Source organism: Dickeya fangzhongdai (genome assembly GCF_002812485.1).
Taxonomy (GTDB): domain Bacteria; phylum Pseudomonadota; class Gammaproteobacteria; order Enterobacterales; family Enterobacteriaceae; genus Dickeya; species Dickeya fangzhongdai.
The window spans coordinates 3,456,975-3,514,645 of record NZ_CP025003.1 but is presented as its reverse complement, the minus strand read 5'-3'; the positions used below and the strand labels follow the sequence as shown (position 1 = coordinate 3,514,645).

The following is a 57,671-nucleotide window of genomic DNA, read 5'->3' as shown; positions in this document are numbered from 1 at the left end:
CGCGCCGTTGCGTATTCGTAAGAAAAACGCCGATGTCGCCGCGCCTGTGGCTGCACCGGAGTCGATGCCCAAACCGGTCGCCAGCGCGCTTGACTGGTATGTTTCCGCCGCCGAAAACAACCTGATCTGGTCCTGGCCGGATAGCGAGAAAAAACCTTCCTGAAAAAACGCCGGGCATTAACCCGGCGTGTGATTCTGTTTTAACTGCCTGTGATGAACGCTTACTCGCACTGCACCACTTTGATCGCCAGACCGCCGCGGGAGGTTTCGCGGTATTTGGCGTTCATGTCTTTACCGGTTTCGTACATGGTTTCAATCACTTTATCCAGCGAGACGCGGGGTTCGCTGGCGCGGCGGATCGCCATGCGCGCGGCGTTGATGGCTTTGACGGAGGCGATGGCGTTGCGTTCGATGCACGGCACCTGAACCTGACCGGCTACCGGGTCGCAGGTCAGCCCCAGATTGTGTTCCATACCGATCTCCGCGGCGATGCATACCTGTTCCGGGTTGGCGCCCAGCAGTTCCGCCAGACCGGCCGCCGCCATTGAGCAGGCTACGCCCACTTCGCCCTGACAACCCACTTCCGCTCCGGAAATAGACGCGTTCATCTTGAACAGAATGCCGATGGCGCCGGCCGCCAGAAAATAGCGCAGACAGGTGTCCGGCGTTACCGGCTGGATGAAACGGTCATAATACGCCAGTACCGCCGGAATGATGCCGCACGCGCCGTTGGTCGGCGCCGTCACCACCCGGCCGCCGGCGGCATTTTCTTCCGACACCGCCATGGCGAACATGTTTACCCAATCCATCGCGTCCATCGGGTCGTTGGAGAAACGGCCGTTGGTGAACAGCAGGCGGTGCAACGCCGAAGCGCGACGCGGCACCCGCAGCGGGCCGGGCAGGACGCCTTCGGTGTTCATGCCGCGATGAATGGCATTCTGCATGGTTTGCCAGACGCTGGCGAAATAGGCTTCCAGCGCGTCGCGGCCGTGCATGGCGATTTCGTTTTTCATCACCACCGCCGACAGCGACAGGCAGTTGTCGTGGCAGTGCTGTAACAATTGCCGGGCGGAATAGAACGGCCAGGGTGCGCGTTCTTCCTGCGCCATCGGCTGGCCGAAGTGCTCCTGATCGACCACGAAACCGCCGCCGATGGAGTAGTAGGTTTTGCTGTACAGCACCTTCTGGCTGGCGTCGAGCGCGCGGATCGTCATGCCGTTTTCATGCAGCGGCAGGTTCTCCGGCTGAAAGCGCAGCGCGCTGTCCAGCGGGAAGCTGACGTCATACCGCCCGTTGAGCAGCGACAGACGGCGGGTATGCTGCACCTGTTGAATAAACGCCGGGATGGCGTCGATATCCACGCTGTCCGGCAGGTTGCCCGCCAGTCCCATAATGATGGCGATGTCGGTATGGTGGCCCTTGCCGGTCAGGGCCAGCGAGCCGTAAACATCAACGATAATGGCGTCAACCGATGAAATCAGAGACAGGCTGACCAGATCGTCCGTGAACATGTTGCCAGCTTTCATCGGGCCAACGGTATGCGAACTGGAAGGGCCGATACCAATTTTGAAAATATCAAATACGCTGACCATAGGGGGTTCCTTTCAGCTGACGCAGGCAGCCGGGCCGCCTGCGTCGGGAGGGTACGGAGGTATTACTCGAACAGGGTGTAGACGATAGCGGTGATGGCGATCAGACCCAGCAGGGTGACGAACACATTGCTCAGCGTGCCGCTGTACTGGCGCATGGCCGGCACTTTACGGATGGCGTACATCGGCATCAGGAACAGCAGACAGGCGATAACCGGGCCGCCCATCGTTTCAATCATACCCAGAATGCTTGGGTTAAGGGTGGCGACCAGCCAGGTGGTGACCAGCATGAACAATGCGGTGATGCGGTTCAGTTTGGTGGTCGAGACGGTCTTGCCGCGGCTGCGCAGCATTTTCACCATCATGCCGTTAAGGCCTTCGCCGGCGCCCAGATAGTGGCCGAGGAATGACTTGGAGATAGCGATGGTGGCGATGACCGGCGCCATATACCCCATGACCGGGTTGTTAAAATGGTTAGCCAGGTAGGACAGAATCGAAATGTTCTGCGTCTTGGCTTCCATCAGCTCCGCCGGAGAGAGCGCCAGTACGCAGCTGAACACGAAGAACATCACGGTCAGCACCATCATGGTGTGGCTGCAGGCCAGAATGCGGGAGCATTTTCTCTCGGCGTTGTCGCCATACTCGCGGCGTTTGGCGACCGCGAAAGATGAAATGATCGGCGAATGGTTGAAGGAGAACACCATTACCGGAATTGCCAGCCACAGCGTCGCCAACATGCCGTTGCCGGTGGTGCTGTTGGTCAGGGAAATATTGTGGAAGACCGTGGTATTCCAGTGAGGAATTAAATACAGCGCCAGCATCATTAATACCGCCACGAACGGATAAACCAGCACGCTCATGGCTTTTACAATCATGGCTTCGCCGAAACGGACAATAAACATCAGCCCCAGAATCAATATCAGCGACAGAATCGCCCGCGGCGGCGACGGTAAATGCAGCTGGTGAGTAATAAAGCTGTCAACGGTATTGGTAATGGCTACGCTGTAAACCAGAAGAATCGGATAAATGGCGAAAAAATAGAGCAGGGTGATTAATTTTCCCGCACCGGTGCCGAAATGTTCTTCTACCACTTCGGTAATATCTTCACCGCTTTTTTTGCCGGATAAGACAAAACGGCATAATGCGCGATGAGAATAATAGGTCATTGGAAAAGCAATAATTGCCATGATAATCAACGGAATCAGACCGCCAATACCGGCATTGATGGGCAAAAACAGCACGCCCGCCCCAATTGCCGTGCCGTACAGGCCCAGCATCCAGACGGTATCGCTTTTACGCCAGCCTGAAGCTTGCTCCAGTACCTGACTGCTGTCTTGAATTGTGCTCATGCGTGTTTCTCCTTGGTGAACACAGAGTATAAAAAATACCGTACCGGCGGCAGGCCAATACAGAGATAATTCGCAGGTGTCACACGAGACATCATGTGAATCGGGGTAATCTTTTTTGTGGCTGCATTCTATATCCTGACCGTTGAGGAATAATAGTGAGGCGATCACACAAATGAATTAAGGTCAATTATTTTAACCCCAATTAATTAAAAATAAAATATCAGGATTGATGCGTTAAATTTTTTATTTTCGACGGTATCTTTTTTGATGCGTTAATGCGGTTAATTGAGGGGGTAATAAAGCGTAAATATATTTCATGAGAAATAGCGACAGGTGAAATAAATAACCAATGAAACATATTTAATTTGGAGACGGTGAAAATAATAAACCCAATCATCATAATGTCACGTAAAAATCTTGCTTCAGGTACCGGCGAGCCGACGCCGGCCCGCCAGTATCATTAAATGACTCAGCAGCTCAGTTGCTGCTGGGCCCATACCAGCCCGGACTGATAGGCGTCCGGCAACAACGGCGCCAGTGCGCGCAGCGTCTGATTCAGCAGCGCGGCATCCGGGTGATTGAGGTTCAGGTGACCCACCTTGCGGCCTGGACGTACCTCTTTCTCATACCAGTGCAGGTGCACCAACGGCAGCGCCAGCCAATCGATATTCACGTCGGTGCCGATCAGGTTGACCATCACCGACGGGCTGGCGACGACCGGGGCCGGTAACGGCAGGTCGAGAATCGCGCGCAGGTGCAGTTCGAACTGACTGATGGAGGCACCGTTTTGCGTCCAGTGGCCGCTATTGTGCACGCGCGGCGCCAGCTCGTTGATCAGCAGGCGATCGCCCACCACGAAGCATTCCATCGCCATCACGCCCACGTAGCCGAGACGATGCATAATGGCCGACAGCATCTGTTCCGCCTGCTGTTGCAGGTGCGGCTGCGGTTGCGGCAATGCCACGCTGGCGCGCAGGATGCCGTCTTCATGCAGGTTGCGGGTCAGCGGGTAGAATACGCAGTCGCCTTTTGCGTTGCGCGCGCCGACCAGCGATACCTCGCCGGAAAACGCGATGCCCTGTTCAACGATGCACTCGCCGTAGCAGTCGGCAGGCAGGCTATGCTCTTCGCCCGGACGAATACGCCACTGACCGCGGCCGTCATAACCGCCGACGCGGCGTTTAACGATCGCCAGTTCGCCCAGCGCAGCGAATACCGCCGGCCACTCCTGCGCCGAGGCCAGCAACTGCCAGGGGGCGGTGGCCAGATTCAGTTCGTCCAGCAGTTGTTTTTGGGTGTAGCGATCGGCCAGACGCGGAAAAATATCACGGTTGACGAACGCCGGGTGCTGCGCCAACTGGCGGGTCAGCGCCGTTTCCGGCCAGCGTTCGATTTCAGCGGTGATGACGCTGTGTTGCACCGGCACCGATTCCGGCTCCGCATCCAGCCCGACCGGATAAACGGCGATGCCCAGCGGCTCGCCGGCCTGGCGCAACATACGGCCCAGTTGGCCGTTACCCAGTACGCAAACCGGTTTCATGCATCCTCCCGCGGATCCGGGTGGTTCAGCACCTCGTCGGTCTGCGCCTGACGCCAGGCGGCCAGACGAGAAGCCAGCTCGCGGTCGTGACGCGCCAGAATCTGCGCGGCCAGCAGGGCGGCGTTAGCGGCGCCGGCTTTGCCGATGGCCAGGGTGCCGACCGGAATGCCGCGCGGCATCTGCACAATCGAATAGAGGCTGTCGACACCGCTTAACGCGGCGCTCTGCACCGGCACGCCCAGCACCGGCACCAGGGTTTTAGCCGCCAGCATACCCGGCAGGTGAGCGGCGCCGCCCGCGCCGGCGATAATAACGTCAAAGCCATTCTGGTCCGCCTGTTCGGCGAAGCTGAACAGTTTATCCGGCGTGCGGTGCGCGGAGACGACTTCAACGTGATAGGGCAGATTCAGCGTGGTGAGGATCTCTGCAGCAAACTGCATGGTGGCCCAGTCACTCTTTGAACCCATGACAATAGCGATTTTCGCCGGGGCAGCGTTGGATGACATGCCTGTAATGCTCCTGTGGTTTGCATGACGGTGGTGATTCATGTCGATGATCGTGCATGACAGTAGATGATCGTGCATGACAGTAATCGTGCATGATGCGGTCATTGCGCGGTGCAACGGCGACCTGAAACCGGAGCCGCAGGTCGCGAGGGCGTAGAGCATACCATGAGCCAGAGGGGAGGAAAACGGTTGCGTGGCGATGAAATGGGCCGTTAAGGGGGGGAATCAGTGTAAACGTCGCGTTACAACGGAAATGAAATCAGACGGACGTCGTCCGCGGTCACCCGCAGCAGAGAACCTTCCTGATGCCAGGCGCCCAACACGGCGCGCTCGGCGCACACGCCGGCCTGATCGATCGGATGAATCGCCGGGCGGTGGGTATGACCGTGGATCATCAGCGTGGCCTGATGGTGTCGCAGGCGGGCCATCACTTCATCGGCGTTGACGTCCATAATGGTCATGGATTTGTGCTGGTTGGCCTGCTGGCTGGCAGCACGCATACGGGCGGCGATGCGCAGACGAAGGGACAACGGCAGCCACAGGAAAAGCAGCTGGATAAGCGGGTTATGCACCTTGCGGCGGAAGTTCTGGTAGGCGTGATCGTCGGTGCACAGGGTATCGCCGTGCAACAGCAACGTGCGACGGCCATAGAGGTCAAGCACCGTTTCCGTGGCGAGCAACTGCAGGCCGCTCTGGCGGGCGAAGCGCGCGCCGAGCAGAAAGTCGCGGTTGCCGTGGGCGAAATAGCAGGGTACGCCGGTGTCGGCCAGCGTCTTTAACGCCTGCGCCACCGTGGCGTGCAGCGGGGCCGGGTCGTCGTCGCCAATCCAGGCGTCGAACAGATCGCCGAGGATGTAGAGCGCGTCGGCGCCGGGCGCGTCTTCACGCAGAAAACGCAGAAAACCGGCGGTGATCGCCGGTTCCTGTTCGCTCAGATGCAGATCGCTAATAAACAGCGTGGTCATGCAGCCGGCGTTACTCGCTGACGGTTACGCTGGTAACGACTACGTCTTCTTTCGGTACATCCTGATGCATACCGCTGCGGCCGGTGGACACAGCCTTGATCTTGTCGACCACGTCCATGCCTTCCGCCACTTCGGCGAACACGCAGTAACCCCAGCCGTTTACGCTTTCAGATTTGAAATTCAGGAAGTCGTTGTCCACCACGTTGATGAAGAACTGGGCGGTCGCTGAATGCGGATCATTGGTGCGGGCCATAGCCAGCGTGCCACGGTTGTTGCCCAGACCGTTGTTGGCTTCGTTCTTGATCGGCGCGTTGGTGTCTTTCTGGTTCATGCCGGGTTCGAAGCCGCCGCCCTGGATCATGAAGCCGTTGATCACACGGTGAAAGATGGTGTTATCGTAAAAACCGCTGCGGCAGTAGTTCAGGAAGTTTTCCACGGTAACCGGTGCTTTTTCCGGGAAGGTATTGATGACGATGTCGCCGTGGTTGGTATGAAACGTAATCATAGATGAACCTTACTTAGCCATAGTACACAGAATGATGAGAGATATTCACCGAGGCGCCAAGTCGCCAAGAGCGCTCTTATAACATAAGTGAATGGCTGAGTCAGCACAGGGGAGAAGCCGGCGGAGAAATGTGGAGACAGGCATGGAAAATCTTTCAAATAAACTCATTGATTCTCGGTATTTAGTTGAGTTTATTTGAAATATATTTTTGTTGCGCTAAATCAATAACTGGTTTCATTTTGATATGTTTTTTTACTTTCTAAACTTATCCTTGTTGTAGTTGATAGTCACTCTCGTTAACACGTTGCTCACTCAATAATCATACAGGTAGGTAAATTATGTTGGACCGGATTAATCAGCTGTTAGACAAACCGGATTGCGGCAAGCTGGTTTTGCGACTGTCATTCAGTATTTTGATGCTGTTCCACGGTGTTCATAAGCTAATCGCCGGCGTCGGTGGTATTCAGGGGATGCTGGCGGCTCACGGCCTGCCTGGGTTTATCGCCTATGGCGTGTTCATGGGGGAAGTGTTGATGCCGGTACTGATGATTCTCGGCATCCTGACCCGTCCGGCCGCGCTGATCTTCTCGTCCACCATGGTGGTGGCGCTGCTGCTGGCTGAGCCGCAGGCGTTGTTCATGCTGGAAAAAACCGGCGCATGGGGCGCGGAAGGCGTTGCGGTCTATTTCTTTGCCGGTATCGTGATTGCGTTGCTGGGCAGCGGCAAATATTCCGTAATGAGTGACCCGCGCTGGCGCTAAGCTGGATATACGGTAACGGATTTATCCGGCTGCGACTGGCAGCCAAGCAAACCCGGCGATATCGCCGGGTTTGTGCGTTTAGGGGCCGCTCAGGACGCGAAACCGCAGGGGATGCCTAATATTAGGCTCACCCGCTTGCAATAGGGCAGGGTTCAGGTTTCAATACGCAGCTAAAAGCCTATCCCAATTAGGCTATTTTACTTGCCATTTTGGCCCTGGGCAGTGCTCGAAATCCTCACGTACTACGTGTACGCTCCGGTTTCTCCGCGCTGTCCGAGTCCAAACTGGCTGCGCCAATGACGCCTATTGAGATAGGCTCTACGTCCGAAAACCGGATAAAAACCGACTTTATTACGCGTACCGCAGACAACGATGCACATCTCCTGCGAACACCATGGAATGCCCTGATGCTAAAGATCTTTAATACCCTGAGTCGTCAAAAAGAGGAATTCAAACCCATCCACGCTGGCAAGGTTGGCATGTATGTGTGCGGGATAACCGTTTACGACCTGTGTCATATCGGTCATGGGCGGACGTTTGTGGCATTTGACGTGGTGGCGCGCTACCTGCGCTATCTGGGTTACGACGTAAAATATGTGCGCAATATCACCGATATTGACGACAAGATCATCAAACGTGCGACGGAAAACGGCGAAACCATCACGCAACTGACCGATCGCATGATCGGTGAAATGCATACCGACTTCGATGCGCTGAATATCCAGCGCCCGGATGAAGAGCCCCGCGCGACGCATTACATGGCGGAAATCATTGAGCTGGTGGAAAAATTGATCGCCCGTCGTCACGCTTACGTGGCGGATAACGGCGACGTGATGTTTTCGGTGGATACCGCGCCGGGTTACGGCGCGCTGTCTCGCCAGGACCTGGAGCAACTGAAAGCCGGGGCGCGGGTGGAAATCACCGAGGTGAAACGCAACCCGATGGACTTCGTGCTGTGGAAAATGTCCAAAGCGGGCGAACCGAGCTGGCCGTCGCCGTGGGGTAATGGCCGTCCGGGCTGGCACATTGAGTGCTCGGCGATGAACTGCAAGCAGTTGGGTGAGCATTTCGACATTCATGGCGGCGGGTCCGACCTGATGTTTCCGCACCACGAAAACGAAATTGCCCAGTCTACCTGCGCGCACGGCGGCGATTATGTGAATTACTGGATGCATACCGGCATGGTGATGGTCGATCGGGAGAAGATGTCCAAGTCGCTGAACAACTTCTTCACCATGCGCGATGTGCTGACGCACTACGATGCCGAAACCATCCGCTATTTCCTGATTTCCGGCCACTATCGTAGCCAACTGAATTACACGGAAGAAAACCTCAAACAGGCGCGCGCCTCGCTGGAACGCCTGTACACCGCGCTGCGCGGCACCGATGCCGCCGCACCGGCGGCGGGGGGCGATGACTTCGAAAGCCGTTTCCGCGACGCGATGAGCGATGACTTTAATACGCCGGAAGCCTACTCGGTGCTGTTCGACATGGCCCGCGAGGTTAACCGCCTGAAAGCGGAAGATGCGGCGGCGGCCAACGGTCTGGCGGCAGCGTTGCGTAAGCTGGCTGGCGTACTGGGGCTGCTGGAGCGGGATCCGGAGCTGTTTTTGCAAAGCGGCGCGCAGGCCGATGACGGCGAAGTGCAGGAAATCGAAGCCCTGATCAAACAGCGCAACGATGCCCGTCAGTCCAAAGACTGGGCGCTGGCCGATGCGGCGCGCAACCGGCTGACGGAAATGGGCATCGTGCTGGAAGACGGCCCGCAGGGCACTATTTGGCGTCGCAAATAATCCTGGCGTCGCAAATAATCCTGGCGTCGTAAATAATCACGGTTCGCCAGACGGCGTTCCTCCAATAGAAAAGGCCCGGTTTTTCCGGGCCTTGTTTCATCGTTGGACTGCTACGACATTGGGTTGCGACGATATGAAGTCGTTACGAAAACCGGCGCGTCACGCCTGAACGGTAACGGACTCTCCGTTAAAACTCACAACCTGACCCGCGACGATCTTGCAGCGCTTGCGGGTTTCGGTCTGGCCGTCGACGGTCACTTCACCGGCGGCAATCGCCTGCTTGGCGGCGGCGCCGCTTTCGCTCCAGCCTTGCAGTTTCAGCAGGTCGCACAGTTCCACGTGCGGGTGTTTGTCCAGATGGAATACGTTCATGGGGGATTACGCCTGTGCCGTTGTGTCGTGGTATTCCTCGCAGGCCTGCAAGGTGTTTTGAATTAGCGTCGCGACCGTCATCGGCCCTACGCCGCCCGGCACCGGCGTGATGTACGCGGCGCGCTCTGCGGCTTCGTCAAACTTCACATCGCCTACCACTTTGCCGTTTTCCAGCCGGTTGATGCCGACGTCAATCACGATGGCGCCTGGTTTGATCCACTCGCCCGGAATGAACCCTGGCTTGCCGACGGCCACGACCAGCAGGTCGGCGTGTTCGACGTGATGACGCAGGTCTTTGGTGAAGCGATGGGTGACGGTAGTGGTGCAGCCCGCCAGCAGCAGTTCCATGCTCATCGGGCGGCCGACGATGTTGGATGCGCCTACCACCACGGCGTTGAGGCCGAACATGTTGACGTCATAGCGCTCCAGCAGCGTGACGATGCCGCGCGGGGTGCAGGGGCGCAGCAGCGGCGCGCGCTGGCACAGTCGGCCGACGTTATACGGATGGAAACCGTCCACATCTTTGTCCGGCGCGATACGCTCGATGACCTTGGTATTATCGATTCCCGCCGGCAACGGCAACTGAACCAGAATACCGTCGATGGCGGCATCGGCGTTCAGTTCGTCGATCAGCGCCAGCAGTTCCGGCTCGGTGGTGGTGGCCGGCAGGTCGTAGGAGCGGGAAACGAAACCGACTTCCTCACAGACTTTGCGTTTGCTGGCGACATAAATCTGCGAGGCGGGGTTGTCGCCCACCAGCACGACCGCCAGCCCCGGCGCGCGTTTACCTTCGGCCAGTCGTTGTTTTACGCGCACGGCCACTTCGTCTTTTACCTGCTGCGCAATCGTTTTACCATCAATAATTTTTGCAACCATGTACAGAAAATCCATCATTTTCAATGCGGGGGGAATGCGCCTATTTTGGCAGAAGCGGCGCGGGCTGTCAGGCGTTGTATGGTGATTAATTGTGATGTCTGGCTTGTCAATGACGTAGCGCTTCAGGAATGGGCGCGGTTTAACGGTTTTCTGGCGTAAATCGGGGGTATATCAATCTATAAGAACAAATTATTGCGGTGTATTTCTCCCAGGCCGATGTACCACTTTAGGAGGAGTAAAGTTTCAGTGTCGAAGGACGATGAAAATTGAATTATTAATTTTCGTGTTGACTATTTCTGGCGTGATGACATCAACGCATATCTGGGATCAAACTACTACCCGGGATAAAGCGATCACCCGGGATCAAACAAGGGGCGGTACATGCTTCGATTATCCTCTCTTTCTATTCGTTACAAGTTTGCTCTGGCGTTAATGCCGCTACTGGTCGCTCTGCTGTGGTTCTCCGCCAGCGGCGTGCTGGAGCGCCGTCAGACGGAGCAGGACATGGCGCAGTTTTCCCAGTTGCTGTCACTGGCGCAGCGGGCCGGTAATGCCGCCCACGCCCTGCAACGCGAACGCGGCATGAGTTCCGGCTTCATCGGCAGCAAGGGGCAGAAATTCGCCGATCCGCTGCGAACCCAGCGTGTTGAAACCGATAAAGCATTAGCCGCGTTGTGGGAAAGTCAGTCCGCGCTGGCCTTATCCAGCTCCGCTGGGGGTATCGCGCAGCGTCTGAACCGTTTGCAGGAGCGCCTGCAAACACTCTCCTCGCTGCGCGCTCAGGTAGACGGTTTCTCGCTGCCCACGTCGCAAGTGGTGGGGTGGTACACCGCCAACGTCAGCGACCTTATCGCACTGGTGGGCGATATGAGTCACCTGGTAACGAATGGCGGGCTGGTAACCCGCGTGGCGGCCTATTACAACGTGCTGAATATCAAGGAACAGGCGGGCATCATGCGCGCATTGTTGTCCGAAGTGTTCGCCGTGGATCGTTTTGCGCCGGGTCAGTACGAGCGTTTCAGCCAACTGGTCGGCATGGAAAGCGCGTACACCAATGCTTTCAATCAGTTCGCCCAACCGGCGCTCAGTCAGCGTATGCAGGACTCACTGAGCAGTGCGACGGCGCAACCGGCGCTGAAAATGCGCGATACCGCGTTTGCCAAAGCCGCGACCGGAGGATTTGGGGTTGACGCCAACGAATGGTTCACACAGCAGACACAGCGCATCGACCAGTTGAAAGCCATTGAGGATGCGGCATCGACGGATTTGCTGAGCTGGGCGGACACGCTGGAAAAACAGGCCCGGCTGAGCGGGTACGGTTATCTGGGCGGCGCGGTGGCGGCGTTGTTGCTGGCGCTGCTGCTGGCGGTGCTGGTGGCGCGCAATGTCTATCAGCAATTGACCTCGACGCTGAAAACCATTGATGAAATGGGCAATGACCTGACGTGTCGGCTGGATGTTCAGGGTAAAGATGAACTGTCGCAGTTGAATCGGGCCTATAACCGGTCGCTGGAAAATATCGAACATGTGGTGTGTACCATTAAGCAGAGCGCCGGGTTGGTGGAGCGCGCCAGCAATGAAATCGCACAGGGTAATCAGGATCTGGCGCAGCGGACCGACGAACAGGCGGCGTCGCTGGTGGAAACCGCCAGCAGCATGGAACAGATTACCGTGGCGGTGAAACAGACTGCCGATTACGCCGCTCAGGCGTCGGAACTGATGAAAATCATGGAAGAGCAGATTGGCGTGGCCGATCAGGTCACATTGCAGGCCAGTGAAACGATGGCGCTGATTCGCCAGTCCAGCGAGCAGATGTCGCAAATCACCGCGGCGATTGACGCCATCGCGTTTCAGACCAACCTGCTGGCGCTCAATGCGTCGGTGGAAGCGGCCCGGGCAGGCGAGCAAGGGCGTGGGTTTGCCGTGGTGGCGACAGAGGTGCGCAATCTCGCCCAGCGCAGCGCCGGCGAGTCGCAGCGTATCAGGGAGCTGATTTCCGGCAGTATCGACCAGGTGCATGCAGGCGTGACGCTGGTTACGCGCAGCAGCGAAACCATGAAGCAGATCATGACCAGTACGTCGCAGGTGCGGGATTTTGTCAGCGATATCGCCACCGCGGCGCGGGAGCAGTCGCTTGGCGTGGATCAGGTGCATCTGGCGCTGAATCAACTGGAACAGGTGACGCAGCAGAATGCGGCGCTGGTGTCGCAGGCGGCCAGCGCCAGCCAATTGCTCGACAGGCAGGCCGGCGACATGAAAGAAACCGTCGATCGCTTTGTGGTGGCCGATAGCGGTAATGCCCGGGTGGGCCTGCCTCTGTGATAAACCGGCGGTCAGCCGTGATGCAGCCTGGCCGCCGTGTCCATAAAGGTACGCACGATGCGTTCCAGCATCGGTTGCAGTTCCCGCGCTTTGGCCGGTTGCCAGGCGAACGGCGCCTGTTCGCTCATATAGTTGCACTGCGCCAGTTCCAACTGCAGCGCATACTGATGCTGCTCCGGCTGGCCGTAGGCTCGGGTGATATAGCCGCCGCGGAATCGGCCGTTCAGTACCCAGCTCCAGTGGTACTGTGACTGACACGCCTCCAGCAGCGCGGCTTCGATTTCGGGCGCGCTGCTGAGACCGCCATTGGTGCCGAGGTTCAAATCCGGCAGTTGGCCGTCAAACAAACGTGGAATACGTGAAGCGATGGAGTGGGCGTCGAACAGCAGCGCATAGCCGTGGCGCTGCTTGATACGCGCCAGTTGCTGCTGGATTTGCTGATGATAAGGCTGCCAGATATCGCGCAGATAACCGGCACGCACTGTTTCCGACGGCGCGCGGTCGGCCAGGAATGCCGGGGTGCCGTCGAACAGTACGTCCGGAAACAGGCCGGTGGTGGCGGTGGTATACAGCGGCTGATCGTCGGCCGGACGGTTCAGGTCGATGACAAAACGCGAATAGTTGGCCGCCAGCACGCTGGCACCCAGCCCGCGGGCGAAATCGTACAGTTGCGGGATATGCCAGTCGGTATCCGACAGCGGCCGCGCGGCCGGGCTGAGCCCGTCGGCCACCTCCGGCGTCAGGTCGGTGCCGGCGTGGGGAATGCTGAGCAGCAGCGGGCTGTCGCCCTCGATAAAGGTAAACGGGGTCATGGGCGTTGTTCTCCGCGAAAAATCGTAGTGCAGGGCAGTTGACCGCCCAGCCAGTAAACCAGTTCCGCCGGGCGCGCCAGCGGCCAGTGTACGAAATCCGCCACCTTGCCGGTTTCCAGCGAGCCGTGGCTCTGCTCCAGCCCCAGCGCGCGGGCGGCGTGCAACGTTACTCCGGCCAGCGCTTCTTCCGGCGTCAGTCGAAACAGGGTGCAGGCCATGTTCAGCATCAGCCGCAGCGACAGCGCGGGCGAGGTGCCGGGGTTGCAGTCGCTGGCGATCGCCATCGGCACGCCGTAGCGGCGAAATTGCTCGACCGGCGGGCATTGCGTTTCCCGCAGCAGATAATAGGCGCCGGGCAACAGCACCGCGACGGTACCTGCCGCCGCCATTGCCGCCACATCCTGCTCGGTGGCGTATTCCAGATGGTCGGCGGACAACGCCTGAAAGCGTGCGGCAAGCGCGCTGCCATGCAACGACGATAACTGCTCGGCATGCAGTTTGACCGGCAGTTTATGCGTTTGCGCCGCCTGAAACAGCCGCTCTACCTGCGCCGGGCTGAACGCCAGATGCTCGCAGAAGGCATCGACGGCGTCGGCCAGCCCTTCGCTGACCACCGCCGGCAGCAGTTCGCGGCAGACGAGATCGATCCACGCCTCCGGTTGCTGCCGGAACTCCGGCGGGATGGCGTGGGCGGCCAGACAGGTCGAGACGATCTGCACCGGTTGTTGCCTGCCCAGCGCGCGGATCACCCGCAGCATTTTCAGTTCGCTGTTCACATCCAGCCCGTAGCCGGATTTGATCTCCAGCGTGGTGACGCCTTCGGCCAGTAACGGCCGCAAGCGTGCGAGCGCCGAGGCGAACAGGCTGTCGTGGTCCGCCTGCCGGGTAGCGTTGACGGTGGCGAGAATGCCGCCGCCCGCCGCGGCGATATCGGCATAGCTGACGCCGTTGAGGCGCTGCTCGAATTCACCGCTGCGATCGCCGCCAAACACCAGATGGGTATGGCAGTCGATAAAACCGGGCGTAATGATGCCGCCGCCAAAATCGGTGACGCGCGACGGCGCGATAGCAGGCAAGGCTTGCCGCGCACCCAGCCAGACGATGCGGCCGTCGGTAACGGCCAGCGCGCCATCCTCAATCACCTGATAGCGGCCGCCGCGCAAGGTAACCAGATCGGCGCCCAGCCACAGACTGTCACAGACTATCGTCATCCTGTTCCCTCTTGCTGTTATAGTCTTGTATAGACAAGTTATACGCCCCACCGCAGGATTTCAGCAAGCTGTGACGGAATAGGAATTTCTTATTCACTTTCTCCGTCACAGTATCGGCTGTTAACCGGTTTCTGCGGCGAAATAAAAAAGCCTTATGTCATGTGCTGCCGACTTTGGTGTATAGATATGTCTATACATTCGTTATCAATGAACAATGTTATCAACGATAATCACCGACAGGATTTCGCTATGTCCGTTTATTTTGCCGCGCGCGCGTTGCTGCCGCAGGGAATGGCGCGCAATGTGCGTCTGGAAGTGGATGAACTGGGTTGCCTGCAGTCCGTGACGCCGGATGCGACGCCGGAAGGCGCACAACGTCTGCCGGGCATTGTGTTGCCGACGATGGTTAACCTGCATTCGCACGCTTTCCAGCGCGCGATGGCCGGGCTGGCGGAGGTCGCGGGCAACGCGCAGGACAGCTTCTGGACCTGGCGCGACCTGATGTACCGCATGGTCGCGAACCTGACGCCGGAGCAGGTGGGGGTGATCGCCACCCGGTTGTATATCGATATGCTCAAGGGCGGTTACAGTCAGGTGGCTGAATTTCACTACCTGCACCATGACCCGCACGGCAAGCCGTACCGCCAGCACGACATGCTGCGTCATCTGCTGGCGGCGGCGCAGCGGGTCGGCATCGGCCAGACTCTGCTGCCGGTGCTTTACAGCTACAGCGGATTCGGCGCGCAGCCGCCGCATCCGGGGCAAGCGCGTTTTATTCAGGATGTGGATCACTACCTGAGTCAGCAGGAAACGCTGGCGGCGCTGATTCAGCCTTATCCGCTGCTCAATCACGGGCTGTGTTTCCATTCGCTGCGCGCGGTCAGCCACAACCAGATGGAGGATGTGCTGGAAGCCAGCGACAGCAGCCTGCCGGTGCATATCCATATCGCCGAACAGCAAAAAGAGGTGGACGATTGCCTGGGCTGGAGCGGCGAACGCCCGGTGCAGTGGCTGTTCAACCGCTTCGCGGTGGATGCCCGCTGGTGTCTGGTGCACGCCACCCATCTGGATGAGCAGGAACTAAGCCGGTTGGCCGGCAGCCTGGCGGTGGCGGGATTGTGCCCGACCACCGAAGCCAATCTCGGCGACGGTATTTTCCCGCTCGACCGTTACGTGGCGCAGGGCGGGCGCTGGGGCATCGGCTCCGACAGCCATGTGTCGCTGAATGTGCTGGAGGAGCTGCGCTGGCTGGAATACGGTCAGCGCCTACGCGATCGCCGTCGCAACCGGGTGGTGACGCCGCAGCAACCGGCGGTGGGCAGCCTGTTGTACGCGCAGGCGTTGCAGGGCGGCGCCCAGGCCTGCCGGGTGCCGGTCGGTGAACTGAGCGTCGGCTGGCGCGCCGACTGGCTGGTGCTGCGCGAAGACGCTCTGTTAAGCGCCGTCGCTGACGACAGCCTGCTCAACCGCTGGCTATTTGCCGGCGATCGCCAGCAGATCCGTGATGTGTGGGTGGCGGGTAAACCGGTGATTGAAGACGGACGGCACGCGCTGGACGAGGAGGTTGACGCCCGGTTTGTCGAGGTGATGCAGTCGTTGCAGGCGGTGCTGTGATGCAAACGTTCAGTCTTAATACCCTGCCGGTCAGCCGCTGGAAAAACGGCGGCGGCGAAACCCGGGAAATCTGCCGGATACCGTCGGACGAACCCGGCGACGATTTTGCCTGGCGCGCCAGTATCGCCACCATCGAGCGCGACGGCGATTTTTCCAGTTTTCCCGGCGTAGACCGGGTGATTACCCTGTTGTCCGGCGACGGCGTGGAGCTGTGCGGTGAAGACTGGCGACACCGGCTGACGCTGCATCAGCCGTTCGCCTTCGCCGGCGAGCAGGCGATCACGGCGCGGCTGTGCGGCGGCGTCAGTCTGGACTTCAATATCATGGTCGATCGCCGTCGCTACCGGGCGGAGATCGCGGTCGTCAACGGTACGGCGGCGCAAACGCCGGCGGCGGACGGTGTGGCGTACGTACTGGCGGGGCACTGGCGATCCGGCGCACATCGGCTGGCTGCCGGAGACGGCGTCTGGTGGCGGTCTTCAGGCGTGGACTGGACGCCGGATGACGACAACGCCGTTTTGCTCCTGACCACGATCCACGCACGATAATCTGCTCTGTGCATCACCCTGATGCACAACAATTGGGCACCGCCGTTGTGCGGTGCCGCCCCGAATCGGTCTTCCCACTGTCGAATGTGTTTTCCCCATGCGCCGTTATTCCCTGACGGCCGCTGCCGGGCGGGATTGGCCGGACTTACCGGCTGAGATTGGCCTGCTAATCGCAATCATGGCCCGAATCTTGCTGCTTAATTGATGTTGTATATACATGTAATTACTTTGACGGTTAAACACCAGGGGGAAGACATGAAAAAGAGCGGATTGGTTCTACCTGTGATTGCCTTATGTGTAGTGAGCGCGTCGGCCGCCTTCAGCGCGGGCGTGCAGGCCAAAGAGTGGAAGTCGGTGACTATCGCGACGGAAGGCAGTTACGAACCCTGGAACCTGACCTTGCCGGGCGGCAAGCTGGGCGGGTTTGAGCCGGAACTGATGACGATCCTGTGCCAGCGGATGAACCTCCAGTGCAAGCTGGTGGTGCAAAACTGGGACGGCATGATCGCCGGTCTGCAGGCCGGCAAGTTCGATGTGATGATGGACGCCATCGTGATTACCCCGGAGCGCAAACAGGTGGTGGATTTCTCCCTGCCGTATGCGTCCACGCCGGCCAGCTTTATTACCGTCAAAGGCAAGCTGGCGCTGCCTGTCGAGGCGGATAAAGCGATGATTAAACTGGCGAATGATCCTGACCAGATTAAGCCGGCGGTCGCCGGCCTGCGCGGCGCGTTGCAGGGCAAAACCATCGGTATCGCCTCCGGCACCGTCTACACGCCGTTCATCGACGCCTACTTCCGGGACGTCGCCACCGTGCGCGAATACACCGCATCCGCCGACGCCATTCTCGATTTGCAGGCCGGGCGCATCGACGCGGTGTTTGACGATGTTACCTTCGCCAACTCCATCCTCAGCAAGCCGGAAAACAGCAACCTGACGCTGGGCGGTCCGCAACTGACCGGGCCTATCTGGGGAGAAGGGGAAGCACTGGGCTTTCGTAAAAGCGATCCGGAACTGAAGGCCAAATTCGATGCGGCCATCAAGACCGCGCTGGCGGACGGAACGGTGAAAACGCTCAGCGAGAAGTGGTTCAAAACGGACGTCACCCCCTGAGACTGAGGAAACGCTATGCTGGCCCTGTTAGATTTCAGCGATCAGGGGTGGGGCGGCCTGTTGGCGATGGCCGCGCTGACCACCTTGTGCCTGACGATGGAGGCGTTGCTGATCGGCGCCTTGGTCGGCGCCGCGGTCGCCGCGGCCAAACTGTCCACGCGCCGACTCTGGCGCGTGGCAGGGGAAACTTATTCCATTGTGTTTCGCGGCATTCCGGAACTGCTGATCATCTATCTGTTCTATTTTGGCGGTTCCGGCGTGCTGACGCAGGTTGGGCGCTGGTTCGGGGCCGAGGGATTTATCGAACTGCCGCCTTTCCTGATCGGCGCGCTGGCGATCGGCCTGATTTCCGCGTCGTATCAGGGCGAGGTGTACCGCGCGGCGCGTCTGGCCGTGAATAGCGGCGAACTTGAGGCCGCCAGCGCGATGGGTATGCCGCGCTGGCGCATCGGGTGGCGGATTCTGCTGCCGCAGGTGATCCGCTTTGCCCTGCCGGGGTTGTCCAATGTCTGGCAGATGAGCCTGAAGGATTCGGCGCTGGTTTCGGTAACCGGCATTGTCGAACTGATGCGCGCCAGCCAGATGGCGGCCGGCTCGACCCGCGACTATTTTCTGTTCTACCTCACCGGGGCGGCGATCTATCTGATCCTGACGGTGTTCTCCAATACCGCGTTTGCCCGTCTGGAGCGGATCTTGTCCCAGCCTTATCGCCGTAAGGCGATTCAGGAGCAGTCATGATCGATATTGCCTTTCTGACGCAGACGTTCCTGCGATTACTGTCGGCGCTGCCGGTGACGCTGGGGCTGTTTTTTTCCTCGTTCGCGGTCGGGGCGGTGCTCTCGGTGCTGCTGGTGGCGATGCGGGTTAGCGCGGTCTGGCCGCTGAGCGGGTTTGCCCGTTTGTATATGCTGATCTTTCGCGGTACGCCGTTGCTGATTCAGCTGTTTCTGGTCTATTACGGGCTGGGGCAGTTCAGCGCGGTGCGCGACAGCCTGTTCTGGCCGGTGCTGCGCGACCCTTTCAGCTGCGCCGTGCTGGCGCTGGCGCTGTGCACCGCCGGTTATACCGCGGAAATTCTGCGCGGCGCGCTGCTGTCCATTCCCGCCGGGCAGATTGAAGCCGGTCAGGCGTGCGGTATGTCGCGCTGGCTGCTGCTGCGCCGCATCATCGCGCCGGTCGCGTTGCGTCACGCGCTGCCCGCCTGGTCGACCGAGGCGATTTTGCTGATCAAATCCACCGCGCTGGCCAGTCTGGTCACGGTGTGGGATGTCACCGGCGTGGCGCAACAGATTATCCAGCGCACCTACCGCACGCTGGAGGTGTTTGTCTGCGCCGCGCTGATTTACCTGTTGCTGAACTTCATTATTGTCAGGGTGTTTGCCTGGCTGGAACGCGCCTTGTCGCCGAATCTGGCCGCCGTGCCGACGTCTCCCGGGAGAGAGCATGAATAAAACCGCCCCCATAACCTTATCGATGATCGATATCCGCAAATCATTCGGCGCGCTTGAGGTGCTCAAGGGCATCTCGCTGGATGCGCGCAAAGGCGAGGTGATTTCGCTGCTGGGCGCCAGCGGGTCGGGCAAGAGCACCTTTTTGCGTTGCATCAACCTGCTGGAAACGCCGGACGACGGCACGGTCGCCGTCAGCGGCGAAATGATCCTGATGAAGCGCCATAAACTCGGCCATCAGGTCGCGGCCGACCGGCGTCAGGTGGAACGGCTGCGCACCCGGCTGGGGATGGTGTTCCAGAATTTCAATCTGTGGAGCCACATGACGGTGCTGCAAAACGTCATCGAAGGACCGTTGCATATCCTCAGACGTTCGCGCGCCGAGTGCGTCGGGCAGGCCGAGGCGCTGCTGGCGAAAGTCGGGTTGTATGAACGGCGGCATTTTTATCCGACGCAGCTGTCCGGCGGTCAACAGCAGCGGGTGGCGATTGCCCGCGCGCTGTCGATGGAGCCGGACGTCATGCTGTTCGATGAGCCGACCTCGGCGCTGGACCCGGAACTGGTCGGCGACGTGCTGAAAGTGATGCGCGGGCTGGCCGAAGAGGGGCGCACGATGCTGGTGGTCACCCATGAAATGGGATTCGCCCGCCACGTGTCCAGCCGGGTGGTGTTCATGCATCAGGGGCGGATTGACTGCGAGGGCGCGCCCGATGCCATGTTCGGCGGCGACAGCTCGCCGCGTTTTCAGCAATTTATCGCCAGTCACCAGACCGTGTAGGAGGACAACATGCACACTGAAGTTTGCTGGGGCGACGCCCCGCTGGTCTGGCATGAACTGGTGCAGGTGGCGCGCCACGGCGCGCGTCTGAGCCTGAGCGATGCGGCCTGGCGGCGTATGCGTCAGTCGCGGCGTATCGTCGAACAGATTGTGGACAGCGACACGCTGGCCTATGGCGTGAATACCGGGCTGGGCGCGTTATGCAATGTGACCTTGCCGACGGCGGATCTGGCGCGGCTGTCGCGTAATACCTTGCTGAGCCACGCCTGCGGCGTGGGGCCGCGGCTGTCCGTCGAACAGACCCGCGCCATCATGTGCGCGGCGATCGCTAATTACAGCCACGGCAAGTCGGGGATTCAACCGGATATCGTGCAGGCGCTGCTGACGCTGCTGAATCAGGGCGCCACGCCGTGCGTGCCGTCGCAGGGCTCGGTCGGCTATCTCACCCATATGGCGCACATCGGGCTGGCGCTGATCGGCGTCGGCGAGGTGGAACTACAAGGGCAGGTGCTGCCTGCGCCGGAAGCGTTGCAGCGCATTGGCGTCACGCCGGTGACGCTGGGGGCGAAAGACGGGCTGTCGCTGGTCAACGGCACGCCGTGCATGACCGGGCTCGCCTGTCTGGCGCTGGATGACGCCGCGCGGCAACTGGACTGGGCCGATGTGACCGGCGCGATGAGCTTTGAGGCGCTGCGCGGGCAGATCGTGGCGTTTGATCCTGAAGTACTGGCGTTAAAACCGAGCGCAGGCATTCAGCAGGTCGGGCAGCGCGTGCGCGCCCTGCTGGCCGGGAGCCGGATCATCGCCGAGAGCGAAGGCATTCGCACGCAGGATGCGCTGAGTTTACGCTCCATCCCCCAAATTCACGGCGCCTGCCGCGATCAATTTGCGTCGGCGGCGCAGCGCATCGAGATGGAGCTGAATGCCGCCACCGATAACCCGCTGGTGCTGGGCACGCCGGAACAATGGCGGGTGGTGTCGCAGGCGAACCCGCATGGCGAAGCGGTGGCGCTGGCGGCGGACAGCCTGGCGCTGGCGTTATGCGAGCTGGCGGGCGTGGCGGAGCGCCGGTTGGACCGGCTGATCAATCCGCTGGTGAGCGGGCTGCCGCCGTTTCTGGTCGCCCAGCCGGGGGTGAATTCCGGCATGATGATCGCCCAGTATGTGGCTGCCTCGCTTTGCGGCGAGAACCGTCTGTTGGCGCAGCCCGCGGTGGTGGATAACTTTGTCACCTCCGGCCTGCAGGAAGATCACCTCAGCATGGGCACCCCGGCGGTGCTCAAGTTATTGAAGCTGGCGGAAAACGTCTGGCACGTGCTGGCGATCGAGTATCTGCTGGCGGCGCAGGCGCTGGATTTTCTCGGCCCGGATAATGCCGGCGTCGGCACCCGCCGGGCGTGGCGGTTGTTGCGTCAGCAGGTTGCCGTCTGGCAGGAAGATCGCTGGCTGGCGCCGGATATCGCCAGCGCGGTGCAGGTGCTGCGGCAGCAGGATCTCTGTTGGGACGACTAGCCCTGCCGAATGGGCAAGCAGAGCGATACAGACATGCCCGCATAACCGATAGCGGGACCGGGGGAGGGCAGGTAACCGGCGCGTTGCCGGTTAATTGAATGTCAGACGGTAAAAGCGCTGGGGGCGCCCGACGGTGCCGTGCTGAATGTGCGCTTCCAGCAGTTTGATGTTTTTGCAGTATTCAAGGTAGCGTCGGGCGGTGGATTTGCTGATGCCGATCGTGTCGCTCAGGCTGTCGGCGGTGTGCTGCACGTTTTCGCCGGAAAATGCCGCTCGCACCTGATTGAGCGTCAGTTCATCAATGCCTTTCGGGTAGATGAATCCCGCCGGCGCGCTATAGGGGATTGACTGACGTATCACGCGGTCGATCTCTTCCTGCGGCAGATGCGATTTCTGGCGTACCTTTCTGTTGAACATCAGATAGTTTTTTAACGCTTCTTCCAGCCTTTCCAGCATGAACGGTTTGACCAGATAGTCACAGGCGCCGTGGCGTATCGCCGTTTTAATCGTGTCGATGTCGTTGGCGGCGGTGATAAAAATGACGTCGATATCCGGCTGCGTGGTTCGCAGATGTTTCATGATGTCGATCCCCGTGCCATCGGGCAGATAGTTATCCAGCATCACGAGATCGGGTTTTTGGGCGGCGATGGCTATCCGGGCATCGGCAAGGGTATCGGCGCTTCCTAACAGCAGAAATTCTGGGTGTTTTTTGATGAAGCTGGCAATGAAGAAAGCCATGTCGTGATTATCTTCAACCAAAAATACGCTGATCTTGTTTTCCATAGCGTCAATCTTCTAACTCTTTGTTAAATCTTGGGGATGTAAACTGAAAAAACCGCACCGCCGTTATCGTCGGCCGCATCGACCAGACACTCGCCCCGTGCTTTCTGCACCAGTGACTGCACCAGATACAACCCTACGCCGTGATGACGGCCCGGTTTGCTGGTCGCGCCCTTCACAAACAGCGTTTCCGCCGCTATCTGGCTGAGGCCTGGGCCATTATCCTGCACCGATAGCACGATTTCATCGCTGCTGTCATTGAGATACAGCTCGATCGACTGGGGATGGGCGGGCGTTTTCACCGTCGCTTCCAGCGCGTTGTCCAGCAGATTACCGATGATGCAGGCCATCTCCTCGGCGCTCAGCGGCGCGTCCGCTCCGGTGTAATAGGATAGCGGGTCAATACGCAGATCGATGCCCAGTTCGCCCGCGCGCCCCACTTTGCCGAGGATCAACCCGGCAACGCACGGGCAGTGAAAGGATTTGATAATCGCATCATAAAACTGCTGCAGCTGGGCATTCTCCTGCGCGACGTACTGGCTGACCCGCTCATATTCTCCCAACTGGATCAGACCGTAGATAACGGCCAGCCGGTTTTTGAATTCGTGACTGATCACCCGCAGTTCTTCGCTTTCATGTTTAATGTGGTTGACCTGCTGGGTCATCAGGGTTTCGTTGGTCTTTTCCCTTAGACTGATCACAAAACCGGCAAACTCATCCTGCTGATTGAGGATGATGGTCCGGTTGGCGATAAACGTCGAACCGTTAAAGGCGACGTCCACATCGTGGCACTCCTGACGCTCGGCGGATAAGAAGAAATCGGCCGGTACCACATAATCAGTAATCTTGTGTCCGGTCAGCGGGCCGTGGGGATGGTCGATGGAGAGCATCTTTTTGGCGGCGTTGTTGATGGCGATGATGCGCCCTTCCGGGCTGACGGCGATCACGCCGTCGTAAATGGCGTGCAGAATAGCCCTGCGCACCTGATATTTATAGTTGATCATTTCCGGCGTCAGGCCGGACATCTGTTTTTTCAGCAGGCGGTAGGAAAACACGCCGCCCAGCAGGATCAGGATAAATACGGAAATCAGCAGGCCGAAGAATGGGGAGAAATAGTCCGCCAGTAGACCCCGGCGGTGCGCTTCCGTATACCCGACCGACACGTAGCCGATATATTTTCCATCCAGAATAAACGGCGCGCGCGTTTTTACCGAGGCGCCGGAATAGCCGGTATTGTTGACGGTATAGCTTTTCCCATCGCGCAGCAGGGTGATGTTGCCGATATCCTTGATGGCCAGGTTCACCTGAGCGGGGTCGGGATGGTAGAGGCGGATGTTATCCGTGTCGCTGATGACAATAAAATCCGCATCGCTGCGGGCGTAGCGCTGATCGATCAGGCTACGCAGCGCCGCCTGATCCCGGTTGTTGACCGCCTGTTTAAGCGCGGAATCCTGCGAGAGGATCAGCGCCAGATTTTTGGATTTATCCGCCACGTCGTTATAGAGCAGGTTGCTGATAACGAGAAAGACAGCGCAGCCGGTCACCACCACCACGGCCAGCGAGGTGATGAAATAGTAAAGTATTATCTGATATTTATAAGAACTGCTCGGCTCGCTGCCGGCGGTTATGGCCTCGGACATGGTGGGTTCCGTCAGTCATGGTTGCACAGGATAAATACCGCATCACCCTGTGGGGGGCTGTCGGGGGCAAAGATACCATCGCCAGATGGAAAGGTTGCCGATTGCTCGCGAGCCGCAGGAAAACGGTGTTACGCGCTGCGGGTGCTGCGCGATGCTATTGAAACAGATAGGTGGCCTGATTGCGCCAGGCCACGTCAATGTTTTTAGTGATTCAACAACGATAACGCGCTGTGCAGCGAAAGACCCAGCAACGTAAAATCGGTCGTCGAGTAGGTGGTCGGGGCATCGACGCCGGCGTCGTGGATCGGCTGGAAAATGAATGCGGAGCCGGCAATGGAGATGATGCCGCAGGCCACGGCGCCGATTATCGCGCCGCGGATACCGCCGGTGGCGTTACCGATGATGCCCGCGCCGCCGCCGCTGGCAAACGTGAACAGCAGGCTGGGAACCATCGCCGGATAACCAAATACCGGCAACAGAATCATGGTCAGGAAGCCGCTGACGGTACAACAGATAAAACCGATGAAAACGGCGTTGTTGGAATAAGGAAACAGCGAATAGATTTCAATCGCCGGAATCGATTTCTTGATGACTTTATCGCTGATGCCTTTAAACGCCGGAATCAGCTCTTCAATAAACATATGTACGCCGCGGGTCAGCATGTAGACACCCGCTGCAAACAGCCCGGCTTGTTTCAGCAGGAACAGAAATATATTGGTATGGCTGTGATCTTTATTGCCTGCGTCCGCGATCGCCTGCACATGATCGGCGCCGGCGACCAGCGCGGAGACAACAAAGAACAACAGCATCACAAAGAAAGTCGAAACCTGTTTGTCTTTTAAAAAACCAATGCTGGTCGGAATGGCCAGTTTTTCCGCATCATTTTCTTTATTACCCAGTTTTTCCCCTAACCAGCCGGCCAGCATATAGCTGGTGGAACCGAACTGGCCGATAGAGAAATCGCCGGATTGTCTCAATGCGTCGCAGTTGTCAATTTGTCGGCAATAGCGCACCAGCAGCGCCGGAGAAATAACACACCATACTCCGGTAATCAGTGTCGCCAGGATAGCGGAATTAGAAACGGAGATGCCGTGCAGCATGGCAATGATCGTCAGGCAGCTCACCATGAAGAAAACATGATGCCCGGACAGGACGATATATTTCAGCGGAGTGATTTTAGCCAGCACAATATTGAAAAACATGGCGCCGATAAGGCCGGCGGCGATGGCCGAAGAATAGAGCTGGCCCAGTTTTTCCATGGCGACAACGATAACGACTTCGTTGTTAGGCACAATGCCCTGAACGTGAAAGGCGGTGAGGAATATTTTTGAGAAATTATTCAGTGCCGGAGAAATAAGCAAGTTTGCACTGGCAAAAAGAATGACAAAGCCCAGATAGGTTTTGATTGTAGAAGTAATAATATCGTTAATATTCTTCTTTTGAATGATATTTCCCAGCATGGTAAAAAGACTCACCAATATGGCGGCGTCTTTTAGTAGCTCGATAAGAAATTGAAACACAGGATTCCCCTTTATTCATAATCTTTTGACCGGGGTAAAGTAACTGCGATCCTGTCAGTGAAAGTTGATCGGCGATCACATTGATGGATAAATAAAAAGAATTAAATGAATTTTATGCTTTTAATTATTATTCCATTGATTTGTTATTTTTCTTTATTTACCGTCATTCGGCATTCGAATTTAGCGGCTTTTATCTATTTCATGTTAAATGACATAATTGAAAATGTTAAGTGAAATGATTATTTAATTTATTTCAGCAATGCTGAATCGCCAGTCAATGCAATTCTTTGATTTATTGTGAACGGCCTGAGTATTTTCTATTTTAAAAACGTGAGTAACCGCCAGCAGGAATAGTGCTGATTAACTCGATTACGAATGAATTATCTGAGCTTATGAGGAACGTGCTGTGTTGAAAGAATATCGTGAGCATGTCGCCGAACGTACCCGGCAGGGTACCGTACCCAAACCGCTAGAGGCTTCGCAAATGGCGGCACTGGTGGAATTGTTGAAAACTCCCCCCGCCGGAGAAGAAGAGTTTTTAGTCGATCTGTTAGTCAATCGTGTGCCGCCGGGTGTTGATGAAGCGGCCTACGTCAAAGCCGGTTTCCTGGCTGCCATCACCAAAGGCGAGACCGTTTCTCCGCTCATTACCCCGGAAAAAGCCACCGAGCTGCTGGGCACCATGCAAGGCGGCTACAACATTCAGCCGCTGATTGAAGCGCTGGATAATCCCGCCCTGGCCCCGGTCGCCGCCAACGCGCTATCTCACACCCTGCTGATGTTCGACAATTTCTACGATGTGGAAGAAAAAGCCAAAGCCGGCAATACCCACGCGCAGCAGGTGGTCACATCCTGGGCCGACGCCGAGTGGTTCCTGTCCCGCCCGAAACTGGCGGACAAGATTACCGTCACCGTGTTCAAGGTGACCGGCGAAACCAACACCGATGACCTGTCCCCGGCGCAGGACGCCTGGTCGCGTCCGGACATTCCGCTGCACGCGCTGGCGATGCTGAAAAACGCCCGTGAAGGCATCGAGCCGGATCAGCCCGGCGTGGTCGGTCCGATCAAACAAATCGAGGCGCTGAACCAGAAAGGGTTCCCGCTGGCCTACGTCGGCGACGTGGTCGGCACCGGCTCGTCCCGTAAATCCGCCACCAACTCGGTGCTGTGGTTCATGGGCGACGATATCCCGAACGTGCCGAACAAACGCGGCGGCGGCGTGGTGCTGGGCGGCAAGATCGCGCCGATTTTCTTCAACACCATGGAAGACGCCGGCGCGCTGCCGATCGAGGTGGATGTCGCCGGACTGAACATGGGCGACGTGATTGATATCTACCCGTACCAGGGTGAAGTGCGTCACCACGACAGCAACGCATTGCTGGCCAGCTTCGAACTGAAAACCGACGTGCTGCTGGATGAAGTGCGCGCGGGCGGCCGTATTCCGCTGATTATCGGCCGCGGCCTGACGTCCAAAGCGCGCGAGTCGCTGGGCCTGCCGCACAGCGACGTGTTCCGTCACGCCAAAGACGTGGCGCCGAGCAGCCGCGGCTTCTCGCTGGCGCAGAAGATGGTCGGCCGCGCCTGCGGCGTCGCCGGCATTCGCCCCGGCGCTTATTGCGAACCGCGGATGACCTCGGTCGGCTCGCAGGACACCACCGGCCCGATGACCCGCGACGAGCTGAAAGACCTGGCCTGTCTGGGCTTCTCCGCCGATCTGGTGATGCAGTCCTTCTGCCATACCGCCGCCTATCCGAAGCCGGTGGACGTCAACACCCACCACACCCTGCCGGATTTCATCATGAACCGCGGCGGCGTGTCGCTGCGTCCGGGCGACGGCGTGATCCACTCCTGGCTGAACCGCATGCTGCTGCCGGATACGGTGGGCACCGGCGGCGACTCCCACACCCGTTTCCCGATCGGGATTTCCTTCCCGGCCGGCTCCGGTCTGGTGGCGTTTGCCGCCGCCACCGGCGTGATGCCGCTGGACATGCCGGAATCGGTGCTGGTGCGTTTCAAAGGCCAGATGCAGCCGGGCATCACGCTGCGCGATCTGGTGCACGCGATCCCGTACTACGCGATCAAGCAGGGCCTGCTGACCGTGGAGAAGAAGGGCAAGAAAAACATCTTCTCCGGCCGCATTCTGGAAATCGAAGGCTTGCCGGACCTGAAGGTGGAGCAGGCGTTCGAACTGACCGACGCCTCGGCGGAGCGCTCGGCGGCGGGCTGTACCATCAAGCTCAACCAGGCGCCGATCGTCGAGTACCTGAACTCCAACATCATTCTGCTCAAGTGGATGATTGCCGAAGGCTACGGCGATCGCCGTACGCTGGAGCGTCGGGTGCAGGGCATGGAAAAATGGCTGGCGGACCCGCAGCTGCTGGAAGCCGACGCCGATGCGGAATATGCCGCGGTGATCGACATCGATCTGGCGGATATCAAAGAGCCGATCCTGTGCGCGCCGAACGATCCGGACGACGCGCGCCTGCTGTCCGATGTGCAGGGCGACAAGATTGATGAAGTGTTCATCGGCTCGTGCATGACCAACATCGGTCACTTCCGTGCCGCCGGCAAACTGCTGGATCAGCACAAAGGGCAGCTGCCGACGCGGCTGTGGGTGGCGCCGCCGACCCGCATGGACGCGGCGCAACTGACCGAAGAAGGCTACTACAGCGTATTCGGCAAGAGCGGCGCGCGGGTCGAAATCCCCGGCTGTTCGCTGTGCATGGGCAACCAGGCGCGGGTGGCGGATGGCGCGACGGTGGTGTCGACGTCGACCCGTAACTTCCCGAACCGTCTGGGAGCGGGCGCCAATGTGTATCTGGCGTCAGCCGAACTGGCGGCGGTGGCGTCGCTGCTGGGACGTCTGCCGACGCCGGACGAATACCAGCAGTATATGGTGCAGGTGGACAAGACCGCGGACGACACTTACCGCTATCTGAACTTCAATTTGATTGACCGCTATATTCGTTAACGGCGTTGTCATGGCATTGCATTTCGGCGGTGTAAAATAGTTAACGATAACCAATAGCTACTGAATAAAAGCGGGTGGTTTTGGCACTGATGTGGAACTTGTCTCCCCTTGTGATGCAACATTGCCGATTCCGCCCGCTTTCCTGGCTATTGATCATGCTATTTGCCGATCATGCCATTTATCGATCATGCCATTTGCTGCTCATAATATTTATCGCTCGTGGTATTGCTTGCAGAACCTGATTTTTACCATGCTGGTAACGGCATGGTAAAAATCAGGTTTTTGTTTTTTTAACCGGCGGGTTGCAGCGGTCAGAATTATCAGGGAGTAGCGACTAGCCGCCAAAACGGCCGAATAGCTGATAGCGGGAACCGGGATAAAACAGACGCGCGGCGGTGACGACCCGCGAGCCGTGCCAGGTGCGGCGGCGGATCAGTAGACAGGGCTCCTGCTCGCCCAGCGCCAGCAGGTCGCGCTGATGCGGTTCGGCGGCGACCGCTTCCACCCGGTGCTCGCCGGCGGTCAATGGCGCAACGCGGCTCAGGTAGCTGTGCGGCGTATCGCGGGTGAAATCCTGCTGTAGATAGTCCGGCGCTACCTGCGGGTTGACGTAACGGATTTCCAGCTGTACCGGTACGTCGTTTTCGTAATGCACGATTTGCGAGTAAAACAGCGGCTGGCCGGGGGCGATATCCAGTTGCGCGGCCTGATCGCCATCGGCGTTAAGGGTTTCCAGCACCAGCACCCGGCTGCTGTGACGATGACCGCGGGCGGCGATTTCATCGGCGATGTTATGCACTTCCAGCATCGCGGTGTGCGCCTTCTGTTCCGCCACAAACGTGCCCACGCCCTGCATCCGCACCAGAAATCCTTCGCTGGTCAGTTCCCGCAACGCCCGGTTGATGGTCATACGGCTGACGCCCAGTTCATTTACCAGCTCGCTTTCCGACGGCACCCGCTGATGCGACTGCCAGACGCCGCTGCGAATCTGGCTGATAATCGCCTGTTTTACCCGCTGGTAGATCGGCGCGGGGGTATCACTCATGGCGGCGGCAAGTTGGGAAGCGGTTTGCAGGTCGGTCAAGGCGTCATCCTCAAAGGCAACAGATGATCGCAGTGTAGCGAACAACGACCAATCCTGTATAGACAACCTGTTCTCTTCGGCAACAAAACCGCTGACGGAAAATGTCATCACATCCGGTTACGTTTTGGCGTTTCCACGGAAAGACGGCCTGTAACACAGTAAGTTACATGCTGTCTGGCACGGTATTGCGTGCGATAACCTGGATAACCACCGAGGAAGAAGATCATGAATAAACGCCTCTGCCTGCTGCTGGCTGTGTTACCTGCGACCGCGATGGCAAATCTGAAAACGGTAACCACGCCGGGCGTCGCGCCGGATGCCGTCACCGCGGTAAAAATGCATTTCAACGGAAATATCAATCAAGAAAAGATTAACGAGCTGACGATGGCGCTGGACGAAGCCAATATGCGCTTCAAAAACGCTCATGATCTCTATTGATATATCAACAGCGCGGGCGGCGATCTGGATAGCGGGCACGCCGCCTATCTGGCGATCAAAAGCTCGCGTATTATTACGTCGACATGCTGAAAAATGTTTACCGCCAGTGTAGGACCCTGAGCGATGAGGCGATGAACAAGGCGTTATACAGCGAAGACGCCCATCTTTTTCTGAACAATCAGGCAGCGGAGAAGACAGGAATTGCGACCGCGACCGAAGATCGGATTCACGCCGCCGAGTTTGCCTATTTTATCAGTGATGGGCAGGACAGAAATAAAGGGTAATTGCATGCTTGCGCGCGGTGTTTTTCATCTTCGCTTAGGGTAGGCGCGGCTTTACCCATCCTTTCATTTTACAGGCAGTCGATCATTCGATTGCCTGATCCTCTCACGAGCCAGCGAATACGGCTCAGGCCAGTAATGACCTGGGCTGCGCGGTATCTCCCCACATTTTGTAAATTTATCAAAATATCGATCCTTAACGTTATATTGACGTTATCTTTACGAAATTCTGAGTCTGAATAGTGGCTTCAGTCGCCATCAGAAGAGGACGTTTTCATCGGTTTCAATCGCTCACTGAAACGGCCTCCGTCAGCTCTTTTCCTGTTCTGTGCGCATAGGTTTTAAATAAGGGTCAATCATCAATGGATACATCGTTTTCCTGTGTAGGATGCGGCAAATGCTGCATGGGGCATCATGTACCCCTGACACTGGCTGAAGCCCGTGAATGGGCGTTGGACGGTGGGCAAGTCATTATTCTTGCCGAAGGGTTTCTGCAAAATGGCATCGGTATCCTGCCGGAACAGCGCCAGCATGCCCAGTCGCGCTCCTGTGACGTGATCAGCGGCGAAACCCGGGCGTTTATCGCGATCACGTTTGCGGCCTACAACCCTGATTCCTGCCGGCATCTGGATGAAGATCTGCGCTGCCGGATTTATGATCGGCGCCCGCTGGTGTGCCGTATTTACCCGATGGAGATCAACCCGCATATTCCGTTGCGGCAGGCCAGTAAAGACTGCCCGCCGGAAGCCTGGTTGCAGGGAGAAGCGCTGATTGTCTCGGACCGGTTGGTGGACAGCGAAACGCAGGCGCTGATCGAACGCTCCCGTCAGGCGGATCGCGAAGATGTTCATATTAAGGCGTCGATTTGCAACTGGCTGGGGATCGCCACCAGCGCGCTGAAAGGCGATGGCTTTACGGCTTACCTGCCGGATATGAGCGCCTTTACATCGGCGCTGGAGCTGGCCGGGCAATTCACCGCCGAAGAGCATGCCGAAGCGGCGGTCAGCCGGGCATGGCAGTTCCATGTTTCCGACGAAGATGTGCTGGCGTCGTTACAGCAGGCCGGCGCCCAGGCCATCACGGGGCCGTCGCAGTATTATGGTTTTATCGGCTTGCGCGCCGCCTGATGGCGTCATGCCGTTTACAGCTGTTGACAAACAGCCGGGGTGTTTTGTGAATGATGATGCCTGTTTGACCAGTGAATGGTTTCGTGCGGGATAAGCCACATTGTTTCTCTGTTATTTCATCACTCGCACGACAAGGAGAGGCTCAGCGCCGCCTCTCCTTGACCTCTGGCTGGTGGCTAAACTGTGCCGCTGCGCGGTTCCTTCGGCGTTCGCCTTCGCTGTCCGGAGCGGCACGGGCTTTCGCCGCGTCCATGCGGCTCACCCGGCGAAGTCGTCCGCCTCAGCACAGTTTTAACGCCGGAAAACCCATTCGCCTGATACTTAAATTGGTTTGTCAACAGCCTCAAACAGCGCAATGCCATTTGCATGACTGAAAACAGGGCAGGGCGCACCGTTATAGGGCATTCTGCTGTGCTTCCTCCGGGGTTGATGCCCATTCCTGACGCATGCTTCCGCTGTTTTTCCCGTCCGTTCGCCAGTTTCGCTGTGCTGGCATGACCCTTGCTTGTATAGACAAGACTATAACACTTGCGGTCCATCGCTTTTTCTTTTCCTGACAGGAGCAGAAACATGAGTACAGCATCAGGTCGTACCGGTTGGAAAATCTCGTTGATGGCAGTTTGTCTGGTCGCCGCCGTTTCCGCGCAGGCAGAGGAAACGCCGGTGGCTATCGGCATTTCCGGCTGGACCGGCTTCGCGCCGCTGACGCTGGCGGACAAGGCCGGCATTTTCCAAAAGCATGGACTGAAAGTCGATCTGAAAATGATCCCGCAGAAGGACCGCCATCTGGCGGTGGCGTCCGGTGCGATTCAGTGCGCCGCCACCACGGTAGAAACCTACGTTTCCTGGGCGGCCAGCGGCGTGATGCTCAAACAGATCGTCCAGCTCGACAAATCGTATGGCGCTGACGGGCTGGCGGTGCGTAACGGCATCGCCAGCGTGCGCGACCTGAAGGGCAAAACCATCGGCGTGGATGCGCCCGGCACTTCGCCGTATTTCGCGCTGGCGTGGATTCTGGATAAAAACGGCATGAGCCTGAAAGACGTAAAAGTGGCGACGTTGTCGCCGCAGGCCGCGGCGCAGGCGTTCGTCGCCGGGCAGAATGACGCCGCCATGAGTTACGAGCCTTATCTGTCCTCCGTGCGCCAGCAGCCGGACAAAGGGAAAATTCTGGTTACCACCCTCGATTACCCGATGGTGATGGACACCCTCGGCTGCACGCCCGCATTCCTGAAACAGCACCCGCAGGTAGGGAAAGCGCTGGTGGAGAGCTATTTTGACGCGCTGGAGATGATCAAAACCCAGCCGGACAACGCCTACGACATCATGGGCGCGGCGGTGAAATCCAGTGGTAAGGAGTTCGCTCAGTCGGCTCAGTACCTGCGTTGGCAGGACCGTGAACAAAACCGCGCCTTCTTCAGCGGCGAGATCGCCACCTTCAGCCAGGAGGCGGCCAAATTGCTGCTGGAGGCCAAAGTTATCCGCCAGAAGCCGGATATTTCCGCGCTGTATGACGCCAGCTACGTGAAATAACCGATGAAGGAGGCGGACATGAGCAGTCTCACCCGAGCGGCGAAGTTAGCCCCGGCGGCGCTGCCGGAGGCGCCGACACGCGTGCACAACCCACTGATGGTGCCGCTGCGCCCGGTATCGACGCGCCTGCGCTGGACGCTCGGCATCGGTTTCTTCGTGCTGTTTATCGGTCTGTGGTCGCTGGTGACGTTCAGCGGCGCGGTGTCCGTCACTTTTCTGGCTGACCCGCTGACCATGTTGCATGAAGGTGTGCTGCTGTTTACCGATTACGGCTTTCAGCAGGACATCGGCATGACGGTGATGCGCGTGGTGGCCGGTTTTCTGCTGGCGGCGCTGATTGGGGTGCCGCTCGGCATCCTGATGGGGGCGTACAAACTGGTGGAAGCGTTCTTCGAACCTTTTGTGTCGTTCTGCCGCTATCTGCCCGCGTCGGCGTTCGTGCCGCTGTTGATCTTGTGGGCCGGCATTGGCGAGATGCAGAAGATCCTGGTGATTTTTATCGGTTCTTTCTTCCAGATTGTACTGATGGTGGCGGTCAGCGTCGGCAGCGCCCGCCGCGATCTGGTCGAAGCCGCCTATACGCTCGGCTGTTCCAGCCGCAGCGTGGTCACCCGGGTGCTGATCCCCGGCGCCGCGCCGGATATCGCCGAACTGTTGCGGCTGGTGCTGGGTTGGGCCTGGACCTACGTGATCGTCGCCGAGCTGATCGGCGCGTCGAGCGGCATCGGCCACATGATTGTCGACAGTCAGGCGCTGCTCAACACCGGGCAAATCATCTTCGGCATTATCGTCATCGGGGTGATTGGGCTGCTGTCCGACTTCCTGTTCAAGGCCGCCAACCGCCGTTTATTCGCCTGGAGCATACGATGAAATACAGCAAACTGACCATTCGTCAGGTGGAGCGGGTGTTCACCGGTCCGCACGGGGAGGCGATCCCAGCGTTGCAGCCCATCGACTATCAGGTGCATGAAAACGACTTCGTCACCATTTTGGGGCCGTCCGGCTGCGGCAAGTCGACCTTGCTGCGCATCATCGCCGGGCTGGACGCGCCGACCCGCGGCGAGGTGTGGCTGGACGGCGCGCTGGTGGACGGCCCCGGCGCCGATCGCGGCATGGTGTTCCAGAGCTACACCCTGTTTCCGTGGCTGACGGTACGCGAGAACATCTGTTTCGGTTTGCAGGAGCGCGGCATCAGCAAGGCGCAGCAGCGTGAACGCAGCGATTATTACCTGCATCAGGTGGGGCTGCACGGATTCGAACACCACTATCCGCGCCAGCTTTCCGGCGGTATGCAGCAGCGCACCGCCATTGCCCGTGCGCTGGCTAACGACCCGAAAGTGCTGCTGATGGATGAGCCGTTCGGCGCGCTGGATAACCAGACCCGCGTCATGATGCAGGAACTGCTGTTGTCGGTGTGGGAGTCGTCGCGCAAGACGGTGTTATTTGTCACCCACGACATCGATGAGGCGATTTTTATGGCTAACAAGGTGGCGATTTTCAGCGCCCGGCCGGGGCGTATTAAAACCGAAGTGGCGGTGGATTTTCCCTGGCCGAGAGACTATACCCTTAAAACCTCGCCGGAATTTATGGCGCTGAAAGCGCGGGTGACGGAAGAGATTCGCAGTGAAACCCTGCAGGCGCTTGCGCATTGAGCGGCCCGTCTGCCGGGGAATGCAGGATGAGACATGCGTACCGGCTGGATAATGGAAAATACGTCAGCCGGATTTTTTTAGTTCTACTTGTCTATACAGGATTAGATATATGTCACAAACCCGAAGCTATTGCCTGACGCCCGGCGCGGTGGACCTCGCCACGCTGCGCGCCATTTATCAGGGAGAGGTTACCCTGACGCTGGAAGCGCAGGCGCGCGCGGCGGTCGCGGCGGCGCAGGAAACGGTGCAGGGCATTATCCGTCAGGACCGGGTGGTCTATGGCATCAACACCGGTTTTGGCAAGCTGGCCCAGACCCGCATTCCGGCGGACCGGCTGGCGGAGCTGCAACGCAATCTGGTGCTGTCGCACAGCGTGGGCATCGGCGACCTGCTGCCGGATGACGTGCTGCGTCTGGTGATGGCGACTAAAGTCGTCAGCCTGGCGCGCGGGCATTCCGGGGTACGGTTGCAGGTGATCGATACCTTGCTGGCGCTGTTCAACGCCGGGGTGATGCCCTGCATTCCGGAGAAAGGCTCGGTAGGCGCCAGCGGCGATCTGGCGCCGCTGGCGCATCTGTCGCTGCTGCTGCTGGGAGAAGGGCAGGCGCGGGTCGACGGCGTGCTGATCCCGGCGGCCGACGGGCTGGCGCGGGCCGGCGTCGAACCGCTGGTGCTGGGGCCGAAAGAGGGGCTGGCGCTGCTCAACGGCACCCAGGTATCCACCGCGCTGGCGCTGCGCGGGCTGTTCGAGGCCGAGAAAGTGTTTGCCGCCGGGCTGGTGGCCGGCGCGTTGTCGCTGGAGGCGATCAAAGGCTCGGTGAAGCCGTTTGACGCCCGCATCCATCAGGCGCGCGGCCAGCAGGGACAGATTGCGGTAGCGGCGGCGGTCAGCGCCTTGCTGACGGACAGCGAAATTTTGCAGTCGCACGTCAACTGCGGCCGGGTACAGGACCCGTACTCCATTCGCTGCGTGCCGCAGGTAATGGGCGCGTGTCTGGACAATCTACAGCACGCCGCCCGCGTGTTGCGCATCGAAGCCAACGCCGCGTCGGATAATCCGCTGGTGTTTCCGGAAACCGACGAGGTGATCTCCGGCGGTAATTTCCACGCCGAACCGGTGGCGTTCGCCGCCGACATCATCGCGCTGGCGGTGGCGGAGATCGGCGCGATTTCCGAACGGCGTATGGCGCTGCTGCTCGACAGCACGCTGTCCGGGCTGCCGCCGTTTCTGGTTAACGACGGCGGCGTCAACTCCGGCTTCATGATCGCCCAGGTAACCGCCGCCGCGCTGGCGTCGGAGAACAAGTCGCTGGCCCATCCCGGCAGCGTGGACAGCCTGCCCACCTCCGCCAATCAGGAAGACCATGTATCGATGGCGACCTACGCCGCCCGCCGTCTCGGCAGCATGTGCTTTAACACCGCCACCGTGGTGGGAATTGAAGCGATGGCCGCCGCGCAGGGCATCGATTTCCATCGTCCGCTGAAAAGCTCGCCGTTGCTGGAGCGCGAACTGACGCAGGTGCGTGAACAGGTCGCTTTTCTGGACCGCGACCGCCTGATGGCGACCGATATTGACCTGATGCGCCAGTGGGCCAGCCGTGAGCGCTGGCCGTCCGTCATCACCGCATTATTGCCCAGTTATGCCGCCGAACCGGCGCTCGTTTGATAAGGAATCCGCCATGACCACCTCTTCTTCGACTACGTCTTCTGTTGCCCGTGTCGTGCGTGCGCCGCACGGAACTGAACTGCACTGTGAAAACTGGCTGATCGAAGCCGCCTACCGCATGATCCAGAACAACCTCGACCCGGATGTGGCCGAGCGCCCGGAGGATCTGGTGGTGTACGGCGGCATCGGCAAGGCGGCGCGCAACTGGGCCTGCTTTGACGCCATTCTGACTAGCCTGCGCCAGCTGAAAGCGGATGAAACCCTGCTGGTACAGTCCGGCAAGCCGGTCGGGGTGTTTCGCACCCACGCCGACGCCCCCCGGGTACTGATCGCCAACTCGAATCTGGTGCCGCACTGGGCCACCTGGGAATACTTCCATGAACTGGATAAGGCCGGGCTGATGATGTACGGCCAGATGACCGCCGGATCGTGGATTTACATCGGCGCGCAGGGCATCGTGCAGGGTACCTATGAAACCTTCGCCGAAGCCGGCCGCCAGCATTATCACGGCGACCTGAGCGGCAAATGGATCCTCACCGCCGGTCTCGGCGGCATGGGCGGCGCCCAGCCGCTGGCCGGCGTGCTGGCCGGAGCATCGGTGCTGGCGGTGGAGTGTCAGGAATCCCGCATCGATTTTCGGCTGCGCACCCGCTATCTGGATTACAAGACCGACAGCATCGACGACGCGCTGGCGATGCTCGCCGATGCCTGTGCACAGAAAAAAGCCATCTCCGTCGGCCTGCTGGGTAACGCCGCCGAGGTGTTGCCGGAGCTGGTGAAACGCGCCAAAGCCGGCGGCATGAAACCGGATATCGTTACCGATCAGACTTCCGCCCACGATCCGCTCAACGGTTATCTGCCGGTGGGCTGGAGCGTGGCACGCTGGCAACAGGAACGCATCAGCGACCCGGAGGGGGTGATGAAAGCCGCCTGCGCCTCGATGGCGGTGCATGTGCAGGCGATGCTGGATTTTTGCCACATGGGCGTGCCCACCGTAGATTACGGCAACAATATCCGCCAGCGCGCGTTTGATGAAGGCGTGCGCGACGCCTTTGATTTCCCCGGTTTCGTCCCGGCCTATATCCGCCCGCTGTTTTGCGAAGGCAAGGGGCCGTTCCGCTGGGTGGCGCTGTCCGGCGATCCAGAGGACATCTACAAGACCGACGCGAAGTTGAAGGCGCTGTTTCCGGATAATCACCATCTGCACCGCTGGCTGGACATGGCGCGCGAGCGTATCGCTTTTCAGGGACTGCCGTCGCGCATCTGCTGGCTGGGGCTGGGGGAACGGCATCTGGCCGGGCTGGCGTTCAACGAGATGGTGCGCAACGGTGAGCTGAAAGCGCCGATCGTTATCGGCCGCGACCACCTGGACTGCGGCTCGGTGGCCTCGCCCAACCGGGAAACGGAAGCGATGCAGGACGGTTCGGACGCGGTGTCCGACTGGCCGCTGCTCAACGCGCTGCTGAATACGGCGGGCGGCGCCACCTGGGTCAGCCTGCATCACGGCGGCGGCGTCGGCATGGGCTTCTCCCAGCACGCCGGGATGGTGATCGTCTGCGACGGCAGCGAACAGGCCGATGCCCGGCTGGCGCGGGTGCTGTGGAACGACCCTGCTACCGGGGTGATGCGCCATGCCGATGCGGGTTACGACGTTGCTAAAGCCTGTTCGGCGGCGCATCAGTTGAATTTGCCGATGGTGAAGTCGCACGAGTGAAGTAAAAATCAGGCGCTAAAAAAGGGCGGTCGGCAGACCGTCCTTCTATGACCGACTACGGACGTGCCGCGCTACCGCAGGGTTTTTTTATAGATCAGGCTCGCTATCCCACCGATATCTTTGCGGGAATCCAGAACGAAACCGTTTTTTTCATAAAGACGCTGGGCGGCGGTCTGCGCTTCGGCGGTGTCCAGAATCATTGATCGGACGCCGTCGATGCTCTGCGCAAACGCGAATAGCTGATCCAAAATCGCCTGAGCGATGCCGCCCTGTCTAAATCCGGCGGCCACCCGCATTCGTTTAATCTCGCAAACCGAGTCGGACAGCAGGCGGATCGCCCCCATGCCAATCACATATTCCGGTTCTGCTTCCGTCGTGACGGCGACAAGAAAACGGGCGCGGTGTTGAGGGTAGTGCTCGGCAATGGCGTACAAATCGGCGTCCAGCGACGTATCAGGAGACAGCGAGCCGCTTTCCCGCAAGCCGGCGAAATGCAAGGCGATAACCTGTTCGCTATCCGCAGGCTGTATTTCTCTGATCGAAAACATGGTCTTTCTCCCGGTCAATGGGCAGTAGCCGTCATCGGGCGCGATGGCGCTGAACCCGGCGGTGCCAGTGCTGATGCGCTTGGGTATAAGCCGACAAGGGGGCAGCCTGTGCGTTCATGGCGGACTGCGCCTGCCGGCCCGAGGCAAAAGTGGATAAGACAATGATATGGTGCCCGGTGTGTGGTTTTGTAGTGTAGTAATGATTTGTTATTCATAACACTTTTTATAACCACAGCAGGCAGGAATTATCATAATGCAGCAGGTTTTCTTTCCGGCCACGGTGTTGCGTGGCGCCGGAGTCAGTCAACAGTTGGGCGGGATTTGCGCCCGTCTCGGTAGTCGGGTGTTGGTCGCGGGAGGGCATCAGGCGCTGGCGGCGGCGCAGACTCTGATTATCGAACAACTGCGGCAGTCTGGGGTGACGCTGACCGCGGTGGAGTGGTCTGGCGAGCAGTGCAGCGTCAGTCAGATTGAGCGGCTGTGCGCGCGGGTGCGCGAAACCGACAGCGATGTGTTGCTGGCGGTAGGCGGCGGCAAGGCGCTGGACACCGGTAAAGCGGTGGCGTTCCAGTGCGGCATTCCGGTGGTGACGTTGCCGACGATTGCCGCGACCTGCGCCGCCGTGACGCCGCTGTCGGTTCGTTATCACGACGACGGTCATTTCCACGATTTGCACCACCTGCCGGTAGCGCCGGCGGCGGTAGTGATCGACAGTGCGCTGCTGGCGCGGGCGCCGCTGCGCTGGCTGGCCGCCGGGCTGGGGGATACGCTGGCGAAGTGGTATGAGTTTCGTGCTATCGATAACGGCGGCAACGACAGCGGTTTTGCCGCGTCGTCGCGCGCCAACAGTGAAATCTGCTTTCGGTTGATCGAACAGTACGGCGAGGAAGCCTGCCGCGCCGTGACGGCCGGGCAGCACAACGACGCGCTCGATCAGGTGCTGGACGCTATCTTCCTGTTCGCCGGGCTGACCTCGCTGATGGCCAGCGGCGCGCACGCGGCGGCGGCCCATGCGTTGTACGAAGGGTTTACCGTCTGCGACAAGACCCGCGAATTCGGCCACGGCCTGCTGGTCGGCTTCGGCAATCTGTGCCTGCTGGCGCTGGAGCAGCGCAGCGATGAAGAATTGCTGGCGGCGATTCGGCTGGCTCAGGCCTGTGCGGTGCCGTTGACGCTGGCGGCGATCTGCCCGGATTTGTCGGAGGAGGAACTGACGGCGATCGTTCGCGCATCGGTTGATGCGCCGGATATGGCAACGATGCCGTTTACTGTGACGGAGCAGCAGGTGCGTCAGGCGATACGCCGGGTAGAGGCGCAGGCGGCCCGTGTAGCGGAGTGACCTCGGTCACTGACAATAAAAAAGACCGGGCGGGTAGCCCGGTCTTGTCTGGTTGATACGCCAGGAAGCCCGTGTTGTGTTTCAACCGGTCAGACGACCCTGTCAGAGTTTGCTGACGCCTGAACGGCTAACCTTACAGTTGGCGGTGTCCCATTTTTCACCGTACTTCTCTGATGTTCCCTGGCCTTTCACCACGCCTTTGAACTCTTCGCAGACTGGCGGTTTGCCTTCTTTGTAGTCTTTGATTTTCAGACCACTGATGGTTGCCACGTCACCGTAGTTGCGGTTAACGCCGGCGATGCTGTCAATGGTGCCGTTAACGGTAGCGCTGGTAACGGTCAGGAAACGCGGGCCGCCGTTGTTGGAGCAGTCGCCGCAGGAGCGCCACAATTTCCCGTGTTCACCGGTCAGGGTGAAGTTGCCTTTCACCACCGTGGTGCTGTTTTTGGAATTGTGCTGCAGCACTTTGTCCGGCTTGCCGCCGTAACCATTTTTGGCGTTATGCGCGATCCCGCCGACGATGGTCATGGTTTTGCCGTTATTGGTTGCGGCATCTTCGCAGATGTCTTCCCAGATCACGTTTTCAATGGTGCAGTTGCCGCTGTCGCAGTGAATGCCGTCCGCGCCGCCGGAGGCGGAAATACGCAGGTTTTTCACCGTGGCGTTTTTCAGAATGATCAGCGGTTTTTGTTTATCGCTGTCATTCGGGCAGGAGGTGCCGATGGTCACGCCGCCGCAGTCCACCGTGCGGTTTTCGAATGTGGCGCCCGGCTTACACTCGGAACTGGCTTTCGCTGCGCGCAGCGGGCCGGTGTTCGGCGCGGTGGTGACGGCATTTGATTCGATCTGAGCCTGGTCTTCGCTTACTACGTCCACCCAGTACCAGTAGTTGAGGCCGCTATTGGTGTCGGCATCTTTAAAGGTACGGGTTTCCGCGTCCAGTACGGCGATACGTTCACGCAGGTCAGGATTGCTGGTGGTGCCGCGATAAACTTCCTGACGCGCCACTTTACTTTCGTCGGTAGACCAGCCCAGATAATTAACATCGCTTTTCTGGGACAGCATCAGTGTGGTTTGGGCGGCGAATGACGGTGCCGCCAGAGTGAGTGCACACAGAGGTATTACATACTTAAACATACAATCTCCTTGTAAATCCCACAGGTATTGACTCTCATTCAGTTGAGAGAAAGAAATAAAAGCGGGTACTTCCTGAATGTATCGTGATTACTATAGAGCAAAAAATAAAAAGGGCGAGAAAAATAAACCGCTGTTTTGAAAATTAACCTGATGTGAATATCATCTATTTTATTTTCTAATTTTGAAAAGAGATTTATGTCATTTTTATTTATGAAACACTCGCAATATTGTAAAAATGAATGTGATAGGGATCCATTTTTTATAGTTGTCTGATTGATTTTTGCTCCATTGCAAGAGCTGGGAAGAGAATGACTATGTGTTTGGTCGGCTTTATGATAATACCGTCGTGCAGTTTATTCAGCGGTAATCGTAATGTGAATAATTTGTTTATTTTTGATGGTCTGGCTGGCAGGCGGCGGTTATTACGTCGACAGGCGGAGGCCAGTCGCCGGATGAAAGAAACCCTGGCGGCATACGTGCGGCCATGCCGGAAGCAAAGGATGGCAACGTGTCTGCAACGCGAAAAACGACAGGTATATTCAGATATGCCGCTTTGCTGCTGAATAGGCATTTATAGGGGTTATGCCCTAAATAATTCGAGTTGCAGGACAAAACGCGCTGCGTTTTGAACAACGCAACGCGTTGGCCCTTTAGGGCGAAGCCCATGAAATGGGCCGAGTAACGCAGCCAACGTACCTGCAACTTGAAGTATGACGGGTTTATGCACGTTTTAATAGGGATGTCTGTGATGATGATAAATAAAGCCGCTTTCTGTGCGTTGATTGCCGTCGTGTTATCGGGATGTGGCGGCAGCGAACCGACCGAGCAGGATATTCGGCACGCGGTTGACGATATGGTGGCTCAAACTAATCAGGAAATTAAAAAAAAAGTCGGCACGCTTTTTAATGATGAGATGGTGCTTAAAATCAATTCGTTAAAAAAGCTGAATTGCATCAGAAGTGAAAATAAAGGCTATCAATGCAATGTCGATTTGGATATGTCATTGCCACTGGTTGGAAACAAAAAAGAGATCGTCAATTTTACTTTTATTCGGGAAGACGGTTCGTGGACGCTGGTTAAATAATTCGTGCCTTTCCTGATAAGCGTCCCCGGCGTATTGCCGGGGACGCCCTGATATTATCCCAGCATCTTTTCCACGCAGCGTTTGAATACCTGCACGCCGGTTTCCAGCGACGATAATTCAAAATGCATGTCCGGATGGTGCAGCCCCGGTTTGAGATTGGTGCCCAGCCCCCAGAAGCCAGCTTTAATCTGTGGCTTGAGGCGCGGATAGAAGAAGAAGTCTTCTCCGCCTGCGGTGCTTTTGGGCGCGGTCAGACCGGCTTCGCCCAGCACATCCACGATCGCCGCGCTGATCAGCGCGGTGGCGTCGTCATGAATATCCGCCGCCGGAATCTCTTTTAGCAGTTTGATCTCGGCCGTTGCGCCGTAAGCCGCCGCGCTGTACTCAATGGCGCGGATCACTTTTGCTTTCAGCTCGTCCATCGCGTCATTCCGCGACGAACGCAGGTCCCAGCATACCGTGGCGTTATCAGGAATGGAGTTGGTCACGCCGGCGTCGCACAGAAAACGGGTAGCCTTGGCGCTCCAGGTCAGGTGCGGCGCCAGCGGAACCGCCTTCACCGCCATGACGGCGTTGGCGGCGGCTTCCAGCGCGTTCACGCCCAGATGCGGCCGCGCGCCGTGCGCCGGTTGGCCGTGAAAGGTGACTTCCAGCGTGCTGCTGGCGGAATAGTGCATCGCCGGTATCGCCTCGCCCAGCAGGCACTCTTCCACCGGGCGCAGGTGAAAGCCGAGGATCATGTCCACGTCGTCGATGGCGCCGCCTTCCACCATGGCGATGGCGCCGGTACCCAGCTCTTCGGCGGGCTGAAACAGGATCTTCAACCGTCCTTTTTTCACCACGCCATCGCGCATCAGTTCCTGAGCGGCGGTCAGCACCACCGACGAGTGGGCGTCGTGTCCGCAGGTGTGGCGGGCGCAAAACTCACCGTCAATGATGTGACCCAATGCATCCATATCGGCGCGCAACGCCAGCACCGGGCCGGGCACGCCGCTGTTCAGTTCCGCCACGATGCCGGTGGTGCCGTTGACGCCGCGGGTAAGACGGTAGCCCGCTGCTTCCAGCTGCGCGGCCAGATAATCGGAGGTCTTGAATTCCTGGAATCCCAGTTCCGGAATGGTGTGCAGGTAACGATAGTGATCGAATACGTTGGACATAACGTCCCTCTTGGTGTTCGTCAAAATGATGGTCAGACCGCGGTGTACCCCGCGGTCGATATCAACAGTAAGAGCCATCCAGCAGGAGTCATCCAGCAAGAGTTATGCCAGATGAAAGCGATGTGCGATGAACGCGATGCCAGATAAATAGGAACAATAGGAGATAAGGAACACGGTCTGGCGCGCGATTCCCACTTAGCGACGCGAGTTATTCACCGTGCGTTGCCGGCATGATAAACCCCCTTTCGCCACAAGGTAACGCGATGCCCCATCAGGGCGTCTATCCTCACCGAACGCGGGCATTGCCTGCACCTGACAGGTGCCTGTTGGGATAGGCGTTGATTGGTCTGACGGCGCGAGTTATCCATCTCCGCCGCGGGATGAGAAGGCGATGGCGGGGTAGGGTGGCAAGGTCAGCTGCGCGGCGTAGCGGGCATCGGTTTGATGCCGTTCCGCGCAGTGACGCTGGTAGCGGTGGCGATGACGTCAGTGCATGCCGGGAACGGCGGCGTCGGCGTTGATGCGCAGACCCTCGGCGTCGAACACCAGACAGTGAACGGCGTCGAAACCGACGGTAATCGCCTGCCAGGGGCGGAACTGCACGTCGCCGGGCAGCAGGATTTTGACGCCATCGTGGCCGTAGCACTGGCCGAACAGGTAGGTGTTGTTGCCCAGCCGTTCCACCACTTCGCACTGAAAGGCCAGCGTGGCCTGATGCGATGGCTGAATGCCAAGGTGCTCGGGGCGAATTCCCAGCGTGACGGCGTCGCCGGGCTGTAGCGGCGTAGTCTCAATATCCAGCGTCAGCGTTTTATCCGCCGTCAGCGTCACGGTCAACTGATGCGGCTGCCAGGCGACGACGGTCGCGGGCAGGAAATTCATTTTGGGCGAGCCGATAAAACCGGCGACGAAGCGATTGACCGGGTTGTAGTACAGCGCCATCGGCGAGCCGGTCTGCTCCACCTTGCCGTTGTTCATCACCACGATTTTGTCGGCCAGCGTCATCGCCTCCACCTGGTCGTGGGTGACATACACCATAGTGGTTTTCAGCTCCTGATGCAGCTTGGCGATGTGCAGGCGCATGTCGACCCGCAGTTCGGCGTCGAGGTTGGAGAGCGGTTCATCGAACATGAACACTTTCGGGTTGCGCACGATGGCGCGACCGATGGCGACGCGCTGGCGCTGGCCGCCGGACAGTTGTTTAGGCTTGCGGTCCAGCAGGTGGGACAACTGCAAGGTTTTGGCGACCATTTCGACCTGATGGCGAATCTCCGCCTTCGGCACCTTGTTGACCTTCAGCCCGTAGCCCATGTTTTCCGCCACCGTCATGTGCGGGTAGAGCGCGTAGGACTGAAACACCATCGCCACGCCGCGGTGGGCCGGCGCGACGTCATTCATCACTTCGTCATCAATCAGAATTTTGCCATCGCTAATCTCTTCCAAACCGGCGATCATCCGCAGCAACGTAGACTTGCCGCAGCCGGAAGGCCCGACAAACACCGCGAATTCACCCGCCTGAATATCCAGATTGATATTGTGCAGCGTTTCCGTTTTGCCAAAGCGTTTGGTGACATTTTTTAAGCATATGCTGGACATCCGTTTTTCCTCAACGGGTTATCAATACGGTGACCGCAGGGGCGGGCCGGGTAGTGCTGATAAGTGTATGTACTACGTATAACAAATTTTTGGACCAGCCTGACGGCGCTTTTACGTTGAGATGACTATAACCACCTTGTTTTTAGCGCCCTATCGGCATGTTTCATTTCTGCAATTGTGATCACACAATAGTCACTTTCCTGTCGTCATATCCCCACTGGTAGCGTAGCGTATAACATCATCGCTGGTGAAAAACCGGGTATTTAAAGCCCTATAAAATCAGCCACGATGTTTTTGTTAATGCGAAGTGCCAGGTTTTTTGCTTAAAAATGTTATACCTTCACATGAGGTCGATAATGAAAACCAAAACGCTTACCGCCCTACTGCTCTCCGCCACCGCTGCCGGCCAGCTGGCGGCCTTTCCGGTACATGCCGCGCAGCAGCTGACCGTTTGGGAAGATATCCGGAAATCGGATGGCATCAAGGACGCCATCGGGGATTTCGAAAAACAGTACAACGTCAAAGTGAACCTGCAGGAAATGCCGTATGCCCAGCAGCTGGAAAAACTGCGGCTGGACGGCCCGGCGGGCATCGGCCCCGATGTGCTGGTGATCCCCAACGATCAACTGGGCGGCGCGGTGGTGCAGGGGCTGATTGCGCCGCTGAAACTCGATCAGGCGGCGCAAGACAGCTTCACCGATGCGTCGATGGCGGCATTTCGCATGAACAACCAGGTGTACGGCCTGCCGAAAGCGGTGGAAACCCTGGTGCTGATTTACAACAAGGAGCAGGTGAGCAAACCGCTGGCCAGCCTGCAGGAGTGGTATGACTTTTCCCGGCAGCAGCAGGCGCAGAATAAGTTCGGGCTGCTGGCGAAGTTCGATCAGATCTACTACAGCTGGGGCGCGATCGGGCCGATGGGCGGCTATATTTTCGGCAAAAATGACAAAGGCTTCGGCAAAAATGACAAAGGCTTCGGCAAAAACGACAAAGGCGGCCTCAACCCGTTGGATATCGGCCTGAACACGCCGGGCGCGGTGGACGCGGTGACGCTGCTGCGTAAGTTTTACGCCGATAAGCTGTTTCCGGCGGGGATCATCGGCGATAACGGGCTGAACGCCATCGATTCACTGTTCACCGAGAAAAAAGCGGCGGCGGTTATCAACGGCCCCTGGGCGTTCCAGCCCTATGAAGCCGCCGGCATTCACTACGGCGTGGCGCCGCTGCCGCTGCTGCCGGACGGCAAACCGATGAGCTCGTTCCTGGGCGTGAAAGGGTATGTAGTCTCGACCTGGAGTAAGGACAACGCGCTGGCGCAACGGTTTATCGAATTCATCAACCAGCCGCGCTACGTGAAGGTCCGCTATCAACGCACCGGCGAGATACCGCCGCAAAAAAGCATGATTGACGATCCGCTGATTAAAAACGACGAGAAAGCCAGCGCGGTCGCCATCCAGGCCGCCAGAGCCGTGCCGATGCCGGGCATTCCGGAAATGGGCGAAGTCTGGGGGCCGGCCAACGCGGCGCTGGAGCTGAGCATGACCGGCAAACAGGAGCCGAAAGCGGCGCTCGATAACGCCGTGAAGCAAATCAAGATGCAGGTCGAGGCGATGCAGGCCAGCAATCAGTAATAACCGTCATCCGTTAACGCAGTAGGCCACACCGAGCGGGAGGGCGACTTCCCGCGACTAGAAGGAGCAGCGTGTGATTATCAGTTCCGGCGAACCCCTGTCCGGGGAAAAGCGCACCCGACGCCACGCCTGGGTCGCGGCGTTGTGCGCGGTGCTGCCCGGCGGCGGGCAGTTTTATCATCGCCAGTGGGCGAAGGGCATGATTTTTCTGGTGCTGCTCGGCAGCTATCTGGGGGTGTTTCATGACTTTCTGCGTACCGGCCTGTGGGGCGTGTACACCCTGGGGGAAGAGGTGCCGCGCGACAACTCTATCTTCCTGCTGGCGGAAGGGATCATCAGCCTGCTGATTATCGCCTTTGGCGTGCTGATCTACGCCTTGTCGATAAACGATGCCTGGCGTAATGGCAAACGGCGGGATGACGGACTGGCGCTGAACAGCGTGCGGCAGCAGTACCGCCTGCTGCTGAGCGAAGGCTTTCCTTACCTGATGATTACCCCGGGCTTCATTCTGCTGGTGTTCGTGGTGATTTTCCCGATCCTGTTCGGTTTCGCCATCGCGTTTACCAATTACAACCTGTACCACACGCCGCCCGCCAAACTGGTGGAGTGGGTCGGGATGAAGAACTTCGTCAGCATTTTTACCCTCAGCATCTGGCGCTCGACCTTTCTGGACGTGTTGCAATGGACGGTGGTCTGGACGCTGCTGGCGACCACGTTGCAGTGTACGGTGGGGGTGTTGCTGGCGATTTTGGTTAACCAGAAAGATCTGCGCTTTAAGCCGCTGATCCGCACGATTTTCATTCTGCCGTGGGCGGTGCCGGGGTTCGTCACCATTCTGGTGTTCGCCGGCATGTTCAACGATTCGTTCGGCGTCATCAATAATGCCATTCTGGCGTCTGTGGGCATCAGCCCGAAAGCCTGGCTGACCGATCCGTTCTGGACCAAAACGGCGTTGATCATGATGCAGACCTGGCTCGGATTCCCGTTTGTGTTCGCCATGACCACCGGTGTGTTGCAGGCCATTCCGGACGATCTGTACGAAGCGGCCACGATGGACGGCGCCAGCCGCTGGACGCAACTGCGCACCATTACGTTGCCGCTGGTGCTGTACTCCATCGCGCCGATCATCATCACCCAGTACACCTTCAATTTTAACAATTTCAACATCATCTATCTGTTCAACAACGGCGGACCCGCCGTCGCCGGTTCCAATGCCGGGGGCACCGACATTCTGGTGTCCTGGATTTACAAACTGACGATGTCGTCGTCCCAGTATGCGATTGCCGCCACCATCACCATCCTGCTGTCGATTTTCGTGGTCGGGCTGGCGCTGTGGCAATTCCGGGCGACCCGGTCATTCAAGAACGATGAGATGGCATAAGGGGAGAATGATGGCGACGACTCAAGGCATCAACCGTCAGGATATTCATCGTCAGAGCGCCGAACGTCAGGGCGTGCATCATAAAAGTATCAAACGCGAGAAAGCCCTTCGGCTTGCGCTGTCCTGGCTGGTGATTATCGCGGTGTCGGTGGTGATCATTTATCCGCTGGTGTGGACGGTCGGGGCGTCGCTCAATGCCGGCAACAGCCTGTTGAGCACCTCGATTATTCCGGAAAATCCGTCCTTTCAGCATTACGAGGAGCTGTTCAACGGTCAGGTCAATTACCTGACCTGGTACTGGAACTCGATGAAAATCAGCTTCCTGACCATGATCCTGACGCTGGTAAGCGTCAGTTTCACCGCCTACGCGTTTTCGCGTTTCCGTTTCAAAGGACGGCAAAACGGCCTGATGCTGTTTTTGCTGTTGCAGATGATCCCGCAGTTCTCCGCGCTGATCGCCATTTTTGTGCTGTCGCAGCTGCTGGGGTTGATCAACAGCCATCTGGCGCTGGTGCTGATTTATGTCGCCGGCATGATCCCGATGAACACCTATTTGATGAAGGGCTATCTGGACGCGATTCCCCGCGAGCTTGACGAATCGGCGCGCATGGACGGGGCGGGCAATTTCCGTATTTTCATCGAGATCATTATTCCCTTGTCCAAGCCGATCATCGCCGTGGTGGCGCTGTTTTCCTTCACCGGTCCGCTGGGGGATTTCATCCTGTCCAGCACCATCCTGCGCACCCCGGATAAGTACACCCTGCCTATCGGTTTATACAACCTGGTGGCGCAGAAAATGGGAGCCAGTTACACCACCTACGCCGCCGGCGCGGTGCTGATTGCCGTGCCGGTCGCGTTGCTTTACCTGATGCTGCAAAAATATTTTGTCTCCGGCCTTACCTCAGGCAGTACCAAAGGATAATCGCGATGAAAAAGATGATACCCGCATTACTGGCTGTTTCCCTGTCGCTGGGCGCGATGCCGCTCATGGCGGCGGAGTCTGTCGTTATTAAACCACTGCGCAATGCCCCGGCCGATTTTATCAAGGGCGCGGATATCTCCACGTTGCTGGAAGTGGAGCGTCAGGGCGGCGTGTTTTATGACGAAAACCACGTGCGCGTCGACCCGGTCGCGCTGCTGAAAAAGAATGGCGTTAACTACATCCGGCTGCGTTTGTGGGTTGACCCCCGCGATGCTGCCGGGCGTCCTTACGGCGGCGGCGATAACGATCTGGCGACCACATTGACGCTGGCCAAACGCGCCAAAGCGCAGGGTATGAAGCTGTTGCTGGATTTCCACTACAGCGACTTCTGGACCGACCCCGGCAAGCAGTTCAAGCCGAAAGCCTGGGCCAGCCTGTCGTACGATCAACTGAAAGTCGCCATTCATGACTATACCCGCGACACCATCGCCCGTTTCAAGAAGGAAGGGGTGCTGCCGGATATGGTGCAGATCGGCAATGAGGCTAACGGCGGCATCCTGTGGCCGGAAGGCAAAAGCTGGGGGCAGGGCGGCGGCGAATTCGACCGGCTGGCCGGCCTGCTGAACGCCGCGATCGCCGGCCTGCGTGAAAACCTCAGCTCGCCGGGGCAGGTCAAAATCATGCTTCATCTGGCGGAAGGCACCAAGAACGACACCTTCCGCTGGTGGTTTGATGAAATCACCAAGCGCGGCGTACCGTTCGATGTGATCGGCCTGTCGATGTACACCTACTGGAACGGCCCGATCAGCGCGTTAAAAGCCAACATGGACGACATCAGCCAGCGCTACAACAAGGACGTCATCGTGGTTGAGGCCGCCTACGGTTACACCCTGGCTAACTGCGATAACGCCGAAAACAGCTTTAGCGAAAAGGAAGCGACGGCGGGCGGTTACCCGGCCACGGTACAAGGGCAGGCCGATTTCATCCGCGACCTGATGCAAAGCGTGATTGACGTACCGAAAAAGCACGGTAAAGGCGTGTTCTATTGGGAACCGACCTGGATAACGCCGCCGGGAAATACCTGGGCCACCGAAGCCGGTATGAATTACATCAACGACCACTGGAAATTGGGCAACGCCCGTGAAAATCAGGCGTTATTTAATTGTCAGGGGGAGGTGCTGCCTTCGATAAAAGTCTTTAAGTAAATACCCGGCATACTTCAGTTGCAAGTACGTTGGCTTTATTGCAATTCGAATTATTTTGGGTATGCCCCGTCATATTTCACGTGCAGGCGCGTTGGCGGCCCCGGCTTATTGTTGGGGAATGATGTGGTTGCCGCCTGCCTGCATAGTGAAATAGCGGGAATATACCGTCTGCCTATTCAGTATTAAGGATGTTTTATGAAACGATTTCCGCCTTTGAATCCGAAGGTCGATGGGTTATTACATGGCGCTGATTATAATCCGGAGCAATGGGAGAATTACCCCGGCATTATTGACGACGATATCGCCATGATGAAACAGGTAAAATGCAATGTAATGTCGGTCGGTATTTTCAGCTGGGCCAAACTGGAGCCGCAGGAGGGCGTGTACCGGTTCGACTGGCTGGATGAGGTTCTCGATAAATTATACCGGCAGGGTATTTCGGTGTTTCTGGCGACACCCAGCGGCGCACGCCCGGCCTGGATGTCGCAACGTTACCCGGAAGTGCTGCGCGTAGGGCGCGATCGGGTGCCGGCGCTGCACGGTGGTCGTCACAATCACTGCCTGTCATCGCCGGTCTATCGGGATAAGGTTCAAAAAATCAATACATTGCTGGCGGAGCGCTACGGGCGTCACCCGGCGGTGATCGGCTGGCATATTTCCAATGAATACAGCGGCGAGTGCCATTGCGAGCGCTGTCAGCGGGCGTTTCGCACCTGGCTGCAGGCGCGTTACCAGACGCTGGATAACCTCAATCACGCCTGGTGGAGCGATTTCTGGAGCCATACCTACAGCGACTGGTCACAGATTGAATCGCCGGCGCCGCAGGGCGAAGTGTCCATTCACGGGTTGAACCTTGACTGGCGACGCTTTAATACCGCGCAGGCGACCGATTTCTGCGCGCAGGAAATCGCCCCGTTGAAGCGGGTGAACCCGGCTATCCCGGCGACCACCAACTTCATGGAGTACTTTTACGATTACGACTACTGGCAGCTGTCGCGCGTGCTGGACTTCATCTCCTGGGACAGCTACCCGATGTGGCACCGGGACAAGGACGACGCCACGCTGGCCTGTTATATCGCCCTGTTTCACGATCTGATGCGTTCGCTGAAGCAGGGCAAGCCGTTTGTGTTGATGGAATCGACCCCCAGCGTCACCAACTGGCAGCCGCTCAGCAAGCTCAAGAAGCCGGGTATGCATATTCTCTCCTCGCTGCAGGCGGTGGCCCACGGCGCGGATGCGGTGCAGTACTTCCAGTGGCGCAAGAGCCGCGGCTCGGTGGAAAAATTCCACGGCGCGGTGGTGGATCATGTCGGCCATGTTGATACCCGCGTCGGCCGCGAAGTGGCGCAGCTCGGCCAGATTTTGTCGCAACTGGATGCGGTGGCGGGCAGCCGGGTAGAGGCGCAGGTAGCGATCCTGTTTGACTGGGAAAGCCGCTGGGCGATGGATGATGCGCAGGGGCCGCGCAATGCCGGGTTGGAGTACGAAAAAACGGTGGCGGAACACTACCGCCCGTTCTGGGAGCAGGGGATCGCCGTCGATGTCATCAACGCCGACGGCGATTTCAGCGGCTACCGGCTGTTGATTGCGCCGATGCTGTACATGGTGCGGCCGGGGTTTGCCGAGCGCGTCGAGCAGTTTGTGCGCCAGGGCGGGCACGTGGTGGTGACCTACTGGAGCGGCATCGTTAACGAAAGCGACCTGTGTTATCAGGGCGGATTCCCCGGCCCGTTGCGCCCGGTGCTGGGCATCTGGTCAGAAGAGATCGACTGTCTGGCCGACGGCGAATATAACCGGGTGTTGGGGCTGGCGGACAATGATATCGGGCTGAAAGGGCCGTATCAGGCGCGCCACCTGTGCGAGTTGATCCACCTTGAAGGCGCGACGGCGCTCGCCAGCTACTGCGACGATTTCTATGCCGGCCGGCCGGCGGTGACGGTAAATCACGTCGGCGCAGGGAAAGCCTGGTATGTGACCTCGCGTAACGATCTGGCGTTCCAGCGCGATTTCTTTGCCGCCATCATGCGTGAGCTGGCTCTGCCGCGGGCGCTGGATATCCCGCTGCCGCCGGCGGTGACGGCCCATCGCCGTACCAACGGCGACGAAGAGTTTATCTTCATCGAAAACTACAGTGCGTTGCCGCAGCCTATCCAGTTGCCCGCCGGGTATAGCGATATGCTGACCGGGTTGCCGCTGGTGGATGTTGTCCTTTCCGCCTGGGATTGCCGGGTGATTCGTCGCCGTCTGGTCTGACGGCGTTCAGCCTGCGCCCATCGCCGCTGCCGGCATGGGCGCTTTCTTCTGGGCGATGAACCGCCACGCCGGCGGGCGTCGCCGCGTACCGTACGATACCTTCAGAGGAGTATGCTCATGGTCAGTCTGCATTCTGTTATGCGTTATTTTTCGCATCCGAAACCGACGCCGGAATTAAGCGACGACGATAAACAGCAGATTCAGCGTCTGCTGCGGTTATTTGGCGGGCGGGATAATATCGAGCAGGTCGATGCCTGTATTACCCGGCTGCGTGTGACGGTAAAAAACCTGAGTCTGGTTGATTCACAAGGATTACAACAGGAAGGCGCGTTGGGCGTCATTATTCTTGGGCAACAGGTTCATGCCATATTCGGTAAGCAGTCGGATGCCTTACGTAAGTTACTGGAGGAACATTTCTCCCGGCCGGAATAGCCGCACCGTCAATAAAAGTCATTAAATTGAGTCAGATAATAAATACAAAATATACGGATATACCCAAAATAATTCGAGTTGCGGGACAACACGCTGGCGTGTTGAACAACGCAACGCGTTGGCCCTTTAGGGCAAGGTTCAGAATGAGCCTTGTAACGCGGCAACCGAGTGAATCCCCAGGAGCTTACATAAGTAAGTGACTGGGGTGAGCGAGGGCAGCCAACGCACCTGCAACTTGAAGTATGACGGGTATAAATAAAAAAGAGGATAACCCGGCGATTATCCTCAAAACGATTACAGCGATATCGTAATTAAACAGGGAAAGCAATAATGATGAAGAAAAACAATGATGAAAATAAACGTCCGGAGAAACGCAATATCTGTGGCGATTAGCACCGGGTATTACCACCAGGCTTCCACCTGTACGCCAACGTTCCAGGTGTTATTGGCGGTGCCGTCTTTGAACGGTTTGCCGTCCTGACTGTCGTTCAGATAAGAGGTGTAGAGGCGCAATTCCGGGCGCGACATAAATGCCGGGCCTGCCGCCAGCGCCAGCGCCAGTGTGTATTTCTCACCGCTTTGTTTAAACGAGGTGCCGTTTTTGAAGTTGTCTTTCTGGGTGAAGGCGCCCACTTCGCCAATGCCGCGCACATAATCGGTAAACTGGTATTGCAGGCGTCCTACCAGCGACAGCAGCCGGGTTGTGTCGGTCGCTTCGTTGATGTGGTTAGCCGAACCCCAGGTCAACACGTGGTTGAACGATAACCGACTGGTGAGCGGGATCAGGCCGGTGTTGATGGCGCGATAACCGGTGGCGCTGTTGACCTGATTCCACATGTCGTACCAGCCGCCGCCCTGCGACACCATGTTTTGCGCCAGCCCTTTGTTGGCGTACTGCAGCACCACTTTGTTATAGCCGCCCAGCATGTCCTGACTGATTTCGCCGGTCAGCATTACGCCGTTGTCCGCGTCATACAGGCCGCCGAAGTCTTTCTGTTTTTTGGTGGTGTTCGGCATGGCGTAGTCGATGCCGAATTCCGTCCAGGCGCCTTTCCAGGGTTTCAGCCCGGCATAGCGGATATCGGCATAGTTGATGTTGACGTTGCTGTTGCCGTTGATGCGGTCGTCAACCGCGTTGGCGTCGCCGCGGATCCAGGCGACCGAAAGCGCGCCGGGGCCGAGCGTATAGTTTTCGATCCCGGCGCCGGAACCGGAGATATTCCAGTATTTGGTATCGATAATGTGCAAATCGTGACGCTGATAGTAGCGTTTACCGCCCCAGATTACGGCTTTAGGGTCGCCGGGGACCAGCCCCTTGATTTGCAGGTTCAACTGGCGCAGGCCGAACTGGGCGTCATCGCCGATGGTGGTTTCGTTATCGTTGGAGCCATCCGACACCATGCTGACCATGCTGTCGACGTAGAAACTGACGTCGTTTTTCTTGTACACCTCCGAGCCAAGTTCTACTTCGCCGTAGGTATCGTTTTCGTTACCCAGACGGCCCACTTTGTTTTTTTGCCATTGCGACATGCCGCCATCATTGGACACCCCCACGCCGCCGCGCAGATAGCCGTGAAAATCAATGGGGACGGTGGTGGCCTCTGCTGCCAGCAATGCCGGAGAGGTTAGTATGGCGGTGAGTGCGGTAGAGAGAGTAAGGAGTTTGGTGTTCATGGTGGCCTCTTGTTGTTATGTATTACGTTCACATTACGCATTCAATAAAATGCCTAAGCGTAAATACGAGCAACGGATTCGTTGTTTTATTGTGATTTAATGCAAATAAATCATTTTGTTTTGTAATGATTGGTGATGCGTGTCACGGGTTTTTGATATGTGAGCGTAATACTTGCATGTAATTTGGCCTGAGTGGGGTTCAGAACATGGTTTTTTCGCCGGGCCAACTGCTACAATCCCGGTAAAACCATGATGGGAAACCTGACCATGAAGTCGAAAAGCGCTACGTTAGAAGATGTTGCCCGCCACGCGGGTGTTTCTTATCAGACGGTATCGCGGGTGCTGAACAAATCTGCGAATGTCTCCGAGTCCACGCGCCGCAAGGTAGAGCAGTCCATCGAGCTGTTGCGTTATGTTCCCAACCGGCTGGCACAGCAACTGGTGGGTAAACAGAGCATGACGATAGGGCTGGTGACCACGTCGCTGGCCTTGCACGCGCCTTCGCAGGTAGCGGCGGCGGTGAAAAGATATGCGAATATGGAAAGCTATCAGGTGCTGATTTCCATGATTGATGAGAACGTCAATCATAGCATTCAGGATTCTATCAATGAACTCAAGTCACAGCGGGTTGATAAGGTTATCATCAACGTGCCGCTGGAGACGGAAGAAGCAGAGCACATCGCCGCCGACAATGACGATATTCTCTGCTTGTTTCTGGATGTTGACCCTTACAGTTCGGTATTCAACGTGTCGTTTAATCCGGCGGACGGCACGCGGGCCAGCGTGAAGTATCTGTATGAACTGGGGCACCGCGACTTTGCTTTACTGGCGGGGCCGGCCGGTTCGGTTTCGGCGCGCTTGCGACTGAAAAACTGGCTGGAAACCCTGGATGGGTACGGCCTGACGCCGACAACGGTGATTCACGGCAATTGGGATGCGCAAAGCGGCTACGCCGGCGCACTGCAGATGCTGCGCGAAACGCCGCAGTTCAGCGCGGTGCTGGTCGCCAACGATCAAATGGCGCTCGGCGTCTTGAGCGCTTTTCATCAGAATCAGCTGACCATCCCCGGCCAGAAATCGGTGATTGGTTACGACGGCACGTATGAAAGTTCGTTTTTCCATCCGGCGCTGACCACCGTCTCGCTGGACCTCGACCTGCAGGGCAAGGAAGCGGTGCACCGTCTGCTGAACGCCAACGACAGCGACATGCAGCGATCGTCGTCCATCCTGCCGGCCAGGCTGGTGATCCGTAATTCCACCGGCCCCCGCATTGATGAACAGCGCGATTTACAGCAAATCGCCGAAGAACTGCGCTTGATTGCGCATCGGTTGAGTCAGTAGCATTTTGCGGCACATCGCGGCTGGCGTTGTCGCCAGCCGATCAGGGTAAGGCCGGGCGTATGCTGCCCTGTCGTTAGGTGCGCTAAACCCGTGCGTTCAGACCGGGCGATGGCGGGAACAGGCGGTCATGCGTTCGATAAGCCAGCGGCCTGCGGGGCCCGGCGGGTTATCAATGCGGTACACGGCCGACATCAGCATGGACGGCTCGCTGACCGGTTCATCCTCAATGGTAAGCTTTACAAGGCGTCCGCTCTCAAGGTCCGACTGGATGGTATGCATCGGCATGCCGCCCCATCCCAACCCATTGAGCAAAAAAGCATGTTTGGCAAACAGGTCCGCCAGCCGCCAGGTTTTGGGGGACATGACGCCAAACTCTCGCCCTTTGGAGTGCTCAGAGCGATCGGTCAGTACCAGTTGGACATGGTTGGCGAGTTCCTGTCTGGGGATCGGCCCCTGCAACGCGGCGAGCGGGTGGTCCGCGGCGGCGACCATAGCGAAGGCGACGCGGGCTAAGGGTTCGGTGACGATGCCCGGTGGCGTCACCGGAAGAAAACCGACGATGCCGACGCTGGCGTGCCTGTCCAGTACCGGCTGATACGCCGCTCCCAGCGCTTCAACATAGACGCGTAATGGCACGTCGGGAAACTGTTCACGGAACGCTTTGGCCGCGTCAGTCAGCACGTCAATCGGGAAGAAGACGTCGACCACGACGGTCAGTTCAGGCTCCAGCCCGGCGGCCATGCCTTTGGCGCGTGATTTCATGGCGTCAACGCCGGCGACGATATTGCGGGCGTTGGACAGTAACGCCGTCCCCGCCGGCGTCAGCCTCGGGTAGCGGCCGCTGCGATCAAAAAGCGTAACATCAAGCTGCTCTTCCAGACCGCGTACCAGCTCGCTGATGGCGGACTGCGCGCGCCTGAGCCGACGCGCCGCCGCCGAGAAGCTTCCTTCATCAACCGCAGCAATGAATGTTCGTAATTGATCCAGCGACACGCCATCGAGCATAGGGAATCCTGATGTATCTGATATGGAGATGGTATATATAATAATATAACGTCTATTCAGATTATTTGCAGGGTGAAATACTCCAGTCGTCATCCATACGCCGGCCTGTTCCGGCCTTGTTCAGGAGATCTACCTGTGAGCATTCTGCATATTGATTCCAGCATTCTCGACAGCCATTCCGTGAGCCGCCTGCTGTCAGCCGACATTGTGGCCAGACAACGCGACATTCATCCGGAGAAAACCGTTATTCGTCGGGATCTCGTCGCTGACGCGGCATTACATCTGTCCCCCGACCATCTCGCCGTTTTTCAGGGCGGTACGCCGGGCACGCCGGCGCTTGGTCAAGATATCGTCCTTGGCGGCGTTTACATCAACGAGTTGTTCGCCGCCGACGTCATCGTCATCGGCGCGCCGATGTACAACTTCTCGATCCCTTCCCAGCTCAAAGGTTGGATCGACCGCGTTCTGGTCGCCGGGCGTACCTTCCGCTACACCGAAAACGGGCCGGAAGGACTGCTGCCGGCCGGCAAGAAGGTTTTCATCGCCTCGGCGCGCGGCGGCATCTACAGCGGCGCCAGCCCGGCGGCTCAATTCGATCATCAGGAACCCTATCTGACGGCCGCGCTCAATTTCATCGGCCTGACCGATATCACCATTATTCGTGCGGAAGGTCTGGCGCTCGGCGATGAAGCAAAAACCGCGGCGATTGCCAGGGCCAGAGCGGAAATCGACGCGCTCATCGCCTGACTTACCGCCCGGAGGGAGCGGTGTTGCACGGTGCCGGCCTGCCGTTGATGGCTATCGGCACCGCCCGATCTCGCTTCCCGTTTCAAAAAATTGCTTTCCGCTGCAAAAGACGGTTCTTCGCTGCAAAAAGGTATCGCTTATGGCACATCATCAGGCTTTCTCTGCGACAACGCGCCCCATCGTTCACCGCACTTCGGGT

General features: G+C 58.3%; 51 protein-coding genes (2 of these 51 cut by a window edge). 31 read left to right on the top strand and 20 right to left on the bottom strand.

Translation table 11 applies throughout. From position 1 onward, the window contains the following. Positions 1–163, top strand: partial view of a helix-turn-helix domain-containing protein gene (locus CVE23_RS15555; protein ID WP_038919778.1) — the 3' portion only. Its footprint begins 278 nt before the window's first position; only the last 163 of its 441 coding nucleotides appear in the window; its start codon lies beyond the left edge, outside the window; the stop codon is at positions 161–163. A 58-nt stretch (positions 164–221) separates the two neighbouring features. Here the strand turns inward: CVE23_RS15555 and CVE23_RS15550 are convergent, their stop codons facing one another. From CVE23_RS15550 to ppiB, 6 genes are all read right to left on the bottom strand, one after another. Further along, a complete protein-coding gene (locus tag CVE23_RS15550) occupies positions 222–1,592 on the bottom strand; it encodes an L-serine ammonia-lyase (protein WP_100849871.1) in 1,371 nt (456 codons plus the stop codon). Positions 1,593–1,654: 62 nt separating this feature from the next. Continuing rightward, positions 1,655–2,938, bottom strand: a complete 1,284-nt coding sequence (locus CVE23_RS15545; protein ID WP_038919777.1) for an HAAAP family serine/threonine permease — start codon at positions 2,936–2,938, stop codon at positions 1,655–1,657. 469 nt (positions 2,939–3,407) lie between these two features. Continuing rightward, the gene (gene purK, locus CVE23_RS15540; protein ID WP_100849870.1) at positions 3,408–4,478 is read right to left on the bottom strand and encodes a 5-(carboxyamino)imidazole ribonucleotide synthase; all 1,071 of its coding nucleotides are present in this window, start codon (positions 4,476–4,478) and stop codon (positions 3,408–3,410) included. Further along, a complete protein-coding gene (gene purE, locus CVE23_RS15535) occupies positions 4,475–4,984 on the bottom strand; it encodes a 5-(carboxyamino)imidazole ribonucleotide mutase (protein WP_038919775.1) in 510 nt (169 codons plus the stop codon). Before purE ends, purK begins: the two co-directional genes overlap by 4 nt. A gap of 242 nt (positions 4,985–5,226) precedes the next feature. Continuing rightward, complete coding sequence (gene lpxH / locus CVE23_RS15530; RefSeq protein WP_100849869.1) at positions 5,227–5,949, bottom strand: UDP-2,3-diacylglucosamine diphosphatase; 723 nt, start codon at positions 5,947–5,949, stop codon at positions 5,227–5,229. 10 nt (positions 5,950–5,959) lie between these two features. Continuing rightward, positions 5,960–6,454 carry a peptidylprolyl isomerase B gene (ppiB, locus tag CVE23_RS15525; RefSeq protein WP_038667053.1) on the bottom strand — a complete coding sequence of 165 codons (495 nt, stop codon included), beginning with the start codon at positions 6,452–6,454 and terminating at the stop codon, positions 5,960–5,962. Between the two features lie 338 nt (positions 6,455–6,792). Here ppiB and CVE23_RS15520 point away from each other — a divergent pair, with 338 nt between their 5' ends. Together CVE23_RS15520 and cysS are read left to right on the top strand one after the other, a co-directional pair. Then, entirely contained in the window at positions 6,793–7,215 is a 423-nt protein-coding gene (locus tag CVE23_RS15520) for a DoxX family protein (RefSeq protein ID WP_038919771.1), read from the top strand. Positions 7,216–7,622: 407 nt separating this feature from the next. Continuing rightward, positions 7,623–9,008 (top strand): cysteine--tRNA ligase, encoded by a 1,386-nt coding sequence (gene cysS / locus CVE23_RS15515; RefSeq protein ID WP_100849868.1) that lies wholly within the window; start codon positions 7,623–7,625, stop codon positions 9,006–9,008. Between the two features lie 159 nt (positions 9,009–9,167). Here the strand turns inward: cysS and ybcJ are convergent, their stop codons facing one another. Both ybcJ and folD read right to left on the bottom strand, forming a co-directional pair. Beyond that, complete coding sequence (ybcJ, locus tag CVE23_RS15510; protein ID WP_038667063.1) at positions 9,168–9,380, bottom strand: ribosome-associated protein YbcJ; 213 nt, start codon at positions 9,378–9,380, stop codon at positions 9,168–9,170. Between the two features lie 6 nt (positions 9,381–9,386). After that, positions 9,387–10,256 carry a bifunctional methylenetetrahydrofolate dehydrogenase/methenyltetrahydrofolate cyclohydrolase FolD gene (folD, locus tag CVE23_RS15505; RefSeq protein ID WP_038921072.1) on the bottom strand — a complete coding sequence of 290 codons (870 nt, stop codon included), beginning with the start codon at positions 10,254–10,256 and terminating at the stop codon, positions 9,387–9,389. 381 nt (positions 10,257–10,637) lie between these two features. On the opposite strand from folD, the gene CVE23_RS15500 reads away from it, so the two are divergent. Then, a complete protein-coding gene (locus tag CVE23_RS15500) occupies positions 10,638–12,578 on the top strand; it encodes a methyl-accepting chemotaxis protein (protein ID WP_049854914.1) in 1,941 nt (646 codons plus the stop codon). Positions 12,579–12,589: 11 nt separating this feature from the next. Here CVE23_RS15500 and hutG read toward each other — a convergent pair whose 3' ends face one another. Further along, positions 12,590–13,390: an N-formylglutamate deformylase gene (hutG, locus tag CVE23_RS15495; RefSeq protein WP_100849867.1), complete on the bottom strand. Its 801-nt coding sequence runs from the start codon at positions 13,388–13,390 to the stop codon at positions 12,590–12,592. After that, on the bottom strand, positions 13,387–14,601 hold the full coding sequence (gene hutI, locus CVE23_RS15490) for an imidazolonepropionase (RefSeq protein WP_100849866.1): 1,215 nt from the start codon (positions 14,599–14,601) through the stop codon (positions 13,387–13,389). Before hutI ends, hutG begins: the two co-directional genes overlap by 4 nt. Before the next feature lie 249 nt (positions 14,602–14,850). Here hutI and CVE23_RS15485 point away from each other — a divergent pair, with 249 nt between their 5' ends. The 7 genes from CVE23_RS15485 (at position 14,851) to CVE23_RS15455 (ending at position 21,614) form a co-directional block, all read left to right on the top strand. Continuing rightward, positions 14,851–16,215 carry a formimidoylglutamate deiminase gene (locus tag CVE23_RS15485; protein ID WP_100849865.1) on the top strand — a complete coding sequence of 455 codons (1,365 nt, stop codon included), beginning with the start codon at positions 14,851–14,853 and terminating at the stop codon, positions 16,213–16,215. Further along, entirely contained in the window at positions 16,215–16,763 is a 549-nt protein-coding gene (locus tag CVE23_RS15480) for a HutD/Ves family protein (RefSeq protein WP_100849864.1), read from the top strand. Before CVE23_RS15485 ends, CVE23_RS15480 begins: the two co-directional genes overlap by 1 nt. A 255-nt stretch (positions 16,764–17,018) precedes the next feature. Next, positions 17,019–17,876, top strand: a complete 858-nt coding sequence (locus CVE23_RS15475; RefSeq protein WP_100849863.1) for a transporter substrate-binding domain-containing protein — start codon at positions 17,019–17,021, stop codon at positions 17,874–17,876. 15 nt (positions 17,877–17,891) lie between these two features. After that, the gene (locus tag CVE23_RS15470) at positions 17,892–18,614 is read left to right on the top strand and encodes an ABC transporter permease (RefSeq protein ID WP_100849862.1); all 723 of its coding nucleotides are present in this window, start codon (positions 17,892–17,894) and stop codon (positions 18,612–18,614) included. Beyond that, positions 18,611–19,327 carry an ABC transporter permease gene (locus CVE23_RS15465; protein ID WP_100849861.1) on the top strand — a complete coding sequence of 239 codons (717 nt, stop codon included), beginning with the start codon at positions 18,611–18,613 and terminating at the stop codon, positions 19,325–19,327. Before CVE23_RS15470 ends, CVE23_RS15465 begins: the two co-directional genes overlap by 4 nt. Beyond that, positions 19,320–20,102 carry an ABC transporter ATP-binding protein gene (locus CVE23_RS15460; protein ID WP_038919762.1) on the top strand — a complete coding sequence of 261 codons (783 nt, stop codon included), beginning with the start codon at positions 19,320–19,322 and terminating at the stop codon, positions 20,100–20,102. The genes CVE23_RS15465 and CVE23_RS15460 overlap by 8 nt, the downstream gene beginning before the upstream one ends. Positions 20,103–20,111: 9 nt before the next feature. Beyond that, entirely contained in the window at positions 20,112–21,614 is a 1,503-nt protein-coding gene (locus CVE23_RS15455; RefSeq protein ID WP_100849860.1) for an HAL/PAL/TAL family ammonia-lyase, read from the top strand. A gap of 90 nt (positions 21,615–21,704) precedes the next feature. Here CVE23_RS15455 and CVE23_RS15450 read toward each other — a convergent pair whose 3' ends face one another. From CVE23_RS15450 to CVE23_RS15440, 3 genes are all read right to left on the bottom strand, one after another. Beyond that, positions 21,705–22,397, bottom strand: coding sequence for a response regulator (locus tag CVE23_RS15450; RefSeq protein ID WP_038919760.1), 693 nt, complete (start codon positions 22,395–22,397; stop codon positions 21,705–21,707). 23 nt (positions 22,398–22,420) lie between these two features. Next, the gene (locus tag CVE23_RS15445; RefSeq protein WP_038919759.1) at positions 22,421–24,034 is read right to left on the bottom strand and encodes an ATP-binding protein; all 1,614 of its coding nucleotides are present in this window, start codon (positions 24,032–24,034) and stop codon (positions 22,421–22,423) included. Between the two features lie 203 nt (positions 24,035–24,237). Further along, positions 24,238–25,554 carry a PTS transporter subunit IIC gene (locus CVE23_RS15440; protein ID WP_049854920.1) on the bottom strand — a complete coding sequence of 439 codons (1,317 nt, stop codon included), beginning with the start codon at positions 25,552–25,554 and terminating at the stop codon, positions 24,238–24,240. A gap of 406 nt (positions 25,555–25,960) precedes the next feature. On the opposite strand from CVE23_RS15440, the gene acnB reads away from it, so the two are divergent. Further along, positions 25,961–28,525 (top strand): bifunctional aconitate hydratase 2/2-methylisocitrate dehydratase, encoded by a 2,565-nt coding sequence (gene acnB / locus CVE23_RS15435; protein ID WP_100849859.1) that lies wholly within the window; start codon positions 25,961–25,963, stop codon positions 28,523–28,525. 334 nt (positions 28,526–28,859) lie between these two features. Here acnB and hutC read toward each other — a convergent pair whose 3' ends face one another. After that, on the bottom strand, positions 28,860–29,609 hold the full coding sequence (hutC, locus tag CVE23_RS15430) for a histidine utilization repressor (RefSeq protein ID WP_038919757.1): 750 nt from the start codon (positions 29,607–29,609) through the stop codon (positions 28,860–28,862). A 225-nt stretch (positions 29,610–29,834) separates the two neighbouring features. On the opposite strand from hutC, the gene CVE23_RS23100 reads away from it, so the two are divergent. The 8 genes from CVE23_RS23100 (at position 29,835) to hutU (ending at position 38,020) form a co-directional block, all read left to right on the top strand. After that, positions 29,835–30,047 carry a hypothetical protein gene (locus CVE23_RS23100; RefSeq protein ID WP_049842567.1) on the top strand — a complete coding sequence of 71 codons (213 nt, stop codon included), beginning with the start codon at positions 29,835–29,837 and terminating at the stop codon, positions 30,045–30,047. Positions 30,048–30,130: 83 nt separating this feature from the next. Further along, complete coding sequence (locus CVE23_RS23095; protein WP_225622597.1) at positions 30,131–30,331, top strand: hypothetical protein; 201 nt, start codon at positions 30,131–30,133, stop codon at positions 30,329–30,331. A 359-nt stretch (positions 30,332–30,690) separates the two neighbouring features. Continuing rightward, positions 30,691–31,455, top strand: a complete 765-nt coding sequence (locus CVE23_RS15420; RefSeq protein ID WP_038919756.1) for a YkgJ family cysteine cluster protein — start codon at positions 30,691–30,693, stop codon at positions 31,453–31,455. Positions 31,456–32,025: 570 nt separating this feature from the next. Beyond that, a complete protein-coding gene (locus tag CVE23_RS15410; RefSeq protein WP_049842569.1) occupies positions 32,026–32,988 on the top strand; it encodes an ABC transporter substrate-binding protein in 963 nt (320 codons plus the stop codon). A 96-nt stretch (positions 32,989–33,084) separates the two neighbouring features. Further along, complete coding sequence (locus CVE23_RS15405) at positions 33,085–33,858, top strand: ABC transporter permease (RefSeq protein ID WP_369831437.1); 774 nt, start codon at positions 33,085–33,087, stop codon at positions 33,856–33,858. Next, entirely contained in the window at positions 33,855–34,640 is a 786-nt protein-coding gene (locus tag CVE23_RS15400; protein ID WP_039691022.1) for an ABC transporter ATP-binding protein, read from the top strand. The genes CVE23_RS15405 and CVE23_RS15400 overlap by 4 nt, the downstream gene beginning before the upstream one ends. Before the next feature lie 109 nt (positions 34,641–34,749). Continuing rightward, positions 34,750–36,306 carry a histidine ammonia-lyase gene (gene hutH / locus CVE23_RS15395; protein WP_100849858.1) on the top strand — a complete coding sequence of 519 codons (1,557 nt, stop codon included), beginning with the start codon at positions 34,750–34,752 and terminating at the stop codon, positions 36,304–36,306. Between the two features lie 13 nt (positions 36,307–36,319). Next, complete coding sequence (gene hutU / locus CVE23_RS15390) at positions 36,320–38,020, top strand: urocanate hydratase (RefSeq protein ID WP_100849857.1); 1,701 nt, start codon at positions 36,320–36,322, stop codon at positions 38,018–38,020. A 71-nt stretch (positions 38,021–38,091) separates the two neighbouring features. Here hutU and CVE23_RS15385 read toward each other — a convergent pair whose 3' ends face one another. Continuing rightward, positions 38,092–38,568 carry a GNAT family N-acetyltransferase gene (locus CVE23_RS15385; RefSeq protein ID WP_100849856.1) on the bottom strand — a complete coding sequence of 159 codons (477 nt, stop codon included), beginning with the start codon at positions 38,566–38,568 and terminating at the stop codon, positions 38,092–38,094. 250 nt (positions 38,569–38,818) lie between these two features. Here CVE23_RS15385 and CVE23_RS15380 point away from each other — a divergent pair, with 250 nt between their 5' ends. Then, positions 38,819–39,907 (top strand): iron-containing alcohol dehydrogenase family protein, encoded by a 1,089-nt coding sequence (locus tag CVE23_RS15380; RefSeq protein WP_100849855.1) that lies wholly within the window; start codon positions 38,819–38,821, stop codon positions 39,905–39,907. Positions 39,908–40,009: 102 nt separating this feature from the next. Here the strand turns inward: CVE23_RS15380 and pelI are convergent, their stop codons facing one another. Beyond that, complete coding sequence (pelI, locus tag CVE23_RS15375) at positions 40,010–41,044, bottom strand: pectate lyase PelI (protein ID WP_038667135.1); 1,035 nt, start codon at positions 41,042–41,044, stop codon at positions 40,010–40,012. A 748-nt stretch (positions 41,045–41,792) separates the two neighbouring features. On the opposite strand from pelI, the gene CVE23_RS15365 reads away from it, so the two are divergent. Beyond that, positions 41,793–42,128: a hypothetical protein gene (locus CVE23_RS15365; RefSeq protein WP_225622596.1), complete on the top strand. Its 336-nt coding sequence runs from the start codon at positions 41,793–41,795 to the stop codon at positions 42,126–42,128. A 53-nt stretch (positions 42,129–42,181) separates the two neighbouring features. Here CVE23_RS15365 and CVE23_RS15360 read toward each other — a convergent pair whose 3' ends face one another. After that, positions 42,182–43,285: a M20 peptidase aminoacylase family protein gene (locus tag CVE23_RS15360; protein WP_038919749.1), complete on the bottom strand. Its 1,104-nt coding sequence runs from the start codon at positions 43,283–43,285 to the stop codon at positions 42,182–42,184. Positions 43,286–43,771: 486 nt separating this feature from the next. Further along, positions 43,772–44,881, bottom strand: coding sequence for an ABC transporter ATP-binding protein (locus CVE23_RS15355; protein ID WP_100849853.1), 1,110 nt, complete (start codon positions 44,879–44,881; stop codon positions 43,772–43,774). A gap of 356 nt (positions 44,882–45,237) precedes the next feature. Between CVE23_RS15355 and CVE23_RS15350 the strand changes: the two genes are divergently transcribed. From CVE23_RS15350 to CVE23_RS15325, 6 genes are all read left to right on the top strand, one after another. Then, on the top strand, positions 45,238–46,512 hold the full coding sequence (locus CVE23_RS15350; RefSeq protein WP_100849852.1) for an extracellular solute-binding protein: 1,275 nt from the start codon (positions 45,238–45,240) through the stop codon (positions 46,510–46,512). A 73-nt stretch (positions 46,513–46,585) separates the two neighbouring features. Next, the gene (locus tag CVE23_RS15345) at positions 46,586–47,893 is read left to right on the top strand and encodes a carbohydrate ABC transporter permease (RefSeq protein ID WP_049853666.1); all 1,308 of its coding nucleotides are present in this window, start codon (positions 46,586–46,588) and stop codon (positions 47,891–47,893) included. Between the two features lie 10 nt (positions 47,894–47,903). Next, complete coding sequence (locus CVE23_RS15340) at positions 47,904–48,815, top strand: sugar ABC transporter permease (RefSeq protein WP_225622595.1); 912 nt, start codon at positions 47,904–47,906, stop codon at positions 48,813–48,815. A gap of 5 nt (positions 48,816–48,820) precedes the next feature. After that, positions 48,821–50,020, top strand: a complete 1,200-nt coding sequence (locus CVE23_RS15335; RefSeq protein ID WP_049853667.1) for a glycoside hydrolase family 53 protein — start codon at positions 48,821–48,823, stop codon at positions 50,018–50,020. A gap of 195 nt (positions 50,021–50,215) precedes the next feature. Next, the gene (locus CVE23_RS15330) at positions 50,216–52,273 is read left to right on the top strand and encodes a beta-galactosidase (protein ID WP_100849851.1); all 2,058 of its coding nucleotides are present in this window, start codon (positions 50,216–50,218) and stop codon (positions 52,271–52,273) included. A 117-nt stretch (positions 52,274–52,390) separates the two neighbouring features. Next, on the top strand, positions 52,391–52,705 hold the full coding sequence (locus CVE23_RS15325) for a PTS sugar transporter subunit IIB (protein WP_039691037.1): 315 nt from the start codon (positions 52,391–52,393) through the stop codon (positions 52,703–52,705). A 402-nt stretch (positions 52,706–53,107) separates the two neighbouring features. Here CVE23_RS15325 and CVE23_RS15320 read toward each other — a convergent pair whose 3' ends face one another. Continuing rightward, positions 53,108–54,379: a maltoporin gene (locus CVE23_RS15320; RefSeq protein ID WP_100849850.1), complete on the bottom strand. Its 1,272-nt coding sequence runs from the start codon at positions 54,377–54,379 to the stop codon at positions 53,108–53,110. A gap of 267 nt (positions 54,380–54,646) precedes the next feature. Between CVE23_RS15320 and CVE23_RS15315 the strand changes: the two genes are divergently transcribed. Beyond that, positions 54,647–55,720 (top strand): LacI family DNA-binding transcriptional regulator, encoded by a 1,074-nt coding sequence (locus tag CVE23_RS15315; RefSeq protein WP_100850483.1) that lies wholly within the window; start codon positions 54,647–54,649, stop codon positions 55,718–55,720. A 96-nt stretch (positions 55,721–55,816) separates the two neighbouring features. Here CVE23_RS15315 and CVE23_RS15310 read toward each other — a convergent pair whose 3' ends face one another. After that, positions 55,817–56,725, bottom strand: coding sequence for a LysR family transcriptional regulator (locus CVE23_RS15310; RefSeq protein WP_038919743.1), 909 nt, complete (start codon positions 56,723–56,725; stop codon positions 55,817–55,819). Between the two features lie 135 nt (positions 56,726–56,860). Here CVE23_RS15310 and CVE23_RS15305 point away from each other — a divergent pair, with 135 nt between their 5' ends. Beyond that, complete coding sequence (locus tag CVE23_RS15305) at positions 56,861–57,472, top strand: FMN-dependent NADH-azoreductase (protein WP_100849849.1); 612 nt, start codon at positions 56,861–56,863, stop codon at positions 57,470–57,472. A 139-nt stretch (positions 57,473–57,611) separates the two neighbouring features. Next, positions 57,612–57,671, top strand: partial view of a pirin family protein gene (locus CVE23_RS15300; RefSeq protein ID WP_100849848.1) — the 5' portion only. 801 nt of this gene lie beyond the right edge of the window; 60 of the gene's 861 nt are visible here — the first part of the coding sequence; the start codon lies at positions 57,612–57,614; its stop codon lies beyond the right edge, outside the window.

What these genes read in the sequence shown, in the direction of transcription:
- ybcJ (WP_038667063.1), bottom strand. Translation starts at nt 9,380, where the DNA reads ATGAACGTATTCCATCTGGACAAACACCCGCACGTGGAACTGTGCGAC.
- hutU (WP_100849857.1), top strand. Translation starts at nt 36,320, where the DNA reads ATGACCACCTCTTCTTCGACTACGTCTTCTGTTGCCCGTGTCGTGCGT.
- CVE23_RS15485 (WP_100849865.1), top strand. Translation starts at nt 14,851, where the DNA reads ATGTCCGTTTATTTTGCCGCGCGCGCGTTGCTGCCGCAGGGAATGGCG.
- CVE23_RS15545 (WP_038919777.1), bottom strand. Translation starts at nt 2,938, where the DNA reads ATGAGCACAATTCAAGACAGCAGTCAGGTACTGGAGCAAGCTTCAGGC.
- hutH (WP_100849858.1), top strand. Translation starts at nt 34,750, where the DNA reads ATGTCACAAACCCGAAGCTATTGCCTGACGCCCGGCGCGGTGGACCTC.
- purE (WP_038919775.1), bottom strand. Translation starts at nt 4,984, where the DNA reads ATGTCATCCAACGCTGCCCCGGCGAAAATCGCTATTGTCATGGGTTCA.
- CVE23_RS15385 (WP_100849856.1), bottom strand. Translation starts at nt 38,568, where the DNA reads ATGTTTTCGATCAGAGAAATACAGCCTGCGGATAGCGAACAGGTTATC.
- CVE23_RS15445 (WP_038919759.1), bottom strand. Translation starts at nt 24,034, where the DNA reads ATGTCCGAGGCCATAACCGCCGGCAGCGAGCCGAGCAGTTCTTATAAA.
- lpxH (WP_100849869.1), bottom strand. Translation starts at nt 5,949, where the DNA reads ATGACCACGCTGTTTATTAGCGATCTGCATCTGAGCGAACAGGAACCG.
- CVE23_RS23100 (WP_049842567.1), top strand. Translation starts at nt 29,835, where the DNA reads ATGAATAAACGCCTCTGCCTGCTGCTGGCTGTGTTACCTGCGACCGCG.
- CVE23_RS15330 (WP_100849851.1), top strand. Translation starts at nt 50,216, where the DNA reads ATGAAACGATTTCCGCCTTTGAATCCGAAGGTCGATGGGTTATTACAT.
- CVE23_RS15355 (WP_100849853.1), bottom strand. Translation starts at nt 44,881, where the DNA reads ATGTCCAGCATATGCTTAAAAAATGTCACCAAACGCTTTGGCAAAACG.
- CVE23_RS15460 (WP_038919762.1), top strand. Translation starts at nt 19,320, where the DNA reads ATGAATAAAACCGCCCCCATAACCTTATCGATGATCGATATCCGCAAA.
- pelI (WP_038667135.1), bottom strand. Translation starts at nt 41,044, where the DNA reads ATGTTTAAGTATGTAATACCTCTGTGTGCACTCACTCTGGCGGCACCG.
- hutG (WP_100849867.1), bottom strand. Translation starts at nt 13,390, where the DNA reads ATGACCCCGTTTACCTTTATCGAGGGCGACAGCCCGCTGCTGCTCAGC.
- CVE23_RS15420 (WP_038919756.1), top strand. Translation starts at nt 30,691, where the DNA reads ATGGATACATCGTTTTCCTGTGTAGGATGCGGCAAATGCTGCATGGGG.
- CVE23_RS15455 (WP_100849860.1), top strand. Translation starts at nt 20,112, where the DNA reads ATGCACACTGAAGTTTGCTGGGGCGACGCCCCGCTGGTCTGGCATGAA.
- CVE23_RS15340 (WP_225622595.1), top strand. Translation starts at nt 47,904, where the DNA reads ATGGCGACGACTCAAGGCATCAACCGTCAGGATATTCATCGTCAGAGC.
- CVE23_RS15410 (WP_049842569.1), top strand. Translation starts at nt 32,026, where the DNA reads ATGAGTACAGCATCAGGTCGTACCGGTTGGAAAATCTCGTTGATGGCA.
- folD (WP_038921072.1), bottom strand. Translation starts at nt 10,256, where the DNA reads ATGGTTGCAAAAATTATTGATGGTAAAACGATTGCGCAGCAGGTAAAA.
- CVE23_RS15315 (WP_100850483.1), top strand. Translation starts at nt 54,647, where the DNA reads ATGAAGTCGAAAAGCGCTACGTTAGAAGATGTTGCCCGCCACGCGGGT.
- CVE23_RS15500 (WP_049854914.1), top strand. Translation starts at nt 10,638, where the DNA reads ATGCTTCGATTATCCTCTCTTTCTATTCGTTACAAGTTTGCTCTGGCG.
- CVE23_RS15465 (WP_100849861.1), top strand. Translation starts at nt 18,611, where the DNA reads ATGATCGATATTGCCTTTCTGACGCAGACGTTCCTGCGATTACTGTCG.
- CVE23_RS15325 (WP_039691037.1), top strand. Translation starts at nt 52,391, where the DNA reads ATGGTCAGTCTGCATTCTGTTATGCGTTATTTTTCGCATCCGAAACCG.
- cysS (WP_100849868.1), top strand. Translation starts at nt 7,623, where the DNA reads ATGCTAAAGATCTTTAATACCCTGAGTCGTCAAAAAGAGGAATTCAAA.
- CVE23_RS15320 (WP_100849850.1), bottom strand. Translation starts at nt 54,379, where the DNA reads ATGAACACCAAACTCCTTACTCTCTCTACCGCACTCACCGCCATACTA.
- CVE23_RS15360 (WP_038919749.1), bottom strand. Translation starts at nt 43,285, where the DNA reads ATGTCCAACGTATTCGATCACTATCGTTACCTGCACACCATTCCGGAA.
- CVE23_RS15350 (WP_100849852.1), top strand. Translation starts at nt 45,238, where the DNA reads ATGAAAACCAAAACGCTTACCGCCCTACTGCTCTCCGCCACCGCTGCC.
- CVE23_RS15335 (WP_049853667.1), top strand. Translation starts at nt 48,821, where the DNA reads ATGAAAAAGATGATACCCGCATTACTGGCTGTTTCCCTGTCGCTGGGC.
- hutI (WP_100849866.1), bottom strand. Translation starts at nt 14,601, where the DNA reads ATGACGATAGTCTGTGACAGTCTGTGGCTGGGCGCCGATCTGGTTACC.
- CVE23_RS15365 (WP_225622596.1), top strand. Translation starts at nt 41,793, where the DNA reads ATGATGATAAATAAAGCCGCTTTCTGTGCGTTGATTGCCGTCGTGTTA.
- purK (WP_100849870.1), bottom strand. Translation starts at nt 4,478, where the DNA reads ATGAAACCGGTTTGCGTACTGGGTAACGGCCAACTGGGCCGTATGTTG.
- CVE23_RS23095 (WP_225622597.1), top strand. Translation starts at nt 30,131, where the DNA reads ATGCTGAAAAATGTTTACCGCCAGTGTAGGACCCTGAGCGATGAGGCG.
- CVE23_RS15470 (WP_100849862.1), top strand. Translation starts at nt 17,892, where the DNA reads ATGCTGGCCCTGTTAGATTTCAGCGATCAGGGGTGGGGCGGCCTGTTG.
- CVE23_RS15400 (WP_039691022.1), top strand. Translation starts at nt 33,855, where the DNA reads ATGAAATACAGCAAACTGACCATTCGTCAGGTGGAGCGGGTGTTCACC.
- CVE23_RS15475 (WP_100849863.1), top strand. Translation starts at nt 17,019, where the DNA reads ATGAAAAAGAGCGGATTGGTTCTACCTGTGATTGCCTTATGTGTAGTG.
- CVE23_RS15450 (WP_038919760.1), bottom strand. Translation starts at nt 22,397, where the DNA reads ATGGAAAACAAGATCAGCGTATTTTTGGTTGAAGATAATCACGACATG.
- CVE23_RS15310 (WP_038919743.1), bottom strand. Translation starts at nt 56,725, where the DNA reads ATGCTCGATGGCGTGTCGCTGGATCAATTACGAACATTCATTGCTGCG.
- CVE23_RS15520 (WP_038919771.1), top strand. Translation starts at nt 6,793, where the DNA reads ATGTTGGACCGGATTAATCAGCTGTTAGACAAACCGGATTGCGGCAAG.
- ppiB (WP_038667053.1), bottom strand. Translation starts at nt 6,454, where the DNA reads ATGATTACGTTTCATACCAACCACGGCGACATCGTCATCAATACCTTC.
- CVE23_RS15480 (WP_100849864.1), top strand. Translation starts at nt 16,215, where the DNA reads ATGCAAACGTTCAGTCTTAATACCCTGCCGGTCAGCCGCTGGAAAAAC.
- CVE23_RS15550 (WP_100849871.1), bottom strand. Translation starts at nt 1,592, where the DNA reads ATGGTCAGCGTATTTGATATTTTCAAAATTGGTATCGGCCCTTCCAGT.
- CVE23_RS15405 (WP_369831437.1), top strand. Translation starts at nt 33,085, where the DNA reads ATGGTGCCGCTGCGCCCGGTATCGACGCGCCTGCGCTGGACGCTCGGC.